This is a genomic window from Sanguibacter sp. TS_SC_8, from assembly GCF_055361235.1.
Genome location: NZ_CM143955.1, coordinates 344,107 through 399,620, shown reverse-complemented (window position 1 = coordinate 399,620; position 55,514 = coordinate 344,107). Strand labels below are relative to the sequence as shown.

The 55,514-nt window shown below is 72.5% G+C and carries 54 protein-coding genes (1 of these 54 running past the window's edge); 24 read left to right on the top strand and 30 right to left on the bottom strand.

The features are described from left to right. The 3 genes from ACWA15_RS01790 to ACWA15_RS01780 form a co-directional block, all read right to left on the bottom strand. Positions 1-2,152, bottom strand: the 5' portion of a protein-coding gene (locus tag ACWA15_RS01790) for a nitrate reductase subunit alpha (RefSeq protein ID WP_464057671.1). It extends 1,625 nt beyond the left edge of the window; 2,152 of the gene's 3,777 nt are visible here — the first part of the coding sequence; it begins with the start codon at positions 2,150-2,152; the stop codon falls past the left edge of the window. Between the two features lie 64 nt (positions 2,153-2,216). Continuing rightward, positions 2,217-3,527, bottom strand: a complete 1,311-nt coding sequence (locus ACWA15_RS01785) for an MFS transporter (protein WP_464057670.1) — start codon at positions 3,525-3,527, stop codon at positions 2,217-2,219. 144 nt (positions 3,528-3,671) lie between these two features. Next, complete coding sequence (locus ACWA15_RS01780) at positions 3,672-4,466, bottom strand: helix-turn-helix domain-containing protein (RefSeq protein WP_464057668.1); 795 nt, start codon at positions 4,464-4,466, stop codon at positions 3,672-3,674. 60 nt (positions 4,467-4,526) lie between these two features. Between ACWA15_RS01780 and ACWA15_RS01775 the strand changes: the two genes are divergently transcribed. The 4 genes from ACWA15_RS01775 to ACWA15_RS01760 are packed head-to-tail and all read left to right on the top strand — an operon-like array spanning position 4,527 to position 7,213. Continuing rightward, positions 4,527-5,051, top strand: a complete 525-nt coding sequence (locus ACWA15_RS01775; protein ID WP_464057667.1) for a MogA/MoaB family molybdenum cofactor biosynthesis protein — start codon at positions 4,527-4,529, stop codon at positions 5,049-5,051. Further along, entirely contained in the window at positions 5,051-5,467 is a 417-nt protein-coding gene (locus ACWA15_RS01770; protein WP_464057665.1) for a molybdenum cofactor biosynthesis protein MoaE, read from the top strand. The genes ACWA15_RS01775 and ACWA15_RS01770 overlap by 1 nt, the downstream gene beginning before the upstream one ends. Further along, a complete protein-coding gene (gene moaA / locus ACWA15_RS01765; RefSeq protein ID WP_464057664.1) occupies positions 5,464-6,588 on the top strand; it encodes a GTP 3',8-cyclase MoaA in 1,125 nt (374 codons plus the stop codon). Before ACWA15_RS01770 ends, moaA begins: the two co-directional genes overlap by 4 nt. Further along, the gene (locus ACWA15_RS01760; RefSeq protein ID WP_464057662.1) at positions 6,581-7,213 is read left to right on the top strand and encodes a hypothetical protein; all 633 of its coding nucleotides are present in this window, start codon (positions 6,581-6,583) and stop codon (positions 7,211-7,213) included. Before moaA ends, ACWA15_RS01760 begins: the two co-directional genes overlap by 8 nt. Before the next feature lie 16 nt (positions 7,214-7,229). On the opposite strand, the gene ACWA15_RS01755 is transcribed toward ACWA15_RS01760, so the two are convergent. From ACWA15_RS01755 to ACWA15_RS01715, 9 genes are all read right to left on the bottom strand, one after another. After that, positions 7,230-8,249 (bottom strand): ATP-binding protein, encoded by a 1,020-nt coding sequence (locus ACWA15_RS01755; protein ID WP_464057661.1) that lies wholly within the window; start codon positions 8,247-8,249, stop codon positions 7,230-7,232. Positions 8,250-8,262: 13 nt separating this feature from the next. Then, on the bottom strand, positions 8,263-8,943 hold the full coding sequence (locus ACWA15_RS01750) for a TorD/DmsD family molecular chaperone (protein ID WP_464057660.1): 681 nt from the start codon (positions 8,941-8,943) through the stop codon (positions 8,263-8,265). Positions 8,944-8,950: 7 nt separating this feature from the next. After that, on the bottom strand, positions 8,951-9,901 hold the full coding sequence (locus ACWA15_RS01745) for a dimethyl sulfoxide reductase anchor subunit family protein (protein WP_464057658.1): 951 nt from the start codon (positions 9,899-9,901) through the stop codon (positions 8,951-8,953). Between the two features lies 1 nt (position 9,902). Next, complete coding sequence (locus ACWA15_RS01740) at positions 9,903-10,520, bottom strand: DMSO/selenate family reductase complex B subunit (RefSeq protein WP_464057656.1); 618 nt, start codon at positions 10,518-10,520, stop codon at positions 9,903-9,905. Positions 10,521-10,535: 15 nt separating this feature from the next. Beyond that, entirely contained in the window at positions 10,536-12,989 is a 2,454-nt protein-coding gene (locus ACWA15_RS01735; protein ID WP_464057654.1) for a DMSO/selenate family reductase complex A subunit, read from the bottom strand. A gap of 278 nt (positions 12,990-13,267) precedes the next feature. Beyond that, positions 13,268-13,507, bottom strand: coding sequence for a MoaD/ThiS family protein (locus ACWA15_RS01730; protein ID WP_464057652.1), 240 nt, complete (start codon positions 13,505-13,507; stop codon positions 13,268-13,270). Beyond that, positions 13,507-14,496, bottom strand: a complete 990-nt coding sequence (locus ACWA15_RS01725) for an NTP transferase domain-containing protein (RefSeq protein WP_464057650.1) — start codon at positions 14,494-14,496, stop codon at positions 13,507-13,509. Before ACWA15_RS01725 ends, ACWA15_RS01730 begins: the two co-directional genes overlap by 1 nt. A 2-nt stretch (positions 14,497-14,498) precedes the next feature. After that, positions 14,499-14,978 carry a cyclic pyranopterin monophosphate synthase MoaC gene (gene moaC / locus ACWA15_RS01720; protein WP_464057648.1) on the bottom strand — a complete coding sequence of 160 codons (480 nt, stop codon included), beginning with the start codon at positions 14,976-14,978 and terminating at the stop codon, positions 14,499-14,501. Continuing rightward, positions 14,975-16,261, bottom strand: coding sequence for a molybdopterin molybdotransferase MoeA (locus ACWA15_RS01715; RefSeq protein ID WP_464057646.1), 1,287 nt, complete (start codon positions 16,259-16,261; stop codon positions 14,975-14,977). The genes moaC and ACWA15_RS01715 overlap by 4 nt, the downstream gene beginning before the upstream one ends. 196 nt (positions 16,262-16,457) lie before the next feature. On the opposite strand from ACWA15_RS01715, the gene ACWA15_RS01710 reads away from it, so the two are divergent. From ACWA15_RS01710 to ACWA15_RS01685, 6 genes are all read left to right on the top strand, one after another. Next, positions 16,458-16,862 carry a TOBE domain-containing protein gene (locus ACWA15_RS01710; protein ID WP_464057644.1) on the top strand — a complete coding sequence of 135 codons (405 nt, stop codon included), beginning with the start codon at positions 16,458-16,460 and terminating at the stop codon, positions 16,860-16,862. After that, positions 16,859-17,683, top strand: a complete 825-nt coding sequence (modA, locus tag ACWA15_RS01705) for a molybdate ABC transporter substrate-binding protein (protein WP_464057642.1) — start codon at positions 16,859-16,861, stop codon at positions 17,681-17,683. The genes ACWA15_RS01710 and modA overlap by 4 nt, the downstream gene beginning before the upstream one ends. Then, entirely contained in the window at positions 17,680-18,495 is an 816-nt protein-coding gene (locus ACWA15_RS01700) for an ABC transporter permease (protein WP_464057640.1), read from the top strand. The genes modA and ACWA15_RS01700 overlap by 4 nt, the downstream gene beginning before the upstream one ends. Further along, a complete protein-coding gene (locus ACWA15_RS01695; protein WP_464057638.1) occupies positions 18,492-19,718 on the top strand; it encodes a sulfate/molybdate ABC transporter ATP-binding protein in 1,227 nt (408 codons plus the stop codon). Before ACWA15_RS01700 ends, ACWA15_RS01695 begins: the two co-directional genes overlap by 4 nt. 150 nt (positions 19,719-19,868) lie before the next feature. Further along, positions 19,869-20,795: a hypothetical protein gene (locus ACWA15_RS01690; RefSeq protein WP_464057637.1), complete on the top strand. Its 927-nt coding sequence runs from the start codon at positions 19,869-19,871 to the stop codon at positions 20,793-20,795. 605 nt (positions 20,796-21,400) lie between these two features. Continuing rightward, positions 21,401-22,360 (top strand): hypothetical protein, encoded by a 960-nt coding sequence (locus ACWA15_RS01685; RefSeq protein ID WP_464057635.1) that lies wholly within the window; start codon positions 21,401-21,403, stop codon positions 22,358-22,360. A 271-nt stretch (positions 22,361-22,631) separates the two neighbouring features. Here the strand turns inward: ACWA15_RS01685 and ACWA15_RS01680 are convergent, their stop codons facing one another. The 3 genes from ACWA15_RS01680 to ACWA15_RS01670 are packed head-to-tail and all read right to left on the bottom strand — an operon-like array spanning position 22,632 to position 25,901. Further along, complete coding sequence (locus tag ACWA15_RS01680; RefSeq protein ID WP_464057633.1) at positions 22,632-23,471, bottom strand: PP2C family protein-serine/threonine phosphatase; 840 nt, start codon at positions 23,469-23,471, stop codon at positions 22,632-22,634. Next, complete coding sequence (locus tag ACWA15_RS01675; protein ID WP_464057631.1) at positions 23,468-24,802, bottom strand: RDD family protein; 1,335 nt, start codon at positions 24,800-24,802, stop codon at positions 23,468-23,470. Before ACWA15_RS01675 ends, ACWA15_RS01680 begins: the two co-directional genes overlap by 4 nt. Positions 24,803-24,857: 55 nt before the next feature. Beyond that, positions 24,858-25,901 carry a methylenetetrahydrofolate reductase gene (locus ACWA15_RS01670; RefSeq protein ID WP_464057629.1) on the bottom strand — a complete coding sequence of 348 codons (1,044 nt, stop codon included), beginning with the start codon at positions 25,899-25,901 and terminating at the stop codon, positions 24,858-24,860. A gap of 50 nt (positions 25,902-25,951) precedes the next feature. On the opposite strand from ACWA15_RS01670, the gene ACWA15_RS01665 reads away from it, so the two are divergent. Next, positions 25,952-26,590, top strand: a complete 639-nt coding sequence (locus ACWA15_RS01665) for a cyclodeaminase/cyclohydrolase family protein (RefSeq protein ID WP_464057627.1) — start codon at positions 25,952-25,954, stop codon at positions 26,588-26,590. Here the strand turns inward: ACWA15_RS01665 and ACWA15_RS01660 are convergent. Continuing rightward, on the bottom strand, positions 26,482-27,327 hold the full coding sequence (locus ACWA15_RS01660) for an amidohydrolase family protein (RefSeq protein ID WP_464057625.1): 846 nt from the start codon (positions 27,325-27,327) through the stop codon (positions 26,482-26,484). The genes ACWA15_RS01665 and ACWA15_RS01660 overlap by 109 nt on opposite strands. Continuing rightward, positions 27,285-28,052 carry an amidohydrolase family protein gene (locus ACWA15_RS01655; RefSeq protein ID WP_464057623.1) on the bottom strand — a complete coding sequence of 256 codons (768 nt, stop codon included), beginning with the start codon at positions 28,050-28,052 and terminating at the stop codon, positions 27,285-27,287. Before ACWA15_RS01655 ends, ACWA15_RS01660 begins: the two co-directional genes overlap by 43 nt. Positions 28,053-28,325: 273 nt before the next feature. On the opposite strand from ACWA15_RS01655, the gene ACWA15_RS01650 reads away from it, so the two are divergent. The 4 genes from ACWA15_RS01650 (at position 28,326) to pnuC (ending at position 31,441) form a co-directional block, all read left to right on the top strand. Continuing rightward, the gene (locus ACWA15_RS01650; protein ID WP_464057621.1) at positions 28,326-28,934 is read left to right on the top strand and encodes a flavin reductase family protein; all 609 of its coding nucleotides are present in this window, start codon (positions 28,326-28,328) and stop codon (positions 28,932-28,934) included. A gap of 24 nt (positions 28,935-28,958) precedes the next feature. After that, positions 28,959-29,426: a cupin domain-containing protein gene (locus ACWA15_RS01645; protein WP_464057619.1), complete on the top strand. Its 468-nt coding sequence runs from the start codon at positions 28,959-28,961 to the stop codon at positions 29,424-29,426. 3 nt (positions 29,427-29,429) lie between these two features. Continuing rightward, a complete protein-coding gene (locus ACWA15_RS01640) occupies positions 29,430-30,653 on the top strand; it encodes an acetamidase/formamidase family protein (protein ID WP_464057617.1) in 1,224 nt (407 codons plus the stop codon). 113 nt (positions 30,654-30,766) lie between these two features. Continuing rightward, complete coding sequence (pnuC, locus tag ACWA15_RS01635; protein ID WP_464057615.1) at positions 30,767-31,441, top strand: nicotinamide riboside transporter PnuC; 675 nt, start codon at positions 30,767-30,769, stop codon at positions 31,439-31,441. Positions 31,442-31,603: 162 nt separating this feature from the next. Here pnuC and ACWA15_RS01630 read toward each other — a convergent pair whose 3' ends face one another. Beyond that, positions 31,604-32,380 (bottom strand): HAD-IIB family hydrolase, encoded by a 777-nt coding sequence (locus ACWA15_RS01630; RefSeq protein ID WP_464057613.1) that lies wholly within the window; start codon positions 32,378-32,380, stop codon positions 31,604-31,606. Positions 32,381-32,729: 349 nt separating this feature from the next. On the opposite strand from ACWA15_RS01630, the gene ACWA15_RS01625 reads away from it, so the two are divergent. Beyond that, a complete protein-coding gene (locus ACWA15_RS01625) occupies positions 32,730-33,530 on the top strand; it encodes a hypothetical protein (protein ID WP_464057611.1) in 801 nt (266 codons plus the stop codon). 164 nt (positions 33,531-33,694) lie between these two features. Here the strand turns inward: ACWA15_RS01625 and ACWA15_RS01620 are convergent, their stop codons facing one another. From ACWA15_RS01620 to ACWA15_RS01590, 7 genes are all read right to left on the bottom strand, one after another. After that, positions 33,695-34,471 (bottom strand): creatininase family protein, encoded by a 777-nt coding sequence (locus ACWA15_RS01620; protein ID WP_464057609.1) that lies wholly within the window; start codon positions 34,469-34,471, stop codon positions 33,695-33,697. Next, positions 34,449-35,813 carry an FAD-binding oxidoreductase gene (locus ACWA15_RS01615; protein WP_464057607.1) on the bottom strand — a complete coding sequence of 455 codons (1,365 nt, stop codon included), beginning with the start codon at positions 35,811-35,813 and terminating at the stop codon, positions 34,449-34,451. The genes ACWA15_RS01620 and ACWA15_RS01615 overlap by 23 nt, the downstream gene beginning before the upstream one ends. A gap of 81 nt (positions 35,814-35,894) precedes the next feature. Further along, the gene (locus ACWA15_RS01610) at positions 35,895-37,076 is read right to left on the bottom strand and encodes a substrate-binding domain-containing protein (RefSeq protein ID WP_464057605.1); all 1,182 of its coding nucleotides are present in this window, start codon (positions 37,074-37,076) and stop codon (positions 35,895-35,897) included. Positions 37,077-37,210: 134 nt separating this feature from the next. Beyond that, entirely contained in the window at positions 37,211-38,089 is an 879-nt protein-coding gene (locus ACWA15_RS01605; RefSeq protein WP_464057602.1) for an ABC transporter permease, read from the bottom strand. Next, positions 38,086-38,868 (bottom strand): ABC transporter ATP-binding protein, encoded by a 783-nt coding sequence (locus ACWA15_RS01600; protein WP_464057600.1) that lies wholly within the window; start codon positions 38,866-38,868, stop codon positions 38,086-38,088. Before ACWA15_RS01600 ends, ACWA15_RS01605 begins: the two co-directional genes overlap by 4 nt. A 5-nt stretch (positions 38,869-38,873) precedes the next feature. Next, positions 38,874-40,340, bottom strand: a complete 1,467-nt coding sequence (locus tag ACWA15_RS01595) for an amidohydrolase family protein (RefSeq protein WP_464057598.1) — start codon at positions 40,338-40,340, stop codon at positions 38,874-38,876. Then, positions 40,337-41,347, bottom strand: coding sequence for an MBL fold metallo-hydrolase (locus ACWA15_RS01590; protein WP_464057596.1), 1,011 nt, complete (start codon positions 41,345-41,347; stop codon positions 40,337-40,339). Before ACWA15_RS01590 ends, ACWA15_RS01595 begins: the two co-directional genes overlap by 4 nt. Positions 41,348-41,455: 108 nt before the next feature. Between ACWA15_RS01590 and ACWA15_RS01585 the strand changes: the two genes are divergently transcribed. The 3 genes from ACWA15_RS01585 to ACWA15_RS01575 are packed head-to-tail and all read left to right on the top strand — an operon-like array spanning position 41,456 to position 43,521. Continuing rightward, positions 41,456-42,130 (top strand): helix-turn-helix domain-containing protein, encoded by a 675-nt coding sequence (locus tag ACWA15_RS01585; protein WP_464057594.1) that lies wholly within the window; start codon positions 41,456-41,458, stop codon positions 42,128-42,130. Between the two features lie 51 nt (positions 42,131-42,181). Then, on the top strand, positions 42,182-42,880 hold the full coding sequence (locus ACWA15_RS01580) for a pyridoxamine 5'-phosphate oxidase family protein (protein ID WP_464057592.1): 699 nt from the start codon (positions 42,182-42,184) through the stop codon (positions 42,878-42,880). Positions 42,881-42,900: 20 nt separating this feature from the next. Next, the gene (locus ACWA15_RS01575) at positions 42,901-43,521 is read left to right on the top strand and encodes a CG0192-related protein (protein ID WP_464057590.1); all 621 of its coding nucleotides are present in this window, start codon (positions 42,901-42,903) and stop codon (positions 43,519-43,521) included. A gap of 46 nt (positions 43,522-43,567) precedes the next feature. On the opposite strand, the gene ACWA15_RS01570 is transcribed toward ACWA15_RS01575, so the two are convergent. Further along, positions 43,568-45,319 (bottom strand): FAD-dependent oxidoreductase, encoded by a 1,752-nt coding sequence (locus ACWA15_RS01570; RefSeq protein ID WP_464057588.1) that lies wholly within the window; start codon positions 45,317-45,319, stop codon positions 43,568-43,570. 217 nt (positions 45,320-45,536) lie between these two features. Here ACWA15_RS01570 and ACWA15_RS01565 point away from each other — a divergent pair, with 217 nt between their 5' ends. Continuing rightward, positions 45,537-45,935: a hypothetical protein gene (locus ACWA15_RS01565; protein ID WP_464057586.1), complete on the top strand. Its 399-nt coding sequence runs from the start codon at positions 45,537-45,539 to the stop codon at positions 45,933-45,935. A 35-nt stretch (positions 45,936-45,970) separates the two neighbouring features. Beyond that, on the top strand, positions 45,971-46,231 hold the full coding sequence (locus tag ACWA15_RS01560; protein WP_464057584.1) for a metal-sensitive transcriptional regulator: 261 nt from the start codon (positions 45,971-45,973) through the stop codon (positions 46,229-46,231). 7 nt (positions 46,232-46,238) lie between these two features. Here ACWA15_RS01560 and ACWA15_RS01555 read toward each other — a convergent pair whose 3' ends face one another. From ACWA15_RS01555 to ACWA15_RS01540, 4 genes are all read right to left on the bottom strand, one after another. After that, positions 46,239-47,204 carry an NAD-dependent epimerase/dehydratase family protein gene (locus tag ACWA15_RS01555; RefSeq protein ID WP_464059370.1) on the bottom strand — a complete coding sequence of 322 codons (966 nt, stop codon included), beginning with the start codon at positions 47,202-47,204 and terminating at the stop codon, positions 46,239-46,241. 8 nt (positions 47,205-47,212) lie between these two features. Further along, a complete protein-coding gene (locus ACWA15_RS01550; RefSeq protein ID WP_464059368.1) occupies positions 47,213-49,939 on the bottom strand; it encodes an alpha/beta fold hydrolase in 2,727 nt (908 codons plus the stop codon). A gap of 40 nt (positions 49,940-49,979) precedes the next feature. Further along, positions 49,980-51,008, bottom strand: coding sequence for a 3-oxoacyl-ACP synthase III (locus ACWA15_RS01545; RefSeq protein ID WP_464057582.1), 1,029 nt, complete (start codon positions 51,006-51,008; stop codon positions 49,980-49,982). A gap of 187 nt (positions 51,009-51,195) precedes the next feature. Further along, entirely contained in the window at positions 51,196-51,840 is a 645-nt protein-coding gene (locus tag ACWA15_RS01540; RefSeq protein ID WP_464057580.1) for a GntR family transcriptional regulator, read from the bottom strand. Between the two features lie 159 nt (positions 51,841-51,999). On the opposite strand from ACWA15_RS01540, the gene ACWA15_RS01535 reads away from it, so the two are divergent. From ACWA15_RS01535 to ACWA15_RS01525, 3 genes are read left to right on the top strand one after another with little or no spacing between them, the layout of a single operon-like run. Then, positions 52,000-53,565: an AtzH-like domain-containing protein gene (locus ACWA15_RS01535; RefSeq protein WP_464057578.1), complete on the top strand. Its 1,566-nt coding sequence runs from the start codon at positions 52,000-52,002 to the stop codon at positions 53,563-53,565. Next, complete coding sequence (locus tag ACWA15_RS01530) at positions 53,562-54,398, top strand: cysteine hydrolase family protein (protein WP_464057576.1); 837 nt, start codon at positions 53,562-53,564, stop codon at positions 54,396-54,398. The genes ACWA15_RS01535 and ACWA15_RS01530 overlap by 4 nt, the downstream gene beginning before the upstream one ends. Continuing rightward, the gene (locus ACWA15_RS01525) at positions 54,395-55,387 is read left to right on the top strand and encodes a bile acid:sodium symporter family protein (RefSeq protein ID WP_464057574.1); all 993 of its coding nucleotides are present in this window, start codon (positions 54,395-54,397) and stop codon (positions 55,385-55,387) included. The genes ACWA15_RS01530 and ACWA15_RS01525 overlap by 4 nt, the downstream gene beginning before the upstream one ends. Positions 55,388-55,514 lie beyond the last annotated feature (127 nt).

Below are 55,514 nucleotides of genomic sequence, written 5' to 3'. Positions count from 1 at the left end.
CGCAGGCGTACCGCAGCGAGCCGTCCTGGAGGGAGTCGACGACGTACTGGGCCGGGTCTACTCCTGCCGCCTCGGCGTCGTCGACGATATCGAGGGGGTTGCGGTCGAAGGTCGGGTAGCTGGGCATCCAGCCGCGCTTGGCCGACTCCACGAGGCAGTCCGCGGTCGTGCGGTCGGAGAACATGCCCTTGGCCAGCGGGGAGGCGAGCTGGTCGGCGGGCAGTCCGTCATAGCGCCACTGGTCGGTGGCCAGGTACCAGAAGGCCGTGCCGATCATCGAGCGGCTGGGGCGGACCCAGTCCGCGCCGCCGGCGTACTGGTTGTAGCCGGTGAGCGGGCGGACCTTCTCCTGCCCGACGTAGTGTGCCCAGCCGCCGCCGTTGACTCCCTGGCAGCCGGTCATCGTCGTGAGGGCGAGGAAGGTGCGGTAGATCGTGTCGGAGTGGAACCAGTGGTTGGTCCCGGCACCCATGAGGATCATCGACCGCCCACCGGACTGCTCGGCGTTCTCGGCGAACTCCCGCCCGATCCGCTCGGCCTTCTCGGCCGGGACGGAGGTGATCTCCTCCTGCCAGGCGGGCGTGCCGGGGGAGGTGGCGTCGTCGTACCCGGTGGCCCACTGCCCGGGCAGGCCCAGGTCCGGGCGGCCGACGCCGTACTGGGCGAGCAGCAGGTCGAAGACGGTGGTCACCACGCGCCCGGCGACCCGGGCGACCGGTACCCCACGATGCACGACGCCGGTGCCACCGGTCTGCTCCTCGCCCGCCCCGGGGGTGACGTCGAATCGCGGCAGGTCGACCGCGGCGGTCTCCCCGTCCCAGGTGGGGCCGTCGGAGATGGACAGGACCGGGTCGATGTCCCCCAGGTCGAGGTTCCAGCGGCCCTCGTCGACCGGGCCGAAGCGGTGCCCGAGGGCACCGTTGGGCACCCGGGGGACGCCGGTCACGTCGAGCAGGACGGTCTTGAAGGCGGGGTTGGCCTCGGTCGCGTCGCCGGCAGCGGAACCGGCGAGCTCAGCGGCGCTGAGGTCGGCCGCGGTGAGGAACTTCCCGGGCACCCAGGCGTCCCCGCGCTGCTCGAGGGAGATGAGGAAGGGCGCGTCCGCGTAGGACTTCATGTAGCTCTCGAACCGCGGCGTGCGCCGGTCGACGTAGAACTCCTTGAGGATCACGTGGCCCATGGCCATGGCCAGCGCGCCGTCGGTCCCGGGGTGAGGGGCGAGCCACTCGTCGGCGAACTTCGTGTTGTCGGCGTAGTCGGGCGAGACGGTGATGACCTTCTGCCCGCGGTAGCGGGCCTCGGTCATGAAGTGTGCGTCGGGAGTGCGGGTGACCGGGACGTTGGAGCCCCACATCATGAGGTAGGAGGAGTTCCACCAGTCGGCGGACTCGGGGACGTCGGTCTGGTCGCCGAACACCTGCGGGCTGGCGACCGGGAGGTCGGCGTACCAGTCGTAGAAGGACAGCATCGTCCCGCCGAGCATGTTGATGAACCGGGCGCCGGCACCGTGGGAGACCATCGACATCGCCGGGATCGGGGAGAACCCAGCCACCCGGTCGGGGCCGTAGGTCTTGATCGTGTGCACGTGCGCCGCCGCCACGATCTCGGCGGCCTCGTCCCAGGTGGCCCGGACCAGGCCACCCTTGCCGCGGGCCTTCTTGTACGCCCGCGCCGACTCCGGGTTGCCCGTGACGTCCGCCCAGGCGAGCACCGGGTCGCCCAGTCGCGCCTTCGCCTCCCGGTAGAGCGTGAGCAGGGTGCCGCGCACGTAGGGGTAGCGGACCCGGGTGGGCGAGTAGGTGTACCAGCTGAACGCCGCACCGCGGGGGCAGCCGCGGGGTTCGTACTCGGGGCTGTCCGGGCCGACGCTGGGGTAGTCGGTCTGCTGGGTCTCCCACGTGATGATGCCGTCCTTGACGTACACCTTCCACGAGCAGGACCCGGTGCAGTTCACCCCGTGGGTGGAGCGCACCACCTTGTCGTGGGACCACCGGTCCCGGTAGAAGGAGTCGCCGGACCTGCCGCCCTCGAGGAACAGGGACCGCAGGTCTTCCGAGACCTTCCCGCGGCGCAGGAACCGGCCGAGCTTCATGAGCGAGTCGGCGACCGGGCCGTCGGTCGCGGCCTGCTGGGGCGGTGTCTCGGTGGTCATGGTGCTCCTTGGTCGTGCGGGCAGATCGCGGGTTCGGTCCGGCGGCGAGGGTGGGGCAGGTGGATCAGCTGGGCGCTTCCGCGCCCGGGCGGGTGTAGTAGTGCCAGGCCAGCCAGGTGCCGAAGGCGCACCACAGCGCGCACTGGATGAAGAACGCCGTCGGGCTGATGACCGACAGCGCCATCCCGACGAGGAAGGGGCCGAAGGCCGCGATCGCCGAGGTCCAGCCGATCGCACCGCCCGCCTGGCGCTTGGGGAAGATCATCGGCATCTGCTTGAAGGTGCCGGCGTTGGCGAAGCCCGCGAAGGAGAAGATGATGAGCATCCCGGTGAGGAAGCCCCAGAACTCCTCCACGGTCGACGGGGTGAGGAAGAAGAGCGTGATGATCGTGCCGATCGTCATGCCCACACCACCGATGAAGGTGAAGATCGCACCGCCGAAGCGGTCGCACAGCGGCCCTGACCCGGCGCGGACCAACGCGCCCAGGGCCGGGCCGATGAAGGCGAAGGCGAGCGGGTTGGGGGCGCCGTCGAAATCGCCGTAGAGGTTCTTGATGAGCAGACCCATCTGCGCCGCGAGGCCGCTGAACGCCCCGAAGGACATGAGGTAGATCGCCGTCATGATCCAGGTGTGCTTGAGCTTGAAGATGTCCATCTGCTCGCGGAAGTTCGCCTTCACAGGCACCCGGCGCAGGAACACGAACGCGAGGATGATGGCCAGGACCACCCACGGGACGAGCACGAGGCCGCCGTTGTGCAACCAGACGAGGGACCCGTCCGTCGTGGACTGCGGGGTGAGCGTCGCGGTGCCGAGCAGCCCGAACCCGACCACCCACGGCGTGAGCACCTGGACGAGGCTGATGCCGAAGTTGCCCAGGCCCGCCTGCAGGCCCAGGGCCGTGCCCGCGAGCCGGCGTGGGAAGAAGTAGCTGGTGGAGGGCATGAACCCGGAGAACGTGCCGCCGCCGATCCCGGCGGCGAAGGCCAGCGCGAGCAGGACCCAGTACGGGGTGCTGGCGTCGCGGACCACGATCGTCCAGCCGAGCATCGGCAGCAGCAGCAGAGCCGAGCTCAGCACGACGAGGTTGCGGGTGCCCAGGATGGGCGGCAAGAACATGAACGCCAGCCGGAACAGACCCGCGGACAGGCCCGGGACGGCGACCAGCCAGTACAGCTGCCCGGTGGTCAGGGAGTACCCGATCGAGTTCAGCTGGGGGGCGATCGCGCTGACCAGGTACCAGGTCGCGAAGCCCAGGGTCATGGAGTACGTGGTGATCCACAGCGTGCGCCAGGCCAGCTTGGGGTCCCAGGTCTCCTCGTTCTCGGGGTCCCAGTTGGACAGGTCTGGGGAGAGGAGAGTCTTCGCAGTCGTCATTGATGCGTCCTCAGGGTCAGGTGCGAACGTCGGGTTCGGCGATACACATGCGGCTGATTGTTCTCTGGGACCAAGGGCCCCGCAATGGCACTTCGCCGTGAATAATCCCGTGCCCGCCGCGGGTGGTCCTGCGGGGGCGCATCGTCAGGCGCCGGCGCTGGTCCCGGGGCCGGTGCTGGTCTCGGCGTCCGCACTGGTCTCGGCGTCGGCACTGGCGTCGAGGGTGAGGGTGCAGCAGCCCGGGCCGGAGAACGGCAGCAGCTCGCGCGCCGTGACCGGCCCGCCGACCTGGGACAGGACCGTGCGCACGAGCCCGAGGTGCACCACGCAGACCATGCCGTGGGAAGCGGCGACCATCTCCTGGTAAGGGCAGTCGGTGATCTTGACCTGGAGTGCGACCTCGTCGATGCGGGCGTTGAAACCGCTCTGGTCGAGGTGGTCGTCGAGGGCGTCGATCTGGTGGAGGGCGCCCTCCGACAGAGACTGCGGATCCACCGGACCGCTCGCCGGCACTCCCGCCGCCTCCTCGACCTGATCCGAAGCCGGCTTCCCCGTCGGTTTCCCGGTCGGCTTCTCGGCCGCGTCGGTGGCCGCAGTGGCGGCCGCGGTGGCCGCGAGGTACCGGCGCAGCTGGTCCCCGCGCTCGGCGGCTGAGGCGACCTTGCGTGCGACGCCGTCGTTCGTCGCGGCGTCGCCGCCGGTGGCAGCGCTGTAGAGGGTGCGCGGGCGACCGCGGGTGGTGCGGGTCTCGACGGTGGAGGTGACGTAGCCACCGCGGGTGAGGCGCTGGAGGTGCTCGCGGACGGTGTTGGGGTGCAGCCCGGTCGCCTCGACGAGCTCGGCGAGCGTGCGCAGGCCTCGCCCCTGGAGCAGGTGGAGCAGCTCCACCCGGCTCGGCGAAGCGAGCGTGCGGAACGTCTCCGTGCGCGGTGCGGCCATGACCCCATTATTCACACCCGGTCCCAGAAGTAATCAGATTCGCTCGACTACTCTGGACTGATGCAGCCGGATCGAAGTTCCACCCCCCGCGCCACCGTGATCACTGTCTCCGACCGCAGTGCCGCCGGCACCCGGGCGGACACCTCCGGCCCGCTCGCCGCCCAGCGCCTCGCCGGCGCCGGCTTCACCACCACGACGATGATCGTGCCCGACGGCGCGGCGCCCGTCCGCGCGGCGCTCGCCGCCGCGCTCTCCGAGGGAGCGCGCGTGGTGATCACCACGGGCGGGACCGGCGTCGGGCCCCGGGACGCGACCCCCGAGGGCACCGCCCCGCTGCTGGACCGCGAGCTGCCCGGGATCGCCGAGGCGCTGCGCCGGGCGGGGGCGGAGCACACCGCGTCCGCGGTGCTCTCCCGAGGTCTGGCCGGGATCGCCGGTCTCGCCGGAGGCGTGCACGGAGGCGCCCACGGAGGCGCGCTCGTGGTGAACCTGCCCGGGTCGCCCGCCGCGGTCGACCAGGGCCTGGACGTCCTGCTCCCGCTCGTGAGCCACGTGCTCGCCCAGCTCGACGGCGGTGACCACTGATGGCGCTCCTGGCCCAGGTCAGCGCGGCCCCCTTGTCCCTCGACGAGCACCTGCAGGCGGTCGCCAGCCCCGACGCCGGGGCGGTCGCGACCTTCGTCGGGCAGGTGCGCGACCACGACCCCGAGGCCACCGGGGAGGTGGTCTCCCTCGAGTACAGCGCCCATCCGGACGCCGCACGGATCCTCACCGAGATCGCCTCCCGGTTCGCCCGCACCGGGGTGCGGGTCGCCGTGAGCCACCGGGTCGGTCTGCTCGCGGTCGGCGACTACGCACTCGTCGCCGCCGTCTCGAGCGCGCACCGGGCCGACGCCTTCGACACCTGCCGGGACCTCGTCGAGGCGGTCAAGATCGAGCTGCCGGTGTGGAAGCGCCAGAGTACCGACGACGGGACGCACGCCTGGGTGGGACTGACATGAGCCTGGGTTCAGCGGGTTCAGCGGGTTCAGCCGACGCAGCGGGCACGCGGTGGCTGCCGACGCCGGGGCTGCGCGAGATCGCCGCCCCGGTCACCGCTGCGCCCTCCCCCGCTCCCGAGGGTGGGACCGGTCCGCTGGTCGACCGCTTCGGCCGGGTGCACCGCGACCTGCGCATCTCCCTGACCGACCGCTGCTCGCTGCGCTGCACCTACTGCATGCCTGCGGAGGGCGTGGAGTGGTTGTCCAAGGACAACATCCTCACCACCGACGAGCTCGAACGGGTCGCCCGGGTGGCGGCCGGGCTGGGCATCACCGAGGTCCGCCTCACCGGCGGCGAGCCGCTGCTGCGACGCGACGTAGTCGACGTCGTGCGCCGGATGACCCAGATCAACGGACCTGACGGGCCCCTCGAGGTCTCGATCACCACGAACGGGCTGCGCCTGGTCGAGCTCGCACGGCCGCTGGCCGAGGCGGGCCTGGCCCGGGCGAACGTCAGCCTGGACACCCTGCGCCCGGACCGCTTCCTCGCGCTCACCCGCCGCAACCGGCTCGGCGACGTCCTCGCCGGGATCGACGCCGCGCGGGCCGCCGGGCTCGACCCGGTGAAGATCAATGCCGTGGCCATGCGCGGCGTCAACGACGACGAGCTGGTCGACCTCGTGCGGTTCGCCGCAGACCGCGGCGCCCAGATGCGGTTCATCGAGCAGATGCCTCTCGACGCCGGTCACACGTGGGACCGGGCCGAGATGGTCCGCGGGGAGGAGATCCTCGACCGGCTCTCCGCGGCCTTCACCCTCACCCCCGTGGGTGAGCGCGGCGCATCTCCGGCCGAGATCTGGCAGGTGGACGGCGGCCCGACGACGGTCGGCGTCATCGCCTCGGTCACCGCACCGTTCTGCGGGTCCTGCGACCGGGTGCGGCTGACTGCCGACGGCCAGCTGCGCAGCTGCCTCTTCGCCCGCACCGAGTCCGACCTGCTCCCGCTGCTGCGCGGGGACGCCACCGACGCCGACGTCGCGGCCCTCATGCGCCGCTGCATCGCGGGCAAGCAGGCCGGACACGGCATCGACGACGAAGGATTCTTGCAGCCGGACCGTCCGATGAGCGCGATCGGTGGTTGAGATGGCTGACATGGGCCTGCCCGCCACCTTTCTGGCAAAGGTCACCGAGACCGCTACGCACCGCGCCCTGGGCTGGGACGCCGTGGCTGACGTCCTCGCGCCACCGGACCTCGCGCTCGTGGAGCGGCTCCGGTCGGGCGCGCTGACGCAGACGTGGCGGGAGAGCACGGACTGGCTCGGCGGGGACACGCACGCGCTGACCGCCGAGCTGATGAGCCTGGAGGTGTACGCCCGCGGCGCCGCCCGCCGCGCACCGGCCGACGACCTGGCGGACCTGCTCGCCGGGTACGAGGCGCTCGTCGCCCGCGACGCAGCCCTCGCCGCGCCGGTCCGCCGGCTCGCGGAGCTGTGCCGCACGGAGGCCGTCGCGTGGGCGGTCGGGAACCCGGTCGAGGCCAAGGCTGTGCGCGTGGGCCAGCAGGACTACATCACCGAGTGTCTCGTCCCCGGTCTGCCCGAGCTCGGGGGGCGGCTGGCGCTCGAGGCGGAGGCGGGCGTCTGGCGCCTGCTCGGACGGGTGATCCTCGGACTCCTGTCAGGGGACACGGGCAAGGACTACCAGCGCGCCGTGCTGGGTGACGACCTCGGCCGGCGCCGGCGCGGCGGACGCGGCCTGACCGGATAGGCCGGTCAGCGGCTGGTCAGTGGCCGGTCAGTGGCCGGTCAGTGCCCGGCGGGAGGCGTGACGAGAACGGGTTCGCCCGCCGGAACGTGCACACCGGGCACAGGCTCGCGGCGTCGGTGGTCGGGAACCGGGTGCGGCACCTGCCGCACTCGGCGGTGGTCAAGGTCGCCACGGCGGTCAGCGCGGGCGAGTCGACCCGGGCGAACAGGTCGTCCCAGGCCCACGTGCCCGCCGCGGTGAGCACGTCCTCGGGGCACAGCTGCACGCACAGCTGGCAGCCGTCGCAGGCGGTCGGATCCTGCAGCAGGCTGGTGACCAGCGGAGCGCTCCCCTGCGGCTCCCCGAAGTGGCGCAGGCTCAAGGCATCCGTGGGACAGGCCCGCACGCACACCCCGCACGCGGTGCAGCCCTTGGCCCGGAGCGCGACGGCGGCGCTGGGGGGTGCGCCGGTGCGGTCCAGCCCGGTGCGGGACGCGGCGGGGATCAGTGCGGCGAGCGCGGCGTTGAGGCGTCGCGGTGCGGAGAGGGACTGGTCGGCGAGGTCGCGGGCCGGTCCGGCGCCCAGGCCCAGCATCTGGCGCCGGGGCACCGGCATCCCTCGGGCGTCGAGCACGTCACGAACCACCTCGCGGCGTTCCCGCGGGCGGCGCAGCAGGCCCCGCGCCCGGGTGGGCTCAGGCGCGGTCTCGGGTGCCGTCTCGGGTACGGTCGCGGGTGCGGTCTCGGTCCCGCCCGCGATCTGGAGCCGGGAGACCCCGGCCGCGGCGAGCACACCCGCCGCGGGCCAGAGGTGCGCGGTCGCCGTCTCCGGCTGCGCGCATCCGTCCAGCCGCACGAGGACCGTGGCCGCCCCAGAGGTGAGCAGCTCGAGCACCTCGTGGACGGGGACCTCGCTGACGCAGGCGGGCATCCGGACGACCGTGCGCGCCCGGTCGCCTCGGGAGGGTGCCGGGTGCTCGGCGCAGACCAGCTCGAGCGCGACCCCCTCGCTCTGGCGCGCGAGCCAGTGGGCGACCGCGTGCAGCGTGTCGGTCACGGCCCGGCTCCGATCAGACCCGGAAGGTGCGGTCGGCGTCGTCGAGGATGCCGAGCCCGAGCGAGCCCACACCGCGGTAGAAGCACGTCGTGGCCTCCTGCACCACCAGGGTCAGGCACTGCGGCCCCCACACCAGGAGATGGTCGTCCAGGAAGGCACCGATCCGGGTGAGCACCCGCAGCAGCTGCGGTTCGTCGCCGCTGTCGAGGGCGTCCAGCCCGCGCACGCACAGCTCGGCCACGAAACCCATCTCCAGCCCGATGTGGTCGTCCGGCTCCTGGTTGAGCCGAGGAGCTGCGAGGTCGAACTCCGCGTAGGCGGCCCGCACCACGAACGTCTCCTGCTCGAAGACCAGCTTGTCCTTGGACCGGTGCACCGACTCGTACGGCGGTGCGGTCATGCGTTCGGGGCCCACGAACAGCTGGGTGTAGTCGCGCCGCACGTCGCGGGCGTCCTCACCCACCTGACCCGACTCCAGCAGCTGGGCGATCCCGTCCTTGCTCTCCAAAGACGGACGGGCCGGCCACTGGGACAGCAGGTCCCCGTCGCGGAGCTGGTCGAGCACCTCCGGTGCCGGCGGGGCCAGCAGCACCCGGGACAGGGTGGTGAAGGCCGCGGCCATCCGGTCCAGGTGCCGGGCGAGCTCGGTCCGGTCCGCCAGCAGGTGGTCCACGACGGGCGTCGAGAGGGTCATCGCCAGCTCACATCCCGATCCGGAACATGGAGTCGTAGAACAACGACCGTCCGATGAACTCGCCCGCGAGCACGAGCACGAAGGCGCTGGTCGCCAGGATCGCGAGCGGACGCGCCATCGAGGAGCTGCTCGCGTAGCGGTAGACGAAGACGGACAGCAGACCGGCACCGAGGAAGACGAGCACCAGGCGGGCGACGAACCACACCCCGGAGAAGACCGCCACGGACTCACCGGCGACGGCCCCGCCCCCGGCGAGGTCGGACAGGTGCAGCGCGATGATGACGAACTCCACCCCCAGCAGGAGCACCGCCGCGACGCCGATCCCCTTCAAGGTCGAGGTCAACAGCTTGCGCGAGTCAGCGTCCACGACGCTCCCCTCGGCGGCTGCCAGGTCCGCGCCGTCGCGCCCGGCCGCCCGGATCCGCCACATCACCGCACCCATGAGGGCCGCACCGACCGCGAGCGCGCCGAGCAGGAACGTGGTGGTGAAGAACTGAGCGGGAGTGGCCAGCGTGTTCCACGCCGGAACCGTGATGAGGGAGTAGTAGATCATCGACATCGACGTCACGAGCATGAGCCCGACCGCAGCGGTGACCAGGGCCAGCGCCTGACGCTGGCGGGTGCTGCCCCACTTCTTCCACTGCAGGAAGGCGAACACGAATCCGAGCCCCGCGAACGCCGCACCGAAGACGATCTCCCGGGTCAACCAGGACGAGTCGAAGTGACGCAGCACGTTGAGGGTGTTCATCGGGTCGTTCATGTGGAACATCGAGGCCACCAGCCCCAGCACCATCGCCGGGCCGATCGCGTACAGCGCAGGGTCGGTGACCTTGTCGACCGCCTCAGCACCGAACCGGCGCGAGGCCACGATCTGGACGATGCCCAGCACCACGAAGGCACCGACGCTCATCTGCGCCAGGATCGTGAAAAGAATCATCGGAAGTTCGTGGACGTTCATCTCACAGCTCCTCAGGGTTGGCGATCGCACCCGTTCCATGACCGGACATCTGGGCGTCCCGATGCGGGAGGATCACCAGACGCGGCCGGGTCAGCGCAGGGTCAGGAAGAGGTTCGACGCCAGCCAGCGTCCCGTGCTCGGCGCGCAGGTCGTCGATCGGACCCCACCCCAGAGCGCGCGACGGGCACGCCGCCACGCACGCCGGGTCTTCACCCTCCGCGCGGTAGTCCGCGCACATGTCGCACTTGCTCATGTGCCCGGTGTCGGGGTTGAACTGCGGAGCGGAGTAGGGGCAGGCCCACTCGCAGTACCGGCACCCCACGCACTTGTCGTCGTCGATCGAGACGATCCCGTCCTCACCGACGTGCATCGCGGTCGTGGGGCAGACCTTGACGCAGATCGGGTCCTCGCAGTGGTTGCACGACATCGAGGTGAAGTAGGAGAACACGTTCGGCACGAACGTGTCGCCCTCCTTCTGCCACGTGCCACCGGTGTACTCGGCGACCCGCCGCCAGGAGACACCCACCGGCAGGTCATGCTTGTCCTTGCACGCGACCGAGCACGCCTTGCAGCCATTGCACAGCGTCTGGTCGAAACTGAATCCGAGCTTGTCCATCATTGTCCCGTCTTGCCGTCAGGCTTTGTGCAGCTGTGCGAGCGTGGTGTGCTGGGCGTTGCCCTTGGTGATGGGCGACGGGTGCCAGCTGGTGAGGGTGTTCACCGAACCGCCCATGTCGACGCCGTCGGCGTCGGGCTTGAACCAGGCGCCCTGGGGCACCGAGAGGACCCCGGGAGCGATCCGCGCGGTGACCCGGGCGGGGAGCTGGATCCGGCCACGGTCGTTGAAGACCTCGACCAGGTCGTCGTTGACCACGCCACGGGCTTCCGCGTCCATGGGGTTGATCCAGACGACCTGCGGGTGCGCTTCCTTCATCCAGTCGACGTTGCCGTAGGTGGAGTGGGTGCGCTGCTTGAAGTGGTGCCCGATCACCTGGAGCGGGAAGGTGTCGTTGGTGCGCGCCTCCTCGGCACCCTCCCAGGTGCTCAGGTGCTCGGGGAGGGCCGTGATCCGGTCCCCCTCGGGAAGCTCCCAGGTCTGGGAGATCTCCCAGAGCGCCTTGGAGAAGATCTCGATCTTCCCCGACTCGGTGTCGAGGGGGTTGGCGACCGGGTCGAGCCGGAAGTCTGCGAGTCCGACGTAGCTCTCGCCCTTGACCTTCCAGACGCCCATCTCGCGCAGGTCCTCGAAGGAGGGCAGGTCGGGGTTGGCGACGCGGCTGTCCTCGACCACCTGTCGGACCCAGTCCTCCTGGGTCTTGCCTTCGGTGAACTCGCTCTCGACGCCGAGGCGGCGGGCGATCTCGGTCATCATCTCGTAGATCGTCTTGCAGTTGTAGAGCGGTTCGATGACCTGGTCGGCGACGATCGAGTAGCCCATGTTGCCGGCGCTGCCCTGCTGGATGACGTCGAGCTGTTCGGCGTTGGAGACGTCCGGGAGGAGGATGTCCGCGTACCGCGCGGAGACCGTCATCTGGTTGTCGATCACGACGATCATCTCGCACAGCGAGTCGTCCTCGAGGAGCGCGACCGTGCGGTTGATGTCCCCGTGCTGGTTGGTCAGCGCGTTACCGGCGTACTGCCAGACCATCTTGATGCCGGTGTCGAGCCTATCCTTGCCGCGCACCCCGTCGCGCAGGGCGGTCATCTCCGCGCCGCGCTCGATGGCGTCGGTCCAGGAGAAGACGGAGATCGAGGTCTCGACCGGGTTCTTGGACCGGAAGGGGTTCGCCATCTTCAGGCCGAACTTGCCCTCGCGCTCTCCCGTGCCACCGCCCGATACACCGACCGATCCGGTGAGCGCCGCGAGCGTGAAGATCGCCCGCGCCTGGTTCTCCCCGTTCGCGTGGCGCTGGGGGCCCCAGCCCTGGGTGATGTGCACGGGCCGGGCGCGGCCGATCTCGCGGCCGAGCTGGATGAGCGTGGGCGCGGAGACTCCGGTGATCGACGCAGCCCACTGCGGGGTCTTCTCGATCCCGTCGGGACCGGTGCCCATGATGTAGCTGCGGTAGGAGCTGCCGGCCGGGACGCCGTCGGGCATGTGGTCTTCGTCGAATCCCAGGCAGTAGGTGTCCAGGAAGGCCTGGTCCTGGAGGTTCTCGGAGATCATCACGTGGGCGATCCCGGCCACGAGGGCCGCGTCGGTCCCCGGCCGCGGGGCGACCCACTGGTCCCCGATGCCCAGCGCCGTCTCGGAGTAGCGCGGGTCGATGACGATCGTGCGCACGTTGAACAGCTTCTTCGTCTGCTGGGTCACGAAGGTCTCACCGCCCCCGCTCATCCGGGTCTCGAGCGGGTTGTTCCCGAACAGGACCTGCAGCTGGGCGTTCTTGGCGTCGTCGAAGCTGTTCGAGCCGATCCAGCCGCCGTAGTGGTAGTCCGCGGCGCCCGCGATCTGCGCGGAGGAGTAGTCCCCGTAGTGGTTGAGGTAGCCCCCCACGCAGTTCATGAGCCGCGCCACCGGGGTGTCGATCGGGGGCCAGCTGCGGGTGATCGTGCCGCCCAGCGTCCCGGTCCCGTAGTTGAGGTAGATCGACTCGTTGCCGTAGTCGCTGATGAGGCGGGTCATGGTCGCGGCGATCTCGTCGAAGGCTTCCTCCCACGTGATCTCGTCCCACTGACCGGCGCCGCGCTTGGTCCCCGGGCGACGGCGCATCGGGGTCTTGAGGCGGTCCGGGTTGTAGATGCGGTGCCGGATCGCGCGACCGCGGACGCAGGCACGGATCTGCTGGGTCCCGATCGCGTCGTCGCCGGTGTCGTCCGGGAGCACGCGGGAGATCTGACCGTCCTTGACCACCATGCGCAACGGGCAGCGGGATCCGCAGTTGACGTTGCAGGAGGACCAGACGATCTTGTCCTCGCCGGCCGGCGTCAGGGCGACGGCGTTCTCGCTCCCGATCCCGGGGAGCACCCCGGCGTAGACGCCGGTCCCGACGAGGGCTGCACTGCCCCCGACCGCGGCACTCCACTTCAGGATCGAGCGGCGGGACACGCCGCCGTCCACTGCTGGCTCTACGTCTTTGGTTTCCATCAGCACTCCCCAGGCCACGCTGTACGTCTGAACCTCCAGTTCACCCCACGTTCTGGGCGTCCTGGCATCCGAAGGTCCCAGTACCACTTTCCGAGAAAACACCGTGGTGCACACATAAGGTCAGACGAATTGGCGGGTCTACGGAGTACGTCCCGGCGATTGGGCGACCATTGTGGTGGTCTATCCGGTCCGCGCCGCGACCGGACCACTTTCCTTCCGGGGTCTCCGCCGGGTGAGCCGGGGGGGGAGAGCGGGGTCGAGCGGGGGTCGAGCGGGAGTCAGCCGCCCGCGAAGGGCGGCAGGACGTCGACGGAGTCGGCGGCGGACAGGGGTGCGGCCGGGTCGCCGGCGCGAACGCCGTTGACGAGGAGGGAGCACCGGGTCAGGACCTGTGCGAGCTGCGCTCCGCGGGTCTGGCCCATCCGGGTGAGCAGGTCACCGACCGTCGCCGCGTCGAGCGTCTCGGCCTCGACGCCGGCCGCCTCTGCGGCACCCGCGAAGTACCGGACGGACGCCATCAGGGAGCCTCGTCGGCCGACGGCGCCGGCTGGGGTGCCCGGTCTGCCCACCGCCCGGCGAGGTCGTTGGTGCGGCGTGCCGCGTCGTGCAGCGCCGTGGTGAGGTCCTCGCCCGCGGCGGCGCGCTGGGCTGCGACCAGGCCGACCAGGAAGGTGCTCAGCGGGGCGGCCGGACGCGCGACGCCGTGCGCCACGTCCCGGGCCACGTCGAGGACCGCGCTGGTCGGCACGAGCGCGGGGTCGACGCCGAGCTCGGCGGACAGCGCGACGAGCCACTCGTCGAGCGCCTCGGGGGGCAGGGTGCGGGTGTTGGGGGTCTGCGGGGTCGTCATGGTCGGATCTTTCTCTCGGGGGGTGGTCTCGGCAGGTACGGTGCCGGAAGGGCTGGTGGGGTCCGCGCGCCGTGCGCGGTCGACGTCGTGCCAGGTGTCGACGTCGGCGGCGACGCCGCCCGGATCGGCGACGGCGAGCAGGTCGAGGCTCCCGAGCACCCGCGCGACCGAGGCACCGGACAGACCGTCCGGTCCGCTCGCCGCGGCGACTGCCCGGTCGAGGGCCGCCCGCCGGTACATCCCGGCGAGCCACTGCGACCGGCCGCCGGAGTCCACGAGGCAGAGCCCGTCGGTGAGCTCGGCCCCCGGAGTCGTGAGCAGCGCGTGCAGCGCGGACAGCAGGACCGCCCCGACGTCCGGCGCGCGCGGCAGGTCGCAGGCCAGGACGAGCACCCAGTCGGCGTCGAGCACGCTCAGCCCGGCGGCGAGGCCGGCGGCCGGCCCCCCGAAGGCGGGGGTCTCCTGGACACAGAGCAGCGGCGGCGCGACGAGCCCGGGCGGGCCGACCACGACCGTGCGCCGTGCGCCCACCTGCGTGGCGGCCGCGAGCGCATGGGCGAGCAGGGTGCGGTGCCCGACGACGACGCCGGCTTTGTCCGTCCCGCCCAGACGCGCCGATCGCCCCCCGGCCAGCACGAGCGCGTCGAGGGACGGCATGGTCAGTCCTGCGCCCGGTGCCAGTCGCCGGACTTCCCGCCGGTCTTCGCCACGAGCTTGACGTCCTCGATCGAGACGGACTTGTCGAGGCCCTTGACCATGTCCACGACCGCGAGCGCGGCGACGGCGACAGCGGTGAGCGCCTCCATCTCCACCCCGGTGCGGTCGGCGGTGCGCACGGTTGCGCTCACGGTGACCCCGTCGTCCTCGATCACCAGGTCGACGCTCGCGCCGTGCACCCCGATGACGTGGGCGAGCGGCAGCAGCTCGGCGCATCGCTTGGCGCCCTGGATCCCGGCGATCCGCGCGACGGCGAGCACGTCGCCCTTGGGCGCAGCGCCGTCGCGCATGGCCCTGATCACGGCTTCCCCGCAGCGGACGAATCCGGTCGCGGTCGCGCTGCGGACGGTGGGGGTCTTCTCGGTGACGTCGACCATGCGGGCCTGACCTGCGGCGTCGAGGTGTGTGAATGGCTGGTTCATAGTTCAACCAGCATGACATCGATCCAGTCGCCCTGGTGAACGTCGGCGACGTCGGCGGGGACCACGGCGAAGCCCTCGGCGGCGCCGAGGCCCCCCACGAGGTGGGACCCGGATCCGCCGCGGGTGGCCGGGCGCACCCAGAGTCCGCGGCCGCCGGGGGCGGGTGCGGCGGCGGCGTCGGGCCCGGCGGTGGGGCCGATGGTGGGGCCGGCGTCAGGCCCCGCGTCGAGCACCACGGGCATGTACTGGGCGCGCCCGGCGGGTGTCCGCCAGCCCTCGCTGACCTGCGCGGTGAGGGTGCGGCGGACTAGGCGCGTGCGTCCGAGCAGGCGGGAGAGCGCGGGGCGCACGAACACCTCGAAGGAGACGCAGGCGCTCACCGGGTTGCCGGGCAGGCCGAAGACGGGAACCCCACCGGGCAGGTGACCGAAGGCCTGCGGCTTGCCCGGCTGCATCGCCACCGAGACGAAATCGACCGTGCCGAGCGGGGCGAGGACGGCCTTGGTGACGTCGTAGGCACCGACGCTCACCCCACCGGAGAGCACCACGAGGTCGACGCCGGCCGCGGTCACCGCGGCGAGCTCGGCGCGCAGTGCGTCGTTGTCGTCGCGCACCGTCACCGCGCGCTCGACGATCCCGCCGGCCTCGGTGACGAGGGCGGCCAGCAGGGTGGAGTTGGACTCCGGGATCTGCCCGCGGCTCAGCGGCTCCCCCGGCGGCACCAGCTCGCTGCCGGTGGCCAGGACCGCGACCCGGGGGGTGCGGTGGACGGTGAGGGTGGGGTGCCCGGCCGCGGCGGCGGCGGAGAGGTGCCGGGGGCTGAGCGCCACCCCGGCGGTAAGCACGACGTCGCCGGCGCGCAGGTCCTCCCCGGTGCGGCGCACGTGCGCGGCGGGGCGGGGCGCGGTCGTGATGGTCACCTGGGCGGTGCCGGCGTCGGTGTGCTCGACCGGGACGATCGCGTCGGCGTCGGCCGGGACGGGGGCGCCGGTCATGATCCGCGCCGCTGTGCCGGGGGCGAGCGGGGGGTCGTCCGGGCTGCCGGCGGGTAGGTCGGCGACGACCCGCAGGACGACCGGGGTCTGAGGTGAGGCGTGCACGACGTCGGCGTGGCGGACGGCGTAGCCGTCCATCGCGGAGTTGTCGAAGACGGGGATGTCGGTCGTGGACCGCACGTCGCGGGCGAGCGTGCGCCCCAGGGCCGCGGCGAGCGGGAGGGTCTCGGTGGCCAGCGGTTCCAGGCCCGCGAGCACGTGCGCGAGCTGGTCCTCGACGGTGATCATCGGCGCTCCAGCACGAGGCAGGTGGTGGCACGGGTGGGTGGCACGGGTGGATGGCTGTGCATGCTCTCACGCTAGCCCGCCGTGGCCGGGAGAATGGTCACCTCCTCGGTAGCCCCGGCGCCGCTTCCCGACGGGATCCGCACAGGCGGGACTGCCGTCCTGTTTTCACCGCATCTGCGGTGCTAGCCTTCCTGACATGGCTCAGTATCGGATCAGCGACGCGGCTCAGCTGCTCGGGGTCAGTGACGACACCGTGCGCCGCTGGGTGGACTCGGCGGCCGTGGACGTGACCCTGGACGACTCCGGGCGACGCGTGATCGACGGCGCCGACCTCGCCGCCCGGGCGGTCGAGCTCGCGCAGGCGCCCCACGACCCCTCCGGCGTCGGGCGCAGCGCCCGCAACCGCTTCGTCGGGCTGGTCACCCGGGTGCTCGTGGACGGCATCATGGCGCAGGTCGAGATCCAGTCCGGGCCGCACCGGGTCGTCTCGCTGCTGTCCGCCGAGGCCGTCCAGGAGCTGGGGCTCGAGGTCGGGTCGCTGGCCGTCGCGGTCGTCAAGGCCACCAACGTCATCGTCGAGACGCCCGGGACCGCGCGGTGAGCGCACCGGGCCGGCGGCGCGCCGCCACCCTCGCCCTGCTTGCGTCGTCGCTGCTCACCGCGTCGCTGCTCGGTGCGTGCGGCGCTCCGGCGCAGCCCGACGGGCCGCCCGGGGCGTCGGGCACCGGTGGCGTCTCGGGTTCCGAGCTGTCCGGAGACCTCACCGTCTACGCCGCCGCCTCGCTCAGCGCGGCCTTCGACGACCTCGCCACCCGGTTCGAGCAGCTGCACCCCGCCCTCGACGTGGCACCGATCGTCTACGACGGGTCCTCGACGCTGGCCACCCAGCTCCTCGAGGGCGCACCGGCCGACGTGTTCGCCTCCGCGGACGAGACGACCATGACGGCCGTCGCCGACCTGCTCACCGGTCCCCCTCGCCTTTTCGCCTCCAACAGCCTCGTCATCGCCTTCCCGCCGGGCAACCCCGGTGGCGTGACCAGCCTCGACGACCTCGCCCGGGCCGACCTCACGGTCGTGCTGTGCGCCGCGCAGGTGCCGTGCGGAGCGGCGTCGAACCGCCTGCTCGCCGCCGCCGGGCTCACCGTCACCGCCGCGAGCGAGGAGCAGAACGTCACCGCGGTGCTCACCAAGGTCGCCGCCGACGAGGCCGACGCCGGGCTCGTCTACACGACCGACGTCGCCGCCGCGGGCACGTCCGTCGGGTGGATCGTCCCGGCGGGCGCCGCCGACGACGTCAACCACTACCCGGTCGCCGCCCTCGCCGAGGCACCGAACCCGGCCGCGGCCGCGGCCTTCGTCGACTTCGTGCTCAGTACCGACGGACAGACGGTCCTGGCCGGGTACGGCTTCGGCGCACCATGAGCAGCGGCGTCGGGCAGGGTGCCGGGGGCACCGTGCCGCGGGCCCTCTATCTGCCGGCCGTGCTCGGGCTGTGCCTGCTCGTCCTGCCCCTCGCCGGGCTCCTCGCGCGCGTCGACTGGGCGACGCTGCCGGCCGACATCACCTCCCCCGAAGCGCTCAGCGCCCTGGGCCTCTCGCTGCGCACGGGGCTCGCCGCGACCGCGCTGTGCCTCGTGCTCGGGCTGCCGCTGGCGCTCGTCATCGCCCGCAGCCCGGCGCGCACGGCCGGGCTGCTGCGCGCCCTGGTGACGATCCCGCTCGTGCTGCCCCCCATGGTCGGCGGGATCGCGCTGCTCTTCCTGCTCGGGCGCAACGGGCTGCTCGGGCAGGTGCTCGACGTCTGGGGGGTGCGCCTGCCCTTCACCACGGCCGCCGTGGTCATCGCGCAGTCCTTCGTCGCGCTGCCCTTCCTCGTGCTCGCCGTCGAGGGGGCGCTGCGCACCGCGGGCACCGGGTACGAGCACGTCGCAGCGACCCTCGGGGCGAGCCGGTGGACCGTGTTCGTGCGGGTCACGCTGCCGCTGGTGCGCCCCGGTCTGGTCGCCGGCACGGTCCTGTGCTTCGCCCGGGCGCTCGGGGAGTTCGGCGCGACGGCGCTGTTCGCCGGGAACGCCGCGGGCACCACCCGCACCATGCCGCTCGCCATCTACACCGCCTTCAACGGGGCCGGCGTGAGCCAGGGGTCCGCCGTCGCGCTCTCCCTCATGCTGCTCGTGGTGGCGGTCGTCATCCTCGTCCTGGTCCGCGGCTGGCAGCCGGGAGCGGCGCGGTGAGCGGCGGTGCCGGCGAGGCGGGCGCGGGCGCGGCCGCGGTGAGCCCGGCGGTCGCCGGTGCGGGTCTGGAGGCCGACCTGCGGGTGAGCCGCGGGACGTTCTCCGCCTCCGCCCGCCTCTCCCTCGCCGCTGGGGAGGTCCTCGCGCTGCTCGGTCCCAACGGCGCGGGCAAGTCGACGCTGCTGGCCGCCCTCGCCGGGCTGCTGCTGCCCGACGACGGCTACATCCGCCTCGACGGCACCGACCTCACCCGCGTCGTCGCCGCTCCGAGAGGCGCCTCGGGCCGGAGCCGCGGCCCGCGCACCCAGGTCCAGGTCCCGCCGTCGGGCAGGGGGGTCGGGCTGCTGAGCCAGGACCCGATGCTCTTCCCCCACCTCACCGCCCTCGCCAACGTCGCCTTCGGCCCGCGCGCGCAGGGTGTGGCGGCGCGCACCGCGACCGCGCAGGCCGCGCGGTGGCTGGACCGGGTGGGACTGAGCGGGCTGGGCGACCGCCGCCCCGCCGAGCTGTCCGGGGGCCAGCAGCAGCGGGTCGCGATCGCGCGCGCGCTCGCCGCGGCCCCCCGCCTGCTGCTGCTCGACGAGCCGTTCGCCTCCCTCGACGTGGACACCGCCCCGGCCGTCCGCCGGATGCTGCGCGACGAGCTGCGCGCCAGCGGCACCACCGCCGTGGTCGTCACCCACGACGTGCTCGACGCCGTGGTGCTCGCCGACCAGACCGCCGTCCTCGTCGAGGGCCGGATCGTCGACCTGGGCCCCACGTCGCGGGTCCTTGTCGCCCCGCGGTCACCGTTCACCGCGAGCATCGCGGGGGTGAACCTCGTCCTGGGCACGGCCGACGACGGCGCGCTCGTCACCGCGGACGGAGTCCGCTTCGCGGGGGTCCAGGACGCGGGTCGGGGCGGGGCGGCCGACGGGGTGGTGGGTGGCTTGGTGGGTGGTTTGGTGGATGGTTTGGTCGACGGCGCGCCCGTCGCGGCGGTCTTTCGTCCTGCGGCGGTCATCGTCGGCCTGCTGAGGCCGGTGGGCGCGAGCCCGCGCAACGTGTGGCCGGCCACGATCACCTCCCTCGAGCACGGCCCCAACGGCATCCGGGTCCAGACCGCCGAGCCGGCCGTGGCGGTGGACCTCACGGCGGGAGCCGTCGCCGAGCTGGGCCTGGCCGAGGGCACCCGGGTGTGGTTGTCGGTCAAGGCGACCGAGGTCGCGCTGCACGCACGCTGACCACGGGCACGGCGCGCCGGGGCTCGGAACTGGGACCTCTGGTTGACGGAGTTCACAGGAATGTCTGGGAGTATTCAACAAATGAGTCTTTCCATCTTCGCCGCGTTAGCTGCCGCCGCCGGGTACGGTGGCGGCTCTGTCGTACAGGCGATGGCATCGACGCAAGCCGCCGGGCTCAAGGTCTTCCGCCGTCCCGCGTACGCGGTCGGGACCTCGATCACGCTCATCGCCTGGGTCTTCTCCCTCATCGCACTGAAGTACCTGCCGCTGCTCACCGTCCAGACGGTGCTCGCCTCCGCGCTCGTCGTCACCGTGCTGCTGGACCGGATGGTCTTCGGCACCCGGCTGCGGCGCATCGACGTGGCGGCGGCCGTGGCGATCACGGGCGCTCTCGCCGTCCTTGCGGTCGGCACGGGTGCCCAGTCCAAGATCGCGGCACCCAGCTGGTTCGGCTTCGCGATGCTCGTGCTCCTCGCCGCGCTGCTCGTCGCGACGATCGTCACCTACCGCCGGGCGAACGCATCCGTGCAGGCCGTGCTCAGCGGCCTCGCCTCCGCCGGACTGGCCATGTGTGCCCGCGCCGCGCACGGCTCAGGCGGCTGGGTCGACTTCTTCCTCACGCCGATGGCGTGGCTGACCATCGGTTTCTCGATCCTGTCCTCGGTGACCTTCTCCCGTGCGGTCGAGAGCGGGACGGTTGGCCCGGCCCGCGCCCTGGTCAGCGTCACCCAGGTGATCGTCCCGGGGCTCGTCGGCGTGACGATCCTCGGCGACACCGTGCGCAACGGCTGGGGAGCGACCGCGCTCGCCGCGGTCCTCATCGCGCTCGTCGGCTGCGTCATCCTGGCCACCCGCCCCGTCCGGTCGACCAAGCGCCCGGCAGGTGTGCGTGCTCACCCCGCCGGTGCGGTCGACACCGCGCCGGGCGGCATCCCGACCGGCTCCGACACCGGATTGGTCGACGTCTTCGACACGGTCCCGGCCGACATCGTCGCGATCGACCTGGCCGCTCTCGAAAGGTTCCCGGCCCCGCGGGTCCACCTCGCCGGCCACGGCGGCCACGGCGGCCACCACTAGCAACCCCTCCCGCTCGGCGGCGGCTGCCCGACAGGGTCGTCGACCCCGTGTGGACTCCTGTGGACTCCGTGTGCGGCCCTGCCGCAGGCGCATCCGCCCGACGGGGTCGTCTGTTTCCCGTCGAGTCGTCCATCTGGACAGACGACTCCGCGCGAATCAGACGACCCAGCGAGCACCTTGACCACGCATGCGGCCGGAGCTCTCCTGTCCCAGCCCCCTCACCGCCCGCCCCTCCCCACCACCGCTGCCCTCCCATCCCGATCCCATCCCATCCCAGCCGGGCCGGGCCGAGCCGGGCCGAGCCGGGCCGAGCCGGGCCGAGCCGGGCCGAGCCGAGCCGGGCCACCCGACTGGGTCGTCCATTTCGCGTCAGGTCGTCTATCCAGATAGACGAACCCGCACGAAATAGACGACCGCGTGGGCATCTCTACCGCGGGAGCGGCCGGCAGGGTGGCGGGCGGCAGCGGCCAGCGGGGTGGCGGGGGCGGGTGCGGCCACTCCACAGGCGGGGTGCAGGGCAGACGGCTTGCACCAACAGGTACCGGTTATCCACAGGTCCCGCGGCAACCAGCGCGTCTCTCCGCCTCAGGCGGAAGGATCGCCACATGACTCGCCGCCCTGGACCCGCCTCCCCCACGCAGCTCGACCGAGCGCCGCTGCCGAAAGTCCATCTCGCTCGCCACCACACACGCACCCACGTCGCCGAACACCTGCGGACCGGGGAGTGGCAGCGCATCCGCGCGGGCGCGTACGTCGACACCGTCCCTGGCGAAGACCCCCATGCCCGACGCCGTCGGCACGCCCTCGGGAGGATCCTCGCGCTCGCGGAGCAGACCTCTGGGCCCCTGATCTTCAACCTGGTGTCCGCCGCGCTGCTCTGGGGTCTGCCGCTGCTGACCATGGCGGCCCTCACGCACGTGGTGCAGCGCTCTCGGCCCACCTGCCATGGCGCTCCAGATGTGGTCCGCCATCATCTGCGGCTCCCCAGCGAGCACCTCACCACTCGCCACGGACTCTCGGTCACGTCGCTCGAGCGGACCCTCGTCGACTGCGCGCGGGCGCTCCCCCCGTTGGCGGGCCTGGTCGTGGCGGACGCCGCCCTGCACATCGGGGCAGACCCAGACCTGTGCGCCGAGATCCTGGCATCCCTGAGTGGCCAGCACGGCGTCGTGCGGGCTCGTGGGATCGTGCCTCTCGCCGACGCCGGAGCAGAGTCTCCGGGAGAGACCACGATGCGCTTCGTCCTCCTCCAGGTCGGGCTGCCGGTGCCCGAGACCCAGATCCAGATCCCGACACCTGCGGGCACCTACTGGGCAGACCTCGGGTGGCGTGGCTCGCGGCTGCTGTGTGAGTACGACGGGCGTACCAAGTACGGCATGAACGGCGCTGCGACGGAGGCCGTCCTCGCGGAGAGACGCCGTCAGGACGCGATCGAAGAGGAGGGCTGGCGACTGCTCCGCATCGTCCGCGAAGACCTCCGTTCCCACCCGCTGCTGCTCCGACGGGTTCACCGGTGGATGCCCGGCGTCGCCCTGACCCCCCGCCCCGTCCTCAACATCTCCTGACGACCCCCTGCCCGCTGCCGCGCCCCTCTGCGTCCCCCTCGCCTGCGCTCGCCCCCCAGGGTGTCGTCTGTTTCGCACGGGATCGTCTATCTGGACAGACGAAATCGCGCAGCATAGACGACTCAGTGGACCGGACGCGGCGGCAGCAGGCAGCAGGCGGGGACGCGGGCAGCGGGCAGCGGGCAGCGGCGGGGGCGCCGGGGGCGGGCTGGCAGAGGACGCCGGCGAGGCCGGCGGACGCTGGCGAGGCTGGCAGAGGACGCGGGCTGGGCTAGGTGGAGGGGCGGGTGGGAATGGTGTCTTCGATCGACGTGTCCTCACCGGGGCCGGCGCCCAGGCGCTCCCACAGTCCGCCGGGGTCGTCGCCGCGGGCGATCTGCACGACGTCGACCACCACCGCGGTGATGTTGTCGCGGCCGCGGACGGCCAGGGCGCGAGCGACGAGCTCGGCGGCGGCCGCCTGAGGGTCGTCGTGGGCCAGCAGGACGTCGCGGATCTCCGGGTCGGTGAGCTCACCGGTGAGCCCGTCCGAGCAGGCCAGGTACCGATCGCCCACCCGCGCCGGGACGGACCACACGTCCGGCTCGGAGTCCGCCGTCGGGCTGATCGCCCGGGTGATGACGTTGCGCTCGGGGTGCGTGCGGGCCTCGAGCTCCTGGATCGCTCCGGAGTCGATGAGCTCCTGGACCGTGGAGTGGTCCTTGCTCAGCTGTTCGAGCACACCCTGGCTCAACCGGTAGGTCCGCGAGTCGCCGATGTTGACGATGACGACGGCCGCCTCGCCGTCCACGCTGGACACCCCGATGCCGGAGAGCGTCGACCCGCCGGACAGCCCCGACGGCTCGAAGTACTCGGTGATCGTCTGCCGGGCGTGCGTGACGGCCTGGCGCACCTCGTCCTCGGAGACCCAGGGCTGCTCGACGAACTGCGCGAAGGACGCGACCACCATCGCGGAGGCGATGTCCCCGGCGTCGTGCCCGCCCATGCCGTCGGCCACGAGGAACAGCGGCGGCGAGGCCAGCAACGCGTCCTCGTTGTGCCGGCGCACAGCGCCCTTGTCCGTCGCCGCGCCCCACCTCCCGGTGAACGGCGAACGGGCAGGCAGGGTCACCGAGGCCCGCGCAGGAAGGTCTCGCCGGCGTCGGCAAACTCTTCTTGAGGAGTGGTGACCCGGGCCAGCGTGAAGGCGTGCTCACCGACCGTCACGGTCGAGCCGTAGGGCGCGAGCACGGCCGCGCCCGCCACGAGCGGGGCCACGACGCCGTCGAGCCCGACCACGGTCGACCCGTTCGTCGAGCCGAGGTCGGTGACCTGCACTCCAGCCGCCTCGACCTGGTAGGACAGGTGTGCCTTGGACACGGTCCGGGTGGCGTCGGCGATGGTCAGCAGGGACGGATCAGCGGCGACCGGGGCCGCCCCCGCCCGGGCCGGACGCGGGGTGCGCCCGATGGTGCCGGCGCCGGTGACCTCGTGCACGTCACCGGAGTCGAAGGTGAAAGTGGCTCGCGGCGGTGCGGGCGGGGCCGGGGGCGCGGGCGGGGCCGACGGCGCGACGGCGACCGGCTGCGGGGCGGGTTCGGCGGGCGGCGGCGGGACCGGCGCCGCCGGCCGACCGGCCGGATGCAGCGGGGTGCCGTCCAGTCCCACGAGCACCGGGACCCCCGCGAGGGACGGGTCGGGCGGGGGGAAGCCCCCCACGCTCTGCTGCCCGAACTGGATGCCGTGCTGACCGGAGGAGATGCTGCTCAGACCGGGCGCCGGCCATCCGGACTCCTGGCCGGAGCCGACGCCGGTCCCCGCGCCGTCGGCGGCGCCGTCCGGTCCGGTCAGGTGGGCCGGGGCGAGCGCGCCCTGCTGCGCGGTGAACGGGTCTCGGCCGGCGACGACGTCGAGCAGCATGAGGTTGGTCGAGGAGTCGTACCACGCGCGGCGGTCCCCGCCCTTGTTCGTGAGGATCCCGACGACGGCGATCACCCAGCCGACCAGGACTGCTCCACCGAGAGCGACCAGCAGATATCTGCCCCACGCCGCGGGACCTGGCGCTCCCCCGGTGCGCACGTCCACCAGACGCAGACCCATGGCCTTCTTGCCGGGACTCGCGCCGGTCCGGGCAAAGCTGAGCGCCACGACCACGAAGCCCACCAGCCACCCCAGGCCCAGCGCCGCCCCGAGCACGACCAGCGCGGGCATCTCCTTGGCCAGGCCCACCTGCAGGGACACGCTCGCGCAGCCGGCCGGCAGCGCGGACGCCAACCCTTCCAGGACCGCAGAGCCGGTTCGGCGCCCTGGGGCGGCGGGGACGCAGCCGACCAGCGCCGGCGGGACGGTCGACCTGCCCGGTCCGCTGGAGGACGGCTGCGGCATGAAGGGCTGCGCCGGTCCCGACTGCGCGGGAAAGGGCTGCGCGGGATAGGGCTGCGGAGGGCCGGGCACGGTCGACATGGAGGGCTCCTTCAGCAGGACCGGAAAGACCGGATCGTGGGCCACTCTACGAGGTTCACCGCGCAGATGGTCCACCCGGTCCGCCGCCGGCCCCGAGGGCCTTCCCGATCGAGGCCAGCGCATGGGCGAACGCCGTCTCGGTGCCCGGTGTCGGCCCGCCGGCCGGCAGCACACCCACGACGCCGTCGATCTCGAGAAGCTGCTCGGCGTAGTCGATCGCCGCGGCCACCCCGGCCTGGTAGGGGTCACGGGCAGCGAGGATCGACTCGACGTACCCGGTGGGGAGCACGGCGGCGGCGAAGGAGGCGAGCAGGAGCGCGCCGGGGCGGTCGATGACCACGGGGACCCCCGGGACGAACGGCACGTCGACCCCCGCGGCGCGTGCGTCGTCGATGAAGCGGCGCACGTCGTCGGCGTCCCCGCAGTACTGGGGGAAGCAGAGCTGTGCGCCGGCACGGACCTTCTGGGCCAGCCGGGCCGCCCGCAGGGCCACCGGCGGCGAGGCCGGTGACTCCGCGACCGACACGGTGAGCCCCAGGTCGCGGGCGAGCGCGACCACCTCGGTGGACTCGAGGTCGAAGACCGCACGGGCGTCGGGCCGGTCCCCGGTGAGCGTGTGGTCGCCGGTGACCGCATGCACCCCGGCGACGCCCACGTGCGCGAGCGCGGCGAGCTCCCCCTCGAGGGCGACCCGGTTGCGGTCGCGGCAGGTGACCCCGACCCAGGCCGGCAGGCCGGCCGCCTGGATGAGGTGCGCCCGGTAGGCGGGCGGGAACTGCACCCGCGACCGCCCGGAGTCCCCGGCCAGCACCGCGTCGACGGTCCCGCGCATGATCTCGGCGGACTCGGTGATGGACTCCGCGTCCAGCGCCCTGGAGGGCAGCGCGGAGACGACGACCGGGCGGTGCGCGGCGAGGGCGAGCAGGTCGAAGCCACGACCGACCGAGGGCTCCCTCACCTCCGGGCCGCGCCAGCGGGGCAGCGGCACGTCGAGGAAGGTGCACCGGTGCACCGACACCTCGCACGCGCCGTCGGGCGCCACCCCGCCGCACGGCCCGTAGGTCATGTCCTTGGGACAGGTGAACTGCGGTGATGTCATGGTGCCTCCGGGGAAACGTGACGGATACACGTCGCTCCTAGGCTGCGGGGATGACGAGCGCATCGCAGACCTGCACACCGTGGATCCACGAGCTGGGCGCCGCCGCGCCCGCACCGGGAGGGGGTGCGGCGGCGGGCATGATGGTCGCGCTCGGGGCGAGCCTCACGCGGATGGTCGCCGGGTACAGCACCGGGGACAAGCCCGGCTTCACGCCGGCTCCCGCGGTCGCCGCCCGGATGCGCGACGCCGCCGCGCGCGCAGGTGCGCTCGCCGACCGCGCTCTGGCCGCGGCCGACGCCGACGCCGTCGCCTCGACCGGGTTCGCCGCTGCCTTCCGCCTGCCCGACGACGCAGCCCGCCCGCGCGCCGTCGCCGCGGCCACGCTGGAGGCCGCCCGCACGTCCGACCAGCTCGGGGTGCTGGCCCTCGACGCCCTCGATCTGCTGGCCCAGCTCGGCGCGGACACCAACCCGATCGTGGCGGCCGACGTCGCCGTCGCGGCGGCGGCCCTCGGTGGTGCGCTGCGCGCCGCGGCGGTCAACGTCGAGGTCAACCTGCAGGCCGGGGCCGCGTCGGGGGTTCACAGCGCCAGGCTCAGGTCGGCCATCGGCTCCTTCGACGCCGCCGCGGCCCGCGCCGACGCCCTGGTCGTCGCCACCCGGTCGGCGATCATGTCCTCGGGCACGTAGGCGAGCTCCATCCCTGCGGCCCGGGCGCTGTGGGTGATCCGTGCGTGCAGCTCGATGCTCGCGTCCGCGGCGAGCGGGGAGGTGAGCTCCCCGTCCGCGGCGACCTGCACGCCGCCGACGTAGACGCCGGTGAGGTTGCGCAGTCCGCAGGCCATGACGTAGGTCGCCACGACGTCCCAGATCGGCCCGGTGTCCGGGTGGCGCGGGTCGACGACGAGGAAGTCCGCCCGCTTGCCGACCTCGAGGCTGCCGATGTGCGCCTCGACCCCGAGCGCCTCCGCGGACCCCAGGGTGTGCATGCGCAGCACCTCCCGGGGGGTCATGATCCCGGCGTCGGAGTGGATCGCGCGGGTCGTGTACATCCCGATCCGCATGTTCTGGAAGGGGTCGGAGACGTCGGTGCAGGACTGGTCGTCGAGCCCCATCCCGATCCGCATGCCTAGGTCACGCAGCCGGATCACGTCGGCCACGCCCGAGCCGAGGCGGCCGTTGGAGGTGGGCTGCCAGACCATGGCGCAGCCGGCCGCGGCGGCCCGTTCGACCATCGCGTCGGTCGGGTGGACGAAGTGGCCGAAGAGGAACCGCGCACCCAGCGCGCCGGCGTCGTCGTACCAGCCGAACTTGGACTGCTGGAACTCGATGTTCTCCGCGGTCTCCACGAAGTGCGCCTGGTTGGAGACGCCGAGCTCGCGCATCATCCGGGCCTCGAGCTCGGCGGTGCGCGGGCGCTCGACCACTGCACGGCGCCCATGATCGAGGAGCCGAGGTACTGGTCCGCAGGGGTGCGGTCGAGGCTGGCGTGGACCATCGCGGTGAAGGTGTCGACCGTCTCGGTCTCGGTGAAGGCCTCGTCGTCGAGCCGGAAGCTGTTGACCACCCGGATGCCGGAGTCCGCGGTCGCGTCGAACTGACGGGTGAGGTAGTCGACCGGGTTGATCTTGGCGGCGACGTTGCGCCCGGCGGGGGCGTCGTACATCCACGCCACCCGTGAGTGCGTGAAGTTGTACGCCGACGTGATGCCGTTGCCGAGGAAGTCGAGGCTGCCGTGCAGGGTGTACCAGTAGAGGTCCTCGGCCCCCGAGCCGAGCAGCGCCTCGTTGTTCTTGAGCACCCACGGGTAGAGGGTCTCCGAGTGCGCCAGCCCGCGCAGCCCCGAGGTGTAGATGTGGCTGTGCGCCGAGACGAACCCGGGGGCGACCATCGCGCCGGCGACGTCGATCACGTCGATCTGGTCGACGCCGGGTGCGCCCGGGCGAGCGGGCTCGCCGAGGCTCGCCGCGGCGTCGGGCAGGGGCGACGGCGCGAGGGCCGGTGGCGTTCCGGGGCCGATCCCGGTGATCCGGCCGTCGGTCCCCACGCTCATCCAGCCGAGGTAGCAGTCGGGGCGGGGCGTGGCGTCGGCCATCGGCAGGAGCAGGGCGTTGACGATCATCAGGGGTCGGGCGAGCGGCTGGGTAGGCACGGGGGTCTCCTGCGGTCAGCCTCCGCCGAGGTCGCACCCGAGAAGGGTGCGTAGGCGGGCTCACGGAGGTCGACTCCTGCGACCCTAGGGCCAGCTCTGGCCTCGACGGGGGCGTCTTACGCAGTTCTTCCACAACGTTTACCCGCCGGAAACGCGTCCGGTCCTGGCGGAAACATTCGACACCTACCGTAAATGTTGATGTCATCAACATCGATCCACCGATCTGCAGCACACGACCCGCACCAGACATCCAGGGAGACGAGGAGGTTCACCGTGACGACCCTTGCACTTGCACCGGGACCCGCAGTGACCACGCCGATGGCACCGGCATTGACCTCAGAGCCACCCCGCACCACCCCTTCAGAGCAGCCGGCGCCCGACGTGCGCCCGGCCTACCGCGACGCCATGTCCACCCTCGCCGGCGGCGTCTGCGTCATCACGACCGACGACCACGGGACACCGACCGGCCTGACCGTCACGACCGGGTTCAGCGTGAGCATGGACCCCCCGATCTTCGGGGTGTGCGTGGACAACACCTCGCGCACCCTGCCGGCGCTGCTCGCCCGCGGCGCCTTCGTCGCCAACGTGCTGGACGGCGGGTCTGCGCACGTCGCGTCGAACTTCGCGAGCCGCGCACCGGACAAGTTCGTCGCGGCGTCGGGCCCCATCGCCCGCGGCACGACGGAGAGCGGGCTGCCCTGGCTGCCCCAGAACAGCCTGCGCGGGGTGGAGTGCGAGATCACCCAGACGATCCCCGCCGGTGACCACACGATCATCCTCGCCGCCGTCCGCCAGGTGCACGACTCCCACGGCGCGCGCACCCACGGCCTGGGCTACCTCGCCCGCACCTTCCACCCGCTGGCCCTCACGCCGACCCCCTGACCCCATCCTCTCGAAAGGCTTCCCATGACCGGCGCAGCACCCATCATCCGCAAGCTCACCGACATCCCGGGCTACCTCATCTCCCCCGAGGACACCGTCCGCCTGGCCGAGCTCGCCGGACCCTCCCACGGGACCAGCACGAGCGTCTTCCTCGAGATCTGGGAGCCGGGCGGCGCACAGCCGCTCAACTCCCACGAGGACTCCGCGGAGATCTTCATCGTGCTCTCCGGCGAGGCCGAGGCGCACAGCGACACCGACGCCGTGAACCTCGTCCCCGGTGACGTGCTCATCCTGGCGCCCGGCTCCGAGCACCGGATCATCAACACCTCCGCCACCGACCGCCTCTACACGATCACGATCATGGCCAACGACGGCGGCTTCGCCAAGCTCGTCACCGACGGTGTCACGGCGCCGCTGACCAGGGAAGACCTCGGTCACCTGGTGCGGTCGTTGGCCCCCGACGCCGCCACCGACAGCACCGTGGCCGCCTGAGCGATGACCTCCACGGCTGAGCGGATCCCCGTCCTGCAACCCCTCTCGACGGGGATCGAGATCCCCCGTCACGGTCGCGGCGGGCGCCCGGGCTATCTCCCGGCGACGCCGCGCACCGTGCTGTGGGGCCGGCTGCCGTGCGCCGACGACTCCCCCGTGCTGAGCATCGAGGCGGGGGAGTCGCTGTGGATCGACACCGTGAGCCACGAGGGCATCCTCGAGGACCAGGGCCGTGACCCGGTGGCCTTCTTCGGCGGGCACGGCGTGCCCGCCTCCGACGTGCTGCACGACGCCGTCCGGGTCGCCGCGGAGGTCGGGCATGACCCGCTCACCGACGGACCGCACGTGGTGACCGGGCCGATCGAGATCCGCGGCGCCCGGGTCGGCGACGTGCTGACGATCACCGTGCTCGACCTCGAGCTGCGCACCGGCTACGGCATCGTCTCCAACCGGCACGGACGCGGCGCGCTGCCCGGGGAGTTCCCGGCCGAGGGCTCTCTCGACCCGGTGTCCATCCTGTGCACGGTGGATGCACCGACCGGTGTCGGGGCGGGCGGGGTGTCCGGCGCGTTCCCGTCCGTCGCCTCGGGCGCGCTGCTCACCGGGTCGATGGCCGCCGGGCCCGGTGACCGGCGTCGGGTCCGGTTCCCTTTGCGGCCCTTCCTGGGGACGATGGGTGTGGCCGTCGCCGGGACCGAGCGGGCACACTCGGTGCCGCCGGGGGCGCACGGCGGCAACGTCGACGTGTCGTTGCTCGGGGTCGGCTCGACGCTGAACATCCCGGTCCAGGTCGCGGGCGCGCTCGCCTACGTCGGCGACCCGCACTTTGCCCAGGGCGACGGGGAGGTGGCGCTGACCGCGTTCGAGGCGCCGCTGCGCGCGCACCTGCGCTTCGACCTCATCCGCCGCGAGACCCTCACTGCTCCGCGCACGCTGTGGGGGGAGACGGCCGAGCTGCTCATCCCGATCGGCCTCGACGTCGACCTGAACGAGGCCATGCGCCAGGCCACCCGCAGCGCGATCGCGCTGCTCACCGACGCCGGGATGGCCCCGGCCCACGCGTACGCCTACCTGTCCGCGGCCGGGGACTTCGCCGTCTCGCAGGTGGTGGACCGGGTCAGCGGGGTGCACGGGAAGATCCGCAAGGCGGATCTGGTGGAGCTCTGGGAGGGGGCGGTTCACCTGGGGACACATCGCCTGGCGGGGCAAGACGTCCCACGGGAATGAAAACGGTGCGCAGTACGCTGACGCACATGCTTCGGGGTCGGTGAACGTCCGAACCGGCCTGCCGCCTCCTCCCTGCGCCTGCCCCGGGGCCGACTTCGGAAAAGGTGGACGCAATGGATCTCATCAGCTGGTTGTTCGACGCTCAGCTGGTCATCGGTGACCAGCACATCCTGTGGCGCGAGATCATCGGGAACGTCTTCGGCCTGATCTGCGCCCTGGGCGGGATGCGCCGCAAGGTGTGGGCCTGGCCCGTGGGCATCGTCGGCAACCTGCTGCTGCTCACCGTCTTCCTCGGCACCGTCTTCAACACCCCGAGCTCGGTCAACCTGCTCGGTCAGGCCGGCCGGCAGGTCATGTTCATCGCCGTGTCGGTGTACGGCTGGGTGCGCTGGAGGCAGAGCAGGGCCGACAGCGGCACGAGCGTGCAGCCGGAGTGGGCGACGTGGCGACAGCGCGTGTTCATCGTCGTCGCGATGGTCGGCGGCACGGCCGCGCTGACCCCGGTGTTCCGAGCGTTGGAGTCCTACGAGCCGGTCTGGGCCGACGCGTGGATCTTCGTCGGCTCGCTGCTGGCCACCTACGGCATGGCGCGCGGGTGGGTGGAGTTCTGGCTGGTCTGGGTCGCGGTCGACGCGGTCGGCGTCCCGCTGCTGATCGACGCCGGCTTCTACGCGTCGGCGTTCATGTACCTGTTCTACGGGGCGTTCACGCTGATCGGCTTCTTCGTCTGGGCGCGGGTGCGCCGGGTGCAGCCGGCGCCGGAGACGGTGCCGGTCCCCGCAGCCTGACGGCCACTGGCGGCCCCACTGGGACGGGGTCGTCTATCCTGCGCGGGATCGTCCATCTGGATAGACGAAACCCTGCAGAATAGACGACCCCGTGGGACCCGCCAGCCCGGCCAGCCCGTCGGACCCGCCAGCCCGGCCAGCCCGCCGTCTGCCTCCGGTCCGCTACCGCTGGGCGGGGAGCGGGAGGGTCGGGATGAGCTCGTCGAGCAGGGCGGCGGTGTCTTCCCAGCCTTCGACAGCGCGGCACGGGACACCCAGGGCCAGCACCGGGTAGTCGTTGCCGGCCTCGTCGAGCCGGTCACCGACGAACAGCATCTCCGGCAGGTCGATCCCGGTGATCTCCGCGAGCTTGGTCATGCCGTAGGCCTTGTCGATCCCCTTGCGGGTGATGTCCACCGACGTGGACCCACCGGAGCGGACCTCGAGGTCGGGCAGCTGCGCGGCGACGGCCTCACGCAACGTCGTCTTCTTCTCCCCGGTGGGGTCCCACGCGGTCTTCGCGGCGACCGGGGCCGCCTGGCCCAGGGCGGAGAACGTGATCTGCGAGCCGCGGTCCTCCAGGATCGGGCCCCACGTCTCGTCTTCCCACAGGCCGAGGTCGCGGGCCGAGCCCTCGACGGCCGCGAGCGCGCGGACCTTCTCGTCCTCGGTGAGGTTCTCGGCATAGACCTGGTCCCAGCTGCCGCCGGCGTAGCGGTAGTACTGCGTGCCGCAGGTGGGCATGAGGTGCAGGCGGGCGAGCTGCTCCGGCGTCGCGCCGTCGAGCTTCTCGATGAGCTGCATCTGGAACTGTCCGAACTGACCGCCGGAGATCACGCAGACCTCGACGACGTCGACCAGCTCGAGCAGCAGTGCCGCCATCCGCGGGTCGAGCGGCGACTTGGACGGCGCCAGGGTGTCGTCCAGGTCGAACGCGACGAGCAGGGGTGGGCGGGACACAGGGCGCCTCCGGGAGGTGTGCGGGATCGGGTGCGCGCACCCGGCGTCGGTGGTGCCCGACGACGTCCCCATCCTTCCAGATGCCGCGCGCGCCAGGGCGCACGGCCCCCGCGACCGGTCGCCGGAAGTGGGGACGAGTCACCATGGAAGCGCCGGGATGCCGACCGTGCGTTCCGGTAGCCTGACTCGACGCACCCCTCCCTCTCCGGGGGCAGCGGCGCAGGCCGCCCCGGCCCGACCCAAGGACTCTCGCCGTGATCCCTCAGGACTTCCCGCCGACCGGGCTCCTGACCGGGGCCGCGGAGTGGGTCGGTGACGGCCTCAGCCACGCCTGGGGCTCGGTGTTCGGATGAAGCTCCCTGGGTCTGCCGTCGCCCCGGTGAGGTCGGTGGCTCGGGGCGGACTGCGGGGCATCGACGTCGTCGGCCTCGTGCTGCTGCTGGCCGTCGGCGCACTGATGCTCGTCGTCGGCATCGCGAACCACGTCCCGGCGCTCACGGTGCTGGGTGCCGGGTGCCTGGGCGTCCTGGTCGTGGGAGGCTGCTCCGTCGTGCTGCAGCGGCGGTCCCTGACGCCACCGGCGGCGGCGACATCCGTGGTCGGCGGCCACCCGGCGACTGTCCTGCGCCGCGAACCGGTCGCCTTCACCCTGGGTCTGGTAGTCATGGCCGTCACCGGCACGACCACCCTGGGCTGGGCGCTCCTCGCCACCAGCTCGTCGATGCCGCTGGCCGTGATCCTCGGAGTCCTGGGTCTGTGGATGTTCGTCCCGGCGCTGCTGGCCGCGCGCGGACGATTCACCGCCGGGGTCCTCCGGCTCACCCCGGACGGCCTCGACTACCGGTCTCGTGGCCTGCAGCTGTCGATCGGCTGGGATGACATCGCGGCGGTGGGTGGCGAACAGCCGATGGTGGTGATGGTGCTCTCCCGGGGCGGCCGTGCCATCAGCAGCTCCCGGACTGCCGGGTGGTTCACCGGAGAGAAGCTCGTCAAGGCCGACATGGCGGCTCTGCGGACCGACGCCATGGTGGTCGATGCCCGCCGGCTCGCCCCCGTGCTGTGGCGGTACGTCACGACCCCCGCCGCCCGCGCCGAGCTGGGCACCCCCGCATCCCTCCCCCAGTTCCCCTCCCCCGCCCCACCCCGCTGAGTGCGGCCGAACGGCTGCCTAAAACGGACATCGGGCAGCCGTTCGACCGCACTCAGCGGACGGAGTCAGGACCGACCGACCGCGCGACCGGGGGACCTGTCGGCCGGGGCGGGAGGAGGCAGGGCGGGAGGGACCGGGGCGGGAGGGGGTGGGGCGGGGGGCTGTCAGCCGATCGTGAAGGTGCTGGCCTCGACGATGGACTCGGCGATCTTGGCCACCGCGGCCTCGAAGAGCTCCTTGCCGAGGTCGGCCGAGGCTCCCGTGGGGTCACCGATCACGCCGCCAGGACCGAAGTCGTCCGAGGTCCAGCCGAAGCTCACCGACTTGCCGAAGCCGATGTGCTTGTACTCGCCCATCGCCTCGGGCACCTGACGGGTCGCCAGGTCCATGTGCACCAGCTCGGGACGCAGGTGCAGCACCATCGACGTCTCGGCGTGCCCGCCGTGCACCCCGAAGCCGTTCTCGACGTCGACGGCGGCCACCCCGCCCTGGTCCCGGGGGACCGAGGAGTGGGCGAAGAAGGTCTGCAGCCCGAAGCGTCGGCGCAGCTCGCGGCAGGCGACCTGGCCGAGGGCGGAGTTCCCGCCGTGACCGTTGACGAACATGAGCTTCTTCACCGGGGAGTTCGCGAGCGACCGCCCGATGTCGATGAGCGTGTTCATGAGCGTCTCCCAGGTCAACCAGATGGTTCCCGGTGCCCAGTGGTGCTCGTCGGACTTCGTGTACGCCAGGCCCGGCAGCAGGACGACGTTCGCTGTCCCCGCCTCGGCCACCGAGGCGACCGCCGCCTCGGCGACGCTCGTGGCCACGAGGTAGTCGGTGGAGACCGGCAGGTGCGCGCCGTGCTGCTCGATCGCACCGAGGGGCAGGATCGCCACGGTGTCCTCGGGCAGCGCCGCGATCTGCTGGAAGGTCAGGTCAATGAACTGGGGTGCGGGCAACGAGAGCCTCATTCCTGGTGTCGATCCGCGCTGGGACGACACCGTCTCGGTCGAGCTTGAGCTGGTTGAGCAGACCCTTGGGGTCTGTGATCGGGGCGGTGGCGAGGGCCTCAGCGACGTGCCGGTCGACCATCCACTGGTGCGGGCTGTGGATCCCCACACCCATCTCCTCCAGGGCCGCGAAACCGCCGAGCACCTGGGCCTCGGACTCGTAGTCGGCGACGTACATGCCCAGCGGGCCCATGGTCCGCAGTTCCACGTGCACCATGGCCTTCGGGTACACCGTGCGGATGAGGTCGGGGGCGTCCCACAGGGCCCGGCCGCCCACCTCGAGGTGGAAGCAGGGGTAGCCGGACTGCTGGAGGAAGTACACCGGGTGGTTGTAGGACATGGAGGAGAGCTTGTCCGTGGCGGCGTAGTCGTCGAGGACCGCGACGACCTCACCCCCGGCGGCCAGCACGCGGCGGGAGACCTCCTCGACGGTGGACACCTCGAGGATCATCCGCAGGCTGGTCCGGGTCGGGTCGAGCGCGATCGGGGCGGGCAGGGTCGCGACCAGGCCGGGTTCGTCGAGGGAGGCCAGGCGGGGCAGGACCGCGAGGTCGGGGAGCGTGCGGTGGACCGCGATGGCCTGGCCGTAGTCGGCGAAGGCCGCGTAGACGGCCACCCAGTGCCGGGCCGGGTCGGTGCGCACGGTGAGCTCGGTCGCGACGCCGGTCACCCCGTAGGTGTGGATGTAGGGGATGGTGTCAGCGCCCTCGACCCGGAAGGAGCGCCCCGAGCCGTCGCACGGGGCGATGGTCATGGCCGTGACGAACCCGTCCGCGGTCGTGCCGCGCTCGACGGTCCCGGTGCCGGCGCTGCCGCCGGCGATGAACCCGCCGATGGTCGAGCCCTTGGTGGAGGGGAACATCCACAGGTCCTGGCCCCTCGCGCGCACCGCGTCGTCGACGGACGTGAGCTTGGCGCCGGCCTGGGCGGTGACGAACCCGTCGCCGATCTCGGTGATCGCGTCCAGGGCCCGTAGGTCCAGGACCGCTCCCCCGGTGAACGGGGTCGCCTGGCCGTAGTTGCCGGTCCCCGCCCCGCGCGGCACGACGGGGACGTCGTGGTCGTAGGCCAGGCGCAGGAAGGTCGGCACCTGCTCGGGGCTGGTGGGTCGCACGACGAGGTCGGCGGGGTAGCGGCCCGGGGGCAGCTTCTCCTGGAGGATCGGCGACATCCGCGACCAGTCCGAGGAGAGCTTGAGGATGAGGGCCGGGTCGGTGCTGGCGACCCCTTCGCCGAGCTCGCTCGTGACGAGCTCGGCGAAGGAGGCAGCACCCTCGGGGGTGAGGGTCATGGGAGGTCCTTCTCAGTTGCGCGGGTGAGACGATGCGCCGGCGGCACGGGGGGCAGGCCGCCAGCGCACCGGGCAGGGAGGTCAGTCGAGGGTGATCGACGGGTCCAGGAACTCGTTCGTGAACAGGTCCTCGGGCACCAGGTCGTCGGCCACCTCGGTGCCGCTGGCCTCGAGGATCGGGGTGAAGGTGTCCATGACGGTCTGGATGCGGGATGCGTCCATCCCGCCGAAGATCCCGGAGGTGTCGGTCTTGATGATCTCGAGGTCCGTCATCGCCTGGTGGGAGAACTCCGCGACGCCGGCGGAGTACACCCAGCCGGTGTTGTACTTCTCGACGAGCTCGACGATCAGCGCGTTCGTGGAGGCCGGGTCCTCGAGGTAGTCGATCTGCGTCTGCTGCAGGATCGGGACGATCTTCTCCAGGCACGGGGTGTACTCCTCGAGGTCCGCGGTGCGCACGGCGAGCGGCTCGGGGTAGATGGTGTAGCCGACCTCGGAGACGAGCTGGTAGGCGACGGGCTTGCCCCAGGAGGAGATCTCGTTCTCGTAGATGAACGGCTCGGCGGTGGCGAAGCCCTGCTGGGCGATCGTCGGGTCACCGACGAAGCGGGACGGGTCGCCGTTGTAGGACGGGTCGATCTGGTCCGCCGGGACGGTCCCGTTGCCCGCAAGCATCGCGCCCAGGTTGCTGCCGCCGCCGGAGACGACGATCGACGCGCCGTCGGCCGCGATGTCGGAGATCGTGGTGGCGCCCGGGTAAGTCTCCGGGTCCCACATGATGACCTGCGGAGACACGTTGAGCTGGGCGACGACCGCGGTGACCGGCTGCTTGTCCGACGACGCGATCGCGCCGTCGGTGTTGACCGCACCGAACATGATGTCCTCGTCGACGAACATCTGTGAGGTCACCGACTGATAGCTGATCGCGGACCCGCCGGGGCGGACCTCGATGTCGACGCCGGTGTCCACGCCCTGGGCGACGAGCGAGCCGGAGACCCTCTTCTTGTCGGTGTCGATCGTGTAGTCGGCGCCGACGAGGGAGTACATGCCGGCGTGCTCGGCCTCTGGCTCCCAGTCCTGCTGCATGACGACGGTCGCCGGGCAGATGCCGGAGAGGTCGAGGGCGGAGCCCTTCTCGGCGGCGGGGATGTCGAGCTTGGTGGCCTCCGCGGTGTCTTCCCCGGCTGAGCAGGCGCTCAGCGCGAGCAAGGAGACGAGGGAGAAGGTGGACCCGGCGATGACGGCTGCTCTGGAGCGGATCATGGTGCAACTCCTTGTTGAAGGACGGGGGTGGGGGGTCTGCCGAGGGAGCGGTGAAAAGGGTGAGCGGGGTGGAACGGCCCGCGGTCGCGGGACGCTGGATGAGGGGTGGGACGAGAGTCGAGCGGGCGAAAGAGTCAGCGCCGCCCGTACCACTTGGCCATGACGGCCTTGTCGATCGCCGAGAACACCGCGAAGACGACGACGCCGAACAGCGACGCCAGGGCGATCGCGGTGAGCAGGTTCTCCGACTCCACGCGGGCCCGGTAGACGTCGAGCAGACTGCCGATGCCCGGGGCGCCCTGGCGGAAGAACATGTCGCCGACGATCGCGCCGATCACGGCCAGCCCGGCGGAGATCTTCAGCCCGGCGAACATCGACGGGACCGCGGCAGGCATCTGCAGCTTCCACAGCCGCTGCGCCCGGGTCGCCTTGTTCAGGGTGAACAGGTCGTGGGCGGCCGGCTCGGCGGACTGGATGCCGAAGAGCGTGTTCGAGATCATCGGGAACAGCGCGATGATCACGCAGACGATCACCCGGGAGGTGAACCCGAAGCCGAACCACAGCCCGATGAGGGGAACCAGCGCCAGGATCGGGATGGTCTGCAGCACGACGGCGTAGGGGTAGAGCGACTTCTCCAGCCAACGGGCCTGGCTCATGAGGATCGCCTGCCCGACGCCGAGGACCACCGCGATGACCAGCCCGGTCATCGCGACCTGCGCGGTGAGCGCGAGCGCCTCGAACATCGGCTGGACCTTCGACCAGTCCAGGACCGACTCGGTGAGCACCTGGTGCGGGGGCGGCAGCAGGAACCGCCTGCCCTCGGGGAGGACGAGATAGCTGATCAGGTACCACAGGGCGATCGCGCCCGCGAAGGCGCCCAGCACCGGTCCCGCGCTCGCGGCGACCTTCTGGGTCACCCGCCACGCAGTGCCCGACGACGCAGCCCGGGTGGGGCGGGCGGGGGCGCTCACGGCTGGGACGGCGGGGACGGCGGTGCGGGTCACGGCGGTCATCGGTGGTCTCCTTCCAGTGCGGCGGACACCTGGCCGGACAGCGCGGCGAAGGCGGGGTCGAAGCGGAGCTCGGGTGGGCGGGGGTAGGAGAACGGGACCTCGAGGTCGGCCACGACGGTCCCGGGGCGGCCGCTCATGACGATCACCCGGGTGCTCAGGTATACGGCCTCGGACACCGAGTGGGTGATGAACAGGCCTGCGAACTGCTTGAGCGCGAAGAGCCGCTGCAGCTCGGTCTGCATGTTGAGCCGGGTGATCTCGTCGAGGGCCCCGAAGGGCTCGTCGAAGAGGAAGAGGTCGGGCTCGGCGACGAGGGCCCGGGCGAGGGAGACCCGCATCCGCATGCCGCCGGAGAGCTGGCGCGGGTACTGCTTCTCGAAGCCGCCCAGGCCGACGAGCTCGAGGGCCTCCTGGGCCGCCTTGCGACGGGCGATCTTGGACTTGCTGCGCAGCTCTCCGATCAGCTCCACGTTCTTCTGGGCCGTGCGCCACTGGAGCAGCGTGGGGTCCTGGAAGACGTAGCTCGTGGAGTCGGTGTTGACCTCCACGGTGCCGGTCGTGGCGTCGTCGAGCCCGGACGCCAGGCGCAGCAGGGTGGACTTGCCGCAGCCGGAGGGGCCGACCACGGAGACGAAGTCCCCCGCGGCGACCGTGAGGCTCACGCCGGTCAGGGCGACGGTTCCGGTGGCGAAGGTCTTGGAGACGTCGTCCAGGACGAGCGTCCTGGTCTGGGAGATGTGCTGGATGCGGTCGTGGACTACGTCGGTGGGTGCGGTCACGGTGATCACCTCACGTGCTCGAGGACGGGTCGGTCGGGAGTGCCGGCAGGGGCCTGGGAGGAGCGGGACGGGACGGCGCGGGTGGTGGTCGCAGGGTGGGTGCTGTGGATGGACTGGGCAGGCTGGGCCAGGGCGAGGGTCCGGGAGATCCGGGTGTCGGCGAGCACCCGGCCGCCGTGCACGACGACGCGTGCATCGACCGCGCCGGCGAGGACGTCGCCGAGGTCGACGTCCGGGACGAGGACGAGGTCGGCGGCCACCGGGACGGCCCCCACGACCGGGGCGCCGCCCGGGCCGGCGTCGAGCACCGCGGGGAGCCCGAGGACCGTCCGGGCACCGGTGGTCACCGCGGCGAGCGCCTCGACCGGGGTCAGGTGGCCGGCTGTGACGAGCAACGACGTCGTCTCGAAGGGGTCCGCCCGGCCGACCGGGTTGAACGGGTCGCGGAGGTTGTCGGCGCCGGCGGCGAGCGGGATGCCGGCGTCGAGGATCGCCCGCACCGCGGTCAGGCCGCGAGGCGCGAGGTGGGTGGCGTCCCAGCCCTGGAGGTAGAGGTTGGTGATCGGCAGGGTGACGATGCCCATCCCGGAGCGGGCGACGAGGTCGAGCACCGGGCGCAGCCGCTCGGGGGGCAGCGAGCCGAGGCGGACGCAGTGGCTCGCGGTGACCAGCTGGCCCAGGTCGCGGGCGATGACCTGGTGGGCGAGGTCGACGATGTCGAGGTCGTGCGCGCTGGTCTGCTCGTCGGTGTGCAGGTCGACGGGCAGCCCGGTGCGCTCGGCGAGGTCGAGCATGCGGGTGGTCTCGTGGTGCGGGTCGTCGGAGATGTGCGGGCAGCCGCCGATGACGTCGAGGCCGAGGCTGATCGCGTCCTCGATGACCGCGTCGGGGGTGTGCTGCCCGGCGAGGCCGACCACCTGGATGGTCATGACCCCGGCGAGCGCGTCGCGGACCGCGACGAGCGCCCTGAGCCCGCGCAGCGGGTCCCCGGTCAGCGGGAAGTCCACGTGGGTCCGGATGCTCGTGATCCCCTGGGAGACGTAGCGCTCGATGGCGCGGGTCGCCCGAGCTCGGATGTCGGCCTCGTCAATCGTGACGAGCAGTCCGCGCCACTGCTCGATGGCGGCAGCGAGGTCGTTCTGGGTGGTCCCGGAGAAGTAGTCGACCCGTTCCCCGCTGAGCGCCTTGTCGAGGTGGGCGTGCGGCTCCGAGGCCGCCGGGATCGCCCGCCAGCCGGTCGCGTCGAGCTCGACGCCGCCCGTGGCCACCGGCGCGGGGCTCGCGGGTCGCGGGGCGCCGGCCGGCAGCACGGCGGTGATCTGGCCACCGGCCACGAGCAGGTCCGTGAGCGTCCCGTCGACGAGGCGGACCGAGCGGATCGCGCTCACCTGCAGACCGGCAGTATGACCGGCGGCGTGAGGGGAACCGAGCGGGACGGTCCGGGTCACCGGGACGTGGGTGGGCTGATTCATGCGAGCTCCTTGCCGAGGTCGGCCGGGTGGTGGGCGACGCCGTCGGCCGGGTGCGAGGGTCGGGTGGGCGGCAGCAGCAGCGTGACGCCGTCGTGGGTGTGGCGGTCGACGGGGTGGCCGAGCAGGTCGTGCCCGGCCACCGGCCGGGTGCCGCCGTCGCGGGTGAGCGCCGCGGCCCGGGCGACCGCGGCGACGTACTCCGGGGGTTGCACCGCGAGCAGGTTGTGGGCGGTGAGCACCCGGGTGATCGGCAGCCCGGCGAGGAACGCGGTCGAGGCGGCGAAGGCCGGCAGGTCCGCGCCGTCGTTGTGCAGCCAGAAGGCCGCCGCGATGACGGTGTCCCCGGCGAGCAGGGCGCCGCTGCGCTCGTCGATGAGGACGAGGGAGTCGGGGCTGTGGCCCGGGGTGTGCCGCACGAGCAGGGACCGTCCGCCGAGGTCGATCCGCTCGCCGTCGTGCAGGGCGAGGGTGGGACGCACCGCGGGGACGTGCCAGGTGGAGGTGTCCGGCATGGGCCGCATCCGCGCGATCCCGCCCAGGACGAAGAAGTTCTGCGCGTCGAGCGCCTCGAAGCGCAGGTACTCGTCGTAGACCGCGGTCATGGCGGCCGCGTAGTCGCGCAGGAAGGCGGGGTCCGCCGCGCGGTGGGTGGCGCTCGCCGGGTCGACCGCACCGGGGTGGGCGGCGATCGCGACGAGCTGGAGCGCGTCGGCGTGGGCCACCAGGTCCGCGTTGCCGCCACGGTGGTCGACGTGGTCGTGGGAGCTGACCACCAGGAGCGGGGTGTCGGTGAGCGAGCGGACGACCTCTGAGATGGGGGCGAGGCCCAGGCCGGAGTCGAAGAGCAGCGCGCGGTCGGCACCCTGGACGAGGAAGGAGTTGACGTGCCCGGGCTCGGCGATGAGGGTCACGCCATCGCCGAGGTCCTCGACGTGGAACCAGGACGCGGCCGGGGCGCAGGAGGCCGGGGCCGTCTGACGCGGGTCCAGCTGGGCGGTGCGGGTCATGGTGGCCTCCTCCTGGTCCGTCGAAGTAATGTTGATGTGACTAACATTCAGAACGGTAGGCACCTACTGTTTCGCGCACGTAACCACCAGGAACCGGATGTGTGACCGATGACCTCAGGGACGAAAGACCCTGGCGGATTCCCTCCGCCACCCTCCACTGCTGCAGCCGACCTGGGCCTGGGGCAGGTCATCCGCGCCCGCCGGCACGCCCTCGGCCTGACCCTCGTCGAGGTGGCCACGGCGAGCGAGCTGTCCCACTCCTTCCTCAGCCAGCTCGAGCGTGGACGGGCCCGCCCATCCATGCGCTCGCTCTACCTCATCGCCCAGGCGCTCGGGACGACGCAGCAGTCGTTGCTCGCGGAGGCAGCCCCGCCGGGGACCGGGAGCACAGGGCTGAGCACGGGCCTGGTCGACGCCGGGTCGAGCCCCGCCCTGACCGTCCAGTCCGGCTCGGCGCGCCTGCTCAGCCACGTCGCGGACGGCGCGGACGTCACCGAGTTCGTCAACGTCCCCGATACCTTCGAGGGCTACTTCTCCCACGGCCGGCACGAGTTCGTCTACGTGGTCTCCGGTCACCTCGAGGTCGAGCTGAGCACCGTGGGCGACCTGACCGAGGCCGGCGACCCGGTCGCCGAGCGGCACTCGCTCTCGGCCCGCCAGAGCATCGGCTATCCCGGGTCGACCCGGCACCGCCACCGCCGGGTCGGCACCGAGGACTGCGTGATCCTCGTGGTCCACTCCGGGTCCGAGACCACCCCCGCCGGGGCGCCGCACACCCACTGATCCATCCCCCCACCAGCACGCACCGACACCGACCAGCGAAGGAGCCCGACCATGGCAGAGAACCGCACCTCAGGACCCGACGGCAGCATCACCGCGGGCACCGCGCCGCGCGAGGTGACCACGTCCGCGGACCCGCTCGGCACGCTCGCCGCGTGGGTCGCCGAGGCCGCGCAGGCCGGTTCCCCGAGCCCGCGCACCCTGACCCTCGCGACGGTCGGGCCCGACGGCGCGCCGCACGCGCGCACCGTCCTGAGCACCCTCATCACCTCCGAGCAGGTGCGCTTCCACTCCTCCGCCCCCACGACCAAGACCCGGGACCTGCGCGGGGACCCGCGGGCCAGCGCGGTGTTCTTCTGGCCCGAGATCGGCCGACAGGTGGTCCTGCACGGGACGGCGGTCGAGCTCGACGCGGCGACCTCCCAGGCGGCCTACCCCACCCGCCCGCGCCAGCTCCAGCTCGTCGCGTGGGCCTACGACGACGTGCTGACCGAGGCGGGCGACGGCGTGATCGACCCGGAGGTGGTCTCCGCCGAGGTGCCCACGAGCGCCGCGCACGTCGCCGAGCGGGTGGCCCACCACGCCGCCCGGCCGGCCGGCGATCTCCCCATGCCACCCTCGTGGACGACCGTCGCGTTCACCCCGACCCGGGTGGACCTGTGGCAGGGCGTGGGCCCGGACGTCGCAGCGCTCAAGACCCGGTACGACAAGGGCGCGGACGGGGCCTGGACACACATGGAGATCCTGCCCTGACCGCTCGGTAGAGTCAGGCCATGGCTCTCATCCACCGCGCGACGATCCGACCGACCAAGCTGGAGCTGCTCGAGACGTGGGCACCGGCCCAGCCGTGGTTCACGGGCGAGACCGGTGCTCACCTGACCCTCGTCGCCTCGTTCCGCTTCGACGACCCTGCCGGCGAGGTGGGCATCGAGACCCTGCTCGTACGGGCCGGTGACGGCCCGGTCCTGCAGATTCCGCTCACCTACCGCGGCGCGCCCCTCGAGGGCGGGGACGCGTGGCTGATCACGACGATGGAGCACTCGGTGCTCGGCCCCCGCTGGGTCTACGACGCCGTGGGCGATCCGGTCTACCGCGCCACGCTTGCCACCACCGTGCTCACCGGTGGTCGCGAGGCGGAACTGTTCGTCGAGTCCGACGGCGCCACGGTGCCGCGTGAGTCCACCGCCACGGTCGTGGGCAGCGGCTCCGGCGCGAACGCTCCCGTGCGCGAGGTGCACATCGACCTCGTGCGGGTGCTGGACTCCGGCACCCCGGACTCCGGCGCCCCCGACCTCCCGGTCACCGGCGGCTCCCGGACCGAGGTCCTGACCGGCACGTGGACCGATCAGGACCAGCGCTCCGCTCCCCGGGTCCTGGCCCGCGTGCGGGCCTGACCGACGCCGACGCCGTACCCGGCGCCGGCGCCGGCGCCGGCTGCGCTCAGGCTCCGACCGGCGCGAGCACCGACCCCGCCGCGACGGAGCGCCGGGCGAGCGTCCCGTCGCGCCAGGTGAGGTAGCCGCCGTCAAGGTTGACCACGTCGTAGCCGAGCTGGGTGAGCAGGCGCGCGGCCGTGTGCCCGCGCTGTCCCACCTGGCAGTGCACCACGACAGGGACCCCCGCGGGGATCTCGGCGCGGGCGCGGGCGCGCAGCTCGTCGAGCGGCACGTTGAGGGACGGCAGGACGTCGTCGCCGAGGGCACCTGCCACCTCGACGGTCCCCCGGGCGTGCTCGTCCGGGTTCCTCACATCGACGACGACCGCGCCCTGTTCCACGAGCACGTCGAGCTCGTGCCACTGGACGGTGCGGGTCTCCCCGCCGCGCAGGTTGTCGGCCACGTACCCGAGCATGTTGACCGGGTCCTTCGCCGAGCCGTACGCCGGGGCGTAGGCGAGCTCCAGGTCCGCGAGATCGGAGGCGGTGAGGCCGCCCATGATCGCGGTGGCCAGGACGTCGATCCGCTTGTCGACCCCGTCGCGGCCCACGCCCTGCGCCCCGAGGATGAGGTCGGTCTCGGGGTCGACGAGGAGCTTGAGGGCCATCGGTGAGGCACCCGGGTAGTACCCGGCGTGCTGGGCGGGGTGGGTGTGGATCGCCCGGTAGGGGCGCCCCTCGGCCTGCAGGCGCTTCTCGTTGCGTCCCACCGTCGCGGCGGTCAGGCCGAAGACGCCGACGACGGCGGTTCCCACGGACGCGCGCATAGCGGTCGCACGCCCGAGGATCACGTCGGCGACGTGGCGGCCGTGGCGGTTGGCGAGGTTGGCGAGCGGGATGAGCGTCGTGGGCGCGTCGGCGTCGCCGGCGGCGAGGGCGTCGCGCTTGGTGGCCGCGTCGCCCACGGCGAAGATGTCGCGGACCGAGGTGCGCAGCTCCTCGTCGACGAGGATGCCGCCGCGCGGGCCGGTCGCCGCGCCCGCGAGGACCGCGAGCTCGGTGTCGGGGCGAACCCCGATCGCGGCGACCACGAAGTCGGCCGGGACCTCGCCGAGGGGGTTGCCATGAGCGTCGGACAGCTCGACGGCGTCCGCGCTGACCGAGCTGACCTGGGCGGAGGTGCGCACGTCGACGCCGTTCGCCACGAGCTCCTGCTGGATGCGGATGGCCATCTCCGGGTCGAGCGGGGCGAGGACCTGGTCGGCCATCTCCACGAGGGTGACAGAGATGCCGCGGTGGACGAGGTTCTCCGCCACCTCGACCCCGACGAAGCCGCCACCGATGACCACGGCGGTGCGGGCCGGCGCTCCGGCCTCGCCTGCGCCGTTCATCGCGGCGACGAGCCGGTCGACGTCGGACACGTCGCGCAGCACGAGGGCGCGGTCCATGCCCGGTGCGGGCGGGACGAAGGGCCGGGCGCCGGGGCTGAGCACGAGGTGGTCGTAGGACTCGACGGAGTGCTCGCCTGTCGTGAGGTCGTGGACCGTGACGGTGTGCGCCACGGAGTCGACGTCGGTCACGCGGTGCAGGACGCGCACGTCGAGACGGAAGCGGGCAGCGAGGGACTCGGGCGTCTGCAGGAGCAGCGACTCTCGGTCCTCGATGACTCCACCGGCGTAGTACGGCAGCCCGCAGTTCGCGAACGAGACGTGCGCTCCGGCCTCAAGGACCACGATCTGGGCGTCCTCGGACAGCCTGCGAAGACGGGTGGCTGCGGACATGCCGGCAGCGACTCCTCCGACGATGACGATCTTCATGTGTTCTCCTTCTAGGTTTGTGCCAACTATACCCCCCGGGGTATAGTTGGCGTCAACGCACCACCCCCGACACGAGGAGAACCACCATGTGCAGTCCCGCCCGTTGCGCCACCTGCCGCAAGATCACCTGGACCGGCTGCGGCATGCACGCCGACGAGGTCCTCGCCCAGTTCGACCCCGCCGAGCGATGCACCTGCCCGTGACCCATGAGAGCACGATGCCCGTCGAGAGCGCCCTGCCCGTCCGGGCAGGGCGCCCGACGTGGGGGCGGCGCCGGTTCCTCGCCGCCACCGCCCTCCTGCCCGCCGTGCTCGCCCTGCTCGTCACCTCCGGTGGCGGATGGACCGCGGCCGCCACCCCGGTCTGGCTCGTGCTGCTCGCCGTGGCGGCTGCGGTGAGCGCGCTCACCCTCGCGAGCTACGTCCCTGACCGCGGCCAGGCCTGGCGGGACACCCTCGGGTGCTCGCCGTGCGCCGCGCTCTCGGGCGGAACCGTGCTCGCTGCGGCGTTCCTGCTGAGCACTGCGCCGCACCAGGTCGCGACGGCGCTCCCCGCCGTGGCGATCGTCCTGTTCGGGCTCGTGCAGCGCTCTGGGCAGTCCACGTGTTCGACCTGATTCCGGCCGCCAGCGGACCGGTGAGAGGAGGGGGCATGAACCTCGACAAGGCTGAGATGAAGAAGGTCTCCAACCGGCTCAAGCGGGCCCAGGGGCAGCTGGCCGCGGTCGTGCGGATGGTCGACGAGGGCAGTGACTGCGCCGACCTCGTCGTGCAGCTCTCGGCGGTCTCCAAGGCCTTGGACCGGGCCGGGTTCGCGATCATCGCCTCAGGGCTGAAGGAGTGCCTGACCGACACCGCGACCGGCCCCGCCGACGTCGAGAAGCTCGAGAAGCTCTTCCTCACCCTGGCGTAGGCGCCCGTCAGCGGTAGCTGTCCGCCAGTCGCGCGAAGCCCTCGTCGAGGGACACCGCGGGCGTCCAGTCGAGATCGCGGCGGGTCCGGCGCTGGTCGAACCAGTGCGCGGTGGAGAGCTGCTCGGCGAGGAACCGCGTCATCGGCGGCTCGTCGGCCCCGGGACGGACCGCCCACACCTTCTCGATCGCACCGCCGGCCGCGCGCGCCAGGCCCGCCGGGACCGTCCACCGCGGCGCCGGGACACCCGCGGCCAGGCAGATCCCCTCGATGAGCTCGGCGACCATCCGCGGCTCCCCGTTGGTCACCACGTACGCGTTGCCGTGCACGACGTCGACCCGGCGCAGCGCCGCGAGGATCGCCGAGGCGGCGTTGTCGACGTAGGTGGAGTCGATGAGCGCGGTGCCGTCCCCGAGCAGCGGCAACCGTCCCGCTCGCGCCCGATCGACGATCCGGTCGACGAGCTGGGGGTCCCCCGGCCCCCACACGATGTGCGGGCGGACGGCGACGACCCGCAGGTCACCAGAGTCCGCCGCCAGCGCCACGAGCTCGGCCTCAGCCTTGGTCCGGGCGTAGTCGCCGCGGGCGCGAGCGGGGTCCGCCGGGGCGGCGTCGTCGCCGATGATCGAGTCCCCGGCATGGGCCACCGACGGCGAGGACACCTGGACGAAGCGTCCGGCGCCGAGGCGGCGGGCAGCCTTCAGCATGTTCTCGGTCCCGGCGACGTTGACCGCGGTGAAGTCCGCCCGGTCCCCCGCCAGGGACACCTTCGCCGCGAGATGCACGACGGCGTCCATGCCGCGCACCGCGCGGTCCACGTCGCCGGCATCGGTCACCGAACCGAGCACGTCCTGGGCCCCGGGCACCCCGCTGGGTCGCCGCTGGAAGGTGCGGACCTCGTGCCCGGCGGCCAGCGCCTGCTCGACGACCGTCCGGCCGAGGAACCCGCTCGCGCCCGTGATCAGGACCTTCATCGCGCCGGTCACGGCAGCCGCCGGGTGGCGGAGGTCGGCCGGCGCAGGCGACCGCCGGCCAGCGCGTCCCCGGCCCAGCCGGACAGGTACGCGCGGTCGATCTTGGAGTTGTGCCGCACGTCCGTGGGCAGGGTGGGCACCACGAGGACCGCGGCGATCGGCTCGCGACTGGCCGCGCGCACCGCACCGGCCAGCGCGCTCGAGGCCCGCCGTACCGTGCGCACCGCCGGGGTGGTCTCCACGACGGCGACGAGCTGCTGGGTCCCGAGGGGCCCGACGCCGACCACGGCCGCGCGCGCCACACCGGCGAGCGCCTCGATGTCCTGCTCGAGGCCGACCGGGGTCACCACACCCGCCGCGGTGACCATCACGTGGGCGAGGCGCCCTTCGATCCACAGCCGACCGGCGTCGTCCAGGTGCCCGACGTCGCCGGTGCGGTGCCAGCGCTCGTCCGCTCCGGTGCCGCGCGCGCTGGCCCGGTTGGTCAGCCACAGCCGGTCGTAGTGGTCCTTGAGGTGCGGCGCGGACGCCACGACCTCCCCGGTCACCCCGGGGACCTCGCTGGGGACGCCGGTGGCCTGTCCGTCGGCGTCGAGCGCGCTGATGAGCACCCGCGCCGGACCGGTCGGCGTGCCGACGCACACCCCGAGGCTGTGCCCGGCGGCCTCGGAGAGCGCCCGGGCCGCGGCGATGCCCTCGCCCGAGATGTCGGTGAGCAGCAGACCCTCGGTCATGCCGTAGGGCGTGTGCCCCTTCGCTCCCGGCAGGAGCGCCTCGATGGCGCGGAGCAGCGTCTCCGAGATCGGCGCGCCGGCGGAGAGGAAGGTGCGGACCCCGGCGAGGGCGGCGTGGTCGTCGGCGGTGAGCTCACCGGCGGTCGCCACGACGTTGGTGATCGCGGCGGGTGAGAGGAAGACGACCGTCGCGTCCGCGGCGGCGACCGCCGCGGCCACCCCGCGTGCGGTGAGCGTGCGCGGTGCGGTCACGTCCATGTCGGGGGTCACCGACCGGGTCCCCAGCGCCGGGCCGAGCAGCGCGAACGGAGCGAACCCGGCCACCAGGCCGGTGCCGACGCCGACGTCGTACTGGGCGCAGAGCACGTCCCGGACCGCGCACAGCTGGGCGTGGGTGTAGACCACGCCCTTGGCCGGGCCGGTCGAGCCGGAGGTGAAGAGGATCGCTGCGGTGTCGCCGGGCAGCGGCGCGGGCGGCAGGATCGGGTGGGAGCCCGCCCCGGAACCGGGTCCCGCCCCGAACGCGGCGATCTCGGGGAGGGTGTGCACGACGCCGAGGGCGCGCCGCATGGTCGGGGCCAGGTCGACGGCCGAGATCTTCTGGCCGGGCCAGCCGAGCGCACGGGCGGCCGCCAGGCCGGGCAGCCCGCCGATGACGTGGTCGGGCCACGCCCCGCGCACGGCGCGGGTGAGCCCGCGGACGCCGAGCCCGGCGTCGGCCACGACGACGACCGCGCCGATCCGCAGGCAGGCGTAGAGCACGGCGGTGAGGTCGGCGCCGGGCTGGACGAGCAGGGAGACCCGGTCGCCGTGGCGGACACCGACCGCGGACAGGCCCGCGGCGATCTCGGTGACCCGCCGGGACAGCAGGCGCCAGCTCACGGTGCGCGGGGCCGGGCCCGACGCCGGCGCCATCTCGACGAGCGCGGTGTCCGTGGAGGCGCTGAACGCGTCGAGGTAGTCCCACATCGGCCGCAGGTCGGATGACCACTGGGCGGGTGCCTCTGACGGGGCGCCGGACGCCGCGAGACCGGGGACGTCCGTGGCCTCCAGGCGCACCCCGTCGAGCCAGGTGAGCACCGCGGCGGCGTAGTCGACGTCTTCGGCGACGAGGTGACCGGCGCCTTCGAACCGGTGGACGTCCGCGTGGGGCAGTCGGCCGACGAGGTCGTCGAGATAGCGGTCGCTGAAGATCGGGTCGCGCGGACCCCACAGCAGGAGGGCGGGCACGTCGAGGGACTCCAGGCCGTCGGCGATGCGGTCGAGCTCCGCGCGGGAGGGGTGACCGGCGTCGACCGGGATGTCGGCGACGAAGCCGCCGATGCCACCGCGGCGCGCGGCGCCGGAGTACGGGGCGCGGAAGGCGTCCTTGACCTCGCGGCTCAGCGGCGGGTGCGCCAGCGCGAGCGTGGTCTCCAGGAACCCGGGCGTGCGCACGGTCGCCGCGCCGAGGACCGCCGGGCGCAGCGCGAGGCGCAGCGGCGCCGGGATGGGCTCGCCGGCGGGCTGGTGCACGGCCGTGTTGAGCAGCATGAGGGCGCGCAGCTGGTCGGGGTGGTCGAGCGCCCAGCCGGCGGAGACGACGCCGCCCCAGTCGTGCCCGAGGGTGACGACCGGCCCGGTGAGGCCCAGGTGCGCGGTGAGCGCGCCGAGGTCGCGGACGCGTTGCGGGAGGCCGCGCTGTACCCCGGTGCGGTCGGAGAAGCCCATGTCGAGCTGGTCGACGGCGATCACCCGCCAGGCGGTCCCGCTCGGTCCGGCGGCTGCGGCCTGCTCGGTCGCGGCGCTGACCAGCCTGCGCCACAGGTAGGACCACGTGGGGTTGCCGTGCACGCAGAGGATGGTCCCGACCGGGGTCACCCCCAGGTCGGCCAGCTGGGCGGCGTTGTCGAGCAGGTGCCACGTGCGGTCCGGCTCGCCGCCGGTCGCGGGCACGGTCACCAGGTGGGAGAGAGCCGGGTCGAGGCCGTCGAGGCCGCGCGGGGGCAGCGCCGCCGGCATCAGGATCGACGCCGCGGCAGGAAGGGGGGTCACCGGCCCGTCACCACGCGATCTCCATCATGGCGGTGTTCAGACCTGAGCCCACGCCCATGAGCAGCACCCGGTCCCCGGGGGAGAGCGTCGCGGCCTCCCGGGACAAGGTGATCGGGATCGACGCCGGCCCGACGTTGCCGTAGTGGGAGTACGTGACCGGCACCTTGGACGCGTCGAGCCCGGCCGCCTTGACGATCGCGTCGGTGTGCACGGACGACACCTGGTGGAGGATGTAGCGGTCCATCGAGGACCAGTTCCAGTCCTTCTTGGCCTCCTGCCACGCGGCCACCACCAGCTCCATGCCGCCCTTGAGCAGCGCCTTGGCGTCGGTGTACATCCCGTTGACCGAGCCCACGCAGAGGTCGTTGAACTGGGTGGCCGCGCGGGTCACGCCGCCGAGGATGCGGTGGCCCGAGGCGTGCAGGTCGGCGGGTCCGAGCAGCGCGGCGGCGGCCCCCGAGCCCAGGGTCAGGCTCGCGAACTCGTTCATGAACTCCTTGCGCGTGATGCCCGGACGGTTGAGCCGCTCGATCGTGTTGTCCTGGATCTCGTCGGCGTCCTCGCCGTTGATGATCATCGCGTAGCGGACCTGGCCGGAGTCGATGAGCTGGGCGGCCAGGGTCATCCCGTTGACGAAGCCGAGGCAGGCGTTGGCGATGTCGAAGTTGATCGCCGAGGAGGGCAGGCCCAGCCCGTGGTGCATGCGCACGGCGACGGACGGTTCGAGGTGCTTGCGGGTGACCGAGGTGTTGATGAGCAGACCGACTTCGGAGGCATCGATGCCCGCCTCCGCGAGGGCCTTCTCACCGGCCTCGATCGCGGCGGTCTCGAAGGTCTGCCCCTCGCCCCAGTTGCGGCGTTCGGTGATCCCGGCGACGCGTTGCAGCAGGCCCGTGGGCAGGCGGAGGCGCTTGAGCGTCGCCGCCAGGCGTGACTCGATCTCTGCCGACGTGGTGATGCGGTCCGCCAGCGTCGTGGCGAGGGACAGCAGGGCCACATTGTGGTGGACCGACGTTGCGTTGCCGTTCACGTGCATCCCCTAGTTCACCCGAGCTGGTCGCGGTACCAGCGCACAATCGTTTCACCTACCGGGCGATCCTGCGCACTCGTCCGCGGACGGGACGTTACCAAGGCGTGGAGGTTTCGTGCGACTCGCCCCATCCTCGGGGCACATTCGGTGGTCAGAGCCACCCGTGACGGCCCCAGCCAGCGCTCTGCCTGCTTCAGCAGTCGGCCGATCCGCGCAGCGTCGTCCGCCGCGACCGCGCGATGTGCTCGACCATGAGGTCCCGAGCGCGACCGGAGTCGCGGTCGACGATCGCGCGGACGATCTCGGCGTGCTCGGCCCAGGACGAGGGGGCCCGGGTCTCAACCGTCCCGCGGTAGATCCAGGCGATCTTCCCGGAGATCTGGTTGAACAGCGACACGAGCATGGGGCTCGCGCTGGCCTGGGCGATCGCCCGGTGCAGGTCCGTGTTCAGCTGGGGCAGCAGCTCGGTGCGCCCCTGCGCGAGGGAGTCCTGCCCCGCCGCGAGGATCGAGCGCAGCGCGCGCAGGCCCTCAGGGGTGATCTCGAGCGCGGCACGGGCCGCCGTCAGGCCCTCGACCGTCGTGCGCACCGTGAACAGGTCACGGGCATCCTGTTCGCCGATCACCGCGACCGACCGGACCCGCGGACGGTCCGCGGCGATGAAGCCCTCACCCTCGAGCATCCGCAGCGCCTCGCGGACCGGCACCCGGGAGACGCCGTAGCGCTCGCTCAGGCGCGCCTCGGTCAGCCGCTCCCCGGGCTCGAGGTGCCCGTCGATGATGTCCTGACGGAGCAGGTGGGTCACCTGTCCGACGAGGTTGACCGGTGGTGTGCTCATGCCGCCCCACCCTAGCCGCTCAGGTATACATCGACCAGACCCACCAGCCCCTATCCGCGCGTCCCGCGGACTCGAAAACTGCCTGAAACATCGTTCGTATACATTGCAGGGAGATGCTTGCGCACGACCATCCGTCCCGGCCACCCAGGAGGACCCCCGATGTCAGCCCCCCACGCGCAGCTCCTGCGGGCCTTCTGGAGCTATGAGCAGGCGCTCATGACCAACGACGTCCCCGCCCTCGACGCCGTCTTCGCCGAGTCCCCGGCGACGATCCGCAGCGACGGCGGGACCACGCTCGTCGGGCACGCGCAGATCGCGGCGTTCCGCGCCGGACGTCCACCCGTCCCGGCGCGCCGGCTGACCCGGGTGCACGTGCGCGAGGTCGACGACACGACCGCGGTCGTCGTCGCCGAGTCCGTCCGTGCCGACGGCGGCACCGGGGTGCAGACCCAGATCTGGTCGCTCGGCACCGACTGGCAGGTCACCACCGCGCACGTCTCCCTCGCTCCCCCGCCCCCCACCCCTCATCTGCCCGACGACGCCGACCTCGCCGCCATCTGGCGGGTCACCGCGGACGGCGCCGCGCCCCCCTTCCCCGCGCCCCCGCTCCCCGACGGTCCGCTCGCTGGCCTCACCGTCGCCGTCAAGGACCTCTACGCGGTCGCCGGCCAGCGGGTCGGCGCCGGGAACCCCGCCTGGCTCGCCGACGCGCCGGTCGAGACCACCTCTGCCTGGGCGGTCACCGCCCTGGTCGAGCGCGGCGCGCGGATCGCGGGCATCGCCCAGACCGATGAGCTCGCCTTCTCCCTGGCCGGCACGAACGTCCACTACGGCACCCCGCCCAACGTGGCGGCACCGGGCACGATCACCGGCGGGTCCACGAGCGGTCCCGCCGCCGCGGTCGCCGCCGGTCTCGCCGACGTCGCGCTCGGCACCGACACCGCCGGGTCGGTGCGCGTCCCTGCGTCCTACTGCGGCCTCTACGGCCTGCGCACCACGCACGACGCCGTCCCTCGGGACGGGTTGGTCGGCCTGGCTCCGTCCTTCGACACCGTCGGTGTGCTCACCCGGACCGTCGGGCACCTCGCCGCGGCCGCCGACGCCCTGCTCCCCGCCCAGGCCGTCGCGGCGGTCACCCGGATCGTCGTCGTCCCGGCGCTCATGGACCTCGCCCAGCCGGCCGTGCAGGACGCCGCCGAGGCGGCGCTGCTGGCCCTCACGCTGCGGGCCGGGGCCGGGGTGCAGACGGTGACCGAGATCGGACCGGGCGCCCTCGAGGCCTGGTTCACCGCCTTCCGCACCGTCCAGCAGGCCGAGGGGTGGGCCCTGCACGGAGGATTCGTGGCGAGCCACCCGGGCGCCTTCGAGGCTGCCGTCGAGGCCCGGTTCCTCGCCGGCGCGCAGATCACCCCCGCAGAGCTGGAGAGTGCACGCACGGTCCTCACCCAGGCCCGCACGACGCTGACCTCCCTGCTCCCGGCCGGGACCGTGCTCGCCCTGCCGAGCACGTCGAGCCCCGCTCCGCGGGTCGACACCGGGGTGATCGAGATCGACCTCATCCGCGCCGCGACCCTGCGCCTGACCTGCCTGGCCAGCCTCGCCGGGCTCCCCGCCCTGTCGATACCGACCCCGCGGGTGGGCACCGCGCCGGTCGGGCTGTGCCTGGTCGCCGGGCCCGGGCAGGACCGCACCCTCGTCGAACTCGTCTCCGGAGGATCCCTGTGAACGCCCTGGACCAGCAGGACCCTCGCCCGCCCCACGCCGACCGCACGTCGCGGAACGCCTGGACCCTCTCCTCCGAGGCCGCCGACCTGCGCCGCCCTGCCCGCAGCTCCCGTCCCGTCGAGGTCGACGCCGCCCCGCAGCGCCTGACGATCGACCTCTCGCGCACCGCGGTCGTCGTCGTCGACATGCAGAACGACTTCTGCCACCCTGACGGGTGGCTCGCCGGGATCGGCGTCGACGTCACGGCCGCCCGCGGGCCCATCCCGGTGCTGACCTCCCTGCTGCCCGCGCTGCGCGCGCACGACGTGCCGGTGGTCTGGCTCAACTGGGGCAACCGGCCCGACCGCGCGAACCTGCCACCCGGAGTGCTGCACGTCTACGACCCGGCCGGGACCGGTGTCGGGATCGGGTCGCCGGCCAACGCCGCCGGCACCGCGGTCCTCGAAGCCGGCTCATGGTCCGCCAGGACCGTCGACGAGCTCGCCGCCGCGCCCGGGGACGTCCACGTGGACAAGTACCGGATGAGCGGGTTCACCGACACCCCGCTCGACTCCATCCTGCGCGGGCTGCGCGTGGACACCGTGCTGTTCGCGGGCGTCAACGCCGACCAGTGTGTGCTCTCCACCCTCATGGACGCCGCCAACATCGGCTACGACGTCGTCCTCCTCGAAGACGCCGTCGCCACCACCTCACCACAGTTCTGCATGGACGCGACCGTCTACACGGTGCGTCAGTGCTTCGGGTTCACCGCTCACACCTCCGACCTGCTGGCTGCCCTGCCCAGCGAGGCGGGCGGCGAGGCGGCCGGCGGCACGCTCGGGGCAGACCGATGAGCGGCGCGCGGCGCCTGGTCGCCCGGGTCGACCCGTTCATCGCCGCGCTGCTGGCCGCCGTCGTCGTCGCCTCGCTGCTGCCCGCCCGCGGCGTGGCGGCCCAGGTGCTCGAGTACGCCGTCGTCATCGCGGTGGGATGGCTGTTCTTCCTCTACGGGGTGCGCCTGCCGACCAAGGAAGCGGTCAACGCGCTGCGCGACTGGCGCCTGCACGGGACCGTGCTCGCGGTGACCTTCGTCGTCTTCCCGGTGCTCGGTCTGCTCACCCAGCTGCTGCCGGACTCGGTGATCCCGACCGACCTCGCCCACGGGCTGCTCTTCCTCTCCCTGCTGCCCTCGACCGTGCAGTCCTCGATCGCCTTCACCTCGATCGCCCGCGGCAACGTCGCCGGCGCCGTGGTGGCGGCCTCCTTCTCCAACCTCGCCGGGGTGCTGCTCACCCCGATCCTCGTCGCCGTGCTGCTCGGAGGGACGGTCGGGTTCTCGGCGGACTCGATCGGCAAGATCGCCCTCCAGCTGCTCGCCCCCTTCGTCGTCGGGCAGCTGCTGCGGCGCTGGATGGCGCCCTGGGTCCTGGCGCACAAGCGGCTGACGATGTTCAGCGACCGCGGCTCGGTCGTCCTCGTCGTGTACTCCGCCTTCAGCCAGGGCGTCGTCGACGGGATCTGGACCACCGTCTCGATCGCCTCGATCGTCGTGGTCGCGGTGGTGTGCGCGGCTCTGCTCGCCTCGGTGCTGGGGATCACGACGTTCCTGGGCCGGCGCTTCGGCTTCTCCCGCGCCGACCGCGTGGTGCTGCTCATGTGCGGGTCGAAGAAGTCCCTCGCGACCGGCATCCCGATGGCGACCGTCCTGCTGCCCGCCGCGAGCGTCGGCCTCATGGTGCTGCCGCTGATGATCTTCCACCAGATCCAGCTGCTCGTCGGTGCGGTCATCGCCCGGAGGATGGGCGACGCCGCCGAGCCCGAGCCCGCCGTCACGCCCGTCTGAATTGGCCGGATTGCGGCGCTACGGCACCGCCATGCAGGGAGGCAGTCGACAACCCCGGATACACTGTACCCAGCGGCGTAGCCCGAATTTCGACGGAGGGTTCTGCGTCCGACTCATCGGTTCGGCA

Bases quoted from the DNA above. Each gene is read 5' to 3' on its own strand.
- ACWA15_RS01770 (WP_464057665.1), top strand. From the start codon at position 5,051: ATGGCGCTCCTGGCCCAGGTCAGCGCGGCCCCCTTGTCCCTCGACGAG.
- ACWA15_RS01690 (WP_464057637.1), top strand. From the start codon at position 19,869: ATGGCATCGACGCAAGCCGCCGGGCTCAAGGTCTTCCGCCGTCCCGCG.
- ACWA15_RS01640 (WP_464057617.1), top strand. From the start codon at position 29,430: ATGACCTCCACGGCTGAGCGGATCCCCGTCCTGCAACCCCTCTCGACG.
- ACWA15_RS01595 (WP_464057598.1), bottom strand. From the start codon at position 40,340: ATGAATCAGCCCACCCACGTCCCGGTGACCCGGACCGTCCCGCTCGGT.
- ACWA15_RS01565 (WP_464057586.1), top strand. From the start codon at position 45,537: ATGCCCGTCGAGAGCGCCCTGCCCGTCCGGGCAGGGCGCCCGACGTGG.
- ACWA15_RS01560 (WP_464057584.1), top strand. From the start codon at position 45,971: ATGAACCTCGACAAGGCTGAGATGAAGAAGGTCTCCAACCGGCTCAAG.
- moaA (WP_464057664.1), top strand. From the start codon at position 5,464: ATGAGCCTGGGTTCAGCGGGTTCAGCGGGTTCAGCCGACGCAGCGGGC.
- ACWA15_RS01645 (WP_464057619.1), top strand. From the start codon at position 28,959: ATGACCGGCGCAGCACCCATCATCCGCAAGCTCACCGACATCCCGGGC.
- moaC (WP_464057648.1), bottom strand. From the start codon at position 14,978: ATGAACCAGCCATTCACACACCTCGACGCCGCAGGTCAGGCCCGCATG.
- ACWA15_RS01750 (WP_464057660.1), bottom strand. From the start codon at position 8,943: ATGACCCTCTCGACGCCCGTCGTGGACCACCTGCTGGCGGACCGGACC.
- ACWA15_RS01525 (WP_464057574.1), top strand. From the start codon at position 54,395: ATGAGCGGCGCGCGGCGCCTGGTCGCCCGGGTCGACCCGTTCATCGCC.
- ACWA15_RS01740 (WP_464057656.1), bottom strand. From the start codon at position 10,520: ATGATGGACAAGCTCGGATTCAGTTTCGACCAGACGCTGTGCAATGGC.
- ACWA15_RS01535 (WP_464057578.1), top strand. From the start codon at position 52,000: ATGTCAGCCCCCCACGCGCAGCTCCTGCGGGCCTTCTGGAGCTATGAG.
- ACWA15_RS01555 (WP_464059370.1), bottom strand. From the start codon at position 47,204: ATGAAGGTCCTGATCACGGGCGCGAGCGGGTTCCTCGGCCGGACGGTC.
- ACWA15_RS01550 (WP_464059368.1), bottom strand. From the start codon at position 49,939: ATGCCGGCGGCGCTGCCCCCGCGCGGCCTCGACGGCCTCGACCCGGCT.
- ACWA15_RS01580 (WP_464057592.1), top strand. From the start codon at position 42,182: ATGGCAGAGAACCGCACCTCAGGACCCGACGGCAGCATCACCGCGGGC.
- ACWA15_RS01735 (WP_464057654.1), bottom strand. From the start codon at position 12,989: ATGGAAACCAAAGACGTAGAGCCAGCAGTGGACGGCGGCGTGTCCCGC.
- ACWA15_RS01610 (WP_464057605.1), bottom strand. From the start codon at position 37,076: ATGATCCGCTCCAGAGCAGCCGTCATCGCCGGGTCCACCTTCTCCCTC.
- ACWA15_RS01725 (WP_464057650.1), bottom strand. From the start codon at position 14,496: ATGCCGTCCCTCGACGCGCTCGTGCTGGCCGGGGGGCGATCGGCGCGT.
- ACWA15_RS01710 (WP_464057644.1), top strand. From the start codon at position 16,458: ATGGCTCAGTATCGGATCAGCGACGCGGCTCAGCTGCTCGGGGTCAGT.
- ACWA15_RS01785 (WP_464057670.1), bottom strand. From the start codon at position 3,527: ATGACGACTGCGAAGACTCTCCTCTCCCCAGACCTGTCCAACTGGGAC.
- ACWA15_RS01545 (WP_464057582.1), bottom strand. From the start codon at position 51,008: ATGCACGTGAACGGCAACGCAACGTCGGTCCACCACAATGTGGCCCTG.
- ACWA15_RS01625 (WP_464057611.1), top strand. From the start codon at position 32,730: ATGAAGCTCCCTGGGTCTGCCGTCGCCCCGGTGAGGTCGGTGGCTCGG.
- ACWA15_RS01605 (WP_464057602.1), bottom strand. From the start codon at position 38,089: ATGACCGCCGTGACCCGCACCGCCGTCCCCGCCGTCCCAGCCGTGAGC.
- ACWA15_RS01540 (WP_464057580.1), bottom strand. From the start codon at position 51,840: ATGAGCACACCACCGGTCAACCTCGTCGGACAGGTGACCCACCTGCTC.
- ACWA15_RS01590 (WP_464057596.1), bottom strand. From the start codon at position 41,347: ATGACCCGCACCGCCCAGCTGGACCCGCGTCAGACGGCCCCGGCCTCC.
- ACWA15_RS01575 (WP_464057590.1), top strand. From the start codon at position 42,901: ATGGCTCTCATCCACCGCGCGACGATCCGACCGACCAAGCTGGAGCTG.
- ACWA15_RS01700 (WP_464057640.1), top strand. From the start codon at position 17,680: ATGAGCAGCGGCGTCGGGCAGGGTGCCGGGGGCACCGTGCCGCGGGCC.
- ACWA15_RS01665 (WP_464057627.1), top strand. From the start codon at position 25,952: ATGACGAGCGCATCGCAGACCTGCACACCGTGGATCCACGAGCTGGGC.
- ACWA15_RS01670 (WP_464057629.1), bottom strand. From the start codon at position 25,901: ATGACATCACCGCAGTTCACCTGTCCCAAGGACATGACCTACGGGCCG.
- ACWA15_RS01730 (WP_464057652.1), bottom strand. From the start codon at position 13,507: ATGGCGTCCGTCCGGTACTTCGCGGGTGCCGCAGAGGCGGCCGGCGTC.
- ACWA15_RS01685 (WP_464057635.1), top strand. From the start codon at position 21,401: ATGACTCGCCGCCCTGGACCCGCCTCCCCCACGCAGCTCGACCGAGCG.
- ACWA15_RS01745 (WP_464057658.1), bottom strand. From the start codon at position 9,901: ATGAACGTCCACGAACTTCCGATGATTCTTTTCACGATCCTGGCGCAG.
- ACWA15_RS01585 (WP_464057594.1), top strand. From the start codon at position 41,456: ATGACCTCAGGGACGAAAGACCCTGGCGGATTCCCTCCGCCACCCTCC.
- ACWA15_RS01775 (WP_464057667.1), top strand. From the start codon at position 4,527: ATGCAGCCGGATCGAAGTTCCACCCCCCGCGCCACCGTGATCACTGTC.
- pnuC (WP_464057615.1), top strand. From the start codon at position 30,767: ATGGATCTCATCAGCTGGTTGTTCGACGCTCAGCTGGTCATCGGTGAC.
- ACWA15_RS01570 (WP_464057588.1), bottom strand. From the start codon at position 45,319: ATGAAGATCGTCATCGTCGGAGGAGTCGCTGCCGGCATGTCCGCAGCC.
- ACWA15_RS01675 (WP_464057631.1), bottom strand. From the start codon at position 24,802: ATGTCGACCGTGCCCGGCCCTCCGCAGCCCTATCCCGCGCAGCCCTTT.
- ACWA15_RS01615 (WP_464057607.1), bottom strand. From the start codon at position 35,813: ATGACCCTCACCCCCGAGGGTGCTGCCTCCTTCGCCGAGCTCGTCACG.
- ACWA15_RS01715 (WP_464057646.1), bottom strand. From the start codon at position 16,261: ATGATCACCGTCGAGGACCAGCTCGCGCACGTGCTCGCGGGCCTGGAA.
- ACWA15_RS01780 (WP_464057668.1), bottom strand. From the start codon at position 4,466: ATGGCCGCACCGCGCACGGAGACGTTCCGCACGCTCGCTTCGCCGAGC.